59 protein-coding genes (2 of these 59 only partly in view) are annotated in these 55635 nt (G+C 61.2%); 18 read left to right on the forward strand and 41 right to left on the reverse strand.

Annotated features, from left to right (window positions below; all coding sequences use genetic code 11):
* The 6 genes from infB to pip form a co-directional block, all read right to left on the reverse strand.
* Positions 1–1191: the 5' end (the start) of a translation initiation factor IF-2 gene (infB, locus tag J7392_RS06830; RefSeq protein WP_209216875.1), read on the reverse strand. 1278 nt of this gene lie to the left of the window's left edge; the window shows 1191 of its 2469 coding nt (coding positions 1–1191); the start codon lies at positions 1189–1191; its stop codon lies beyond the left edge, outside the window.
* A gap of 9 nt (positions 1192–1200) precedes the next feature.
* On the reverse strand, positions 1201–1821 hold the full coding sequence (locus J7392_RS06835; protein ID WP_209216876.1) for an RNA-binding protein: 621 nt from the start codon (positions 1819–1821) through the stop codon (positions 1201–1203).
* Between the two features lie 20 nt (positions 1822–1841).
* Positions 1842–3470, reverse strand: a complete 1629-nt coding sequence (gene nusA / locus J7392_RS06840; RefSeq protein WP_209216877.1) for a transcription termination factor NusA — start codon at positions 3468–3470, stop codon at positions 1842–1844.
* The gene (rimP, locus tag J7392_RS06845; protein WP_067265355.1) at positions 3470–4048 is read right to left on the reverse strand and encodes a ribosome maturation factor RimP; all 579 of its coding nucleotides are present in this window, start codon (positions 4046–4048) and stop codon (positions 3470–3472) included. Before rimP ends, nusA begins: the two co-directional genes overlap by 1 nt.
* A gap of 136 nt (positions 4049–4184) precedes the next feature.
* On the reverse strand, positions 4185–5048 hold the full coding sequence (locus J7392_RS06850; RefSeq protein WP_209216878.1) for an ABC transporter substrate-binding protein: 864 nt from the start codon (positions 5046–5048) through the stop codon (positions 4185–4187).
* The gene (gene pip / locus J7392_RS06855) at positions 5045–6016 is read right to left on the reverse strand and encodes a prolyl aminopeptidase (protein ID WP_209216879.1); all 972 of its coding nucleotides are present in this window, start codon (positions 6014–6016) and stop codon (positions 5045–5047) included. The genes J7392_RS06850 and pip overlap by 4 nt, the downstream gene beginning before the upstream one ends.
* A gap of 48 nt (positions 6017–6064) precedes the next feature.
* On the opposite strand from pip, the gene ubiG reads away from it, so the two are divergent.
* Complete coding sequence (ubiG, locus tag J7392_RS06860) at positions 6065–6835, forward strand: bifunctional 2-polyprenyl-6-hydroxyphenol methylase/3-demethylubiquinol 3-O-methyltransferase UbiG (protein WP_209216880.1); 771 nt, start codon at positions 6065–6067, stop codon at positions 6833–6835.
* On the opposite strand, the gene J7392_RS06865 is transcribed toward ubiG, so the two are convergent.
* The 4 genes from J7392_RS06865 to J7392_RS06880 are packed head-to-tail and all read right to left on the reverse strand — an operon-like array spanning position 6810 to position 9118.
* Positions 6810–7250 carry a MarR family winged helix-turn-helix transcriptional regulator gene (locus J7392_RS06865; protein WP_067265366.1) on the reverse strand — a complete coding sequence of 147 codons (441 nt, stop codon included), beginning with the start codon at positions 7248–7250 and terminating at the stop codon, positions 6810–6812. The two genes, ubiG and J7392_RS06865, sit on opposite strands and share 26 nt — an antisense overlap.
* 11 nt (positions 7251–7261) lie before the next feature.
* Entirely contained in the window at positions 7262–8092 is an 831-nt protein-coding gene (locus tag J7392_RS06870; RefSeq protein ID WP_209216881.1) for a carbon-nitrogen hydrolase family protein, read from the reverse strand.
* Entirely contained in the window at positions 8089–8349 is a 261-nt protein-coding gene (gene grxC, locus J7392_RS06875; protein WP_067265371.1) for a glutaredoxin 3, read from the reverse strand. Before grxC ends, J7392_RS06870 begins: the two co-directional genes overlap by 4 nt.
* Positions 8350–8386: 37 nt before the next feature.
* Entirely contained in the window at positions 8387–9118 is a 732-nt protein-coding gene (locus tag J7392_RS06880; protein WP_209216882.1) for a ComF family protein, read from the reverse strand.
* 14 nt (positions 9119–9132) lie between these two features.
* Here J7392_RS06880 and J7392_RS06885 point away from each other — a divergent pair, with 14 nt between their 5' ends.
* Both J7392_RS06885 and hemH read left to right on the forward strand, forming a co-directional pair.
* A complete protein-coding gene (locus J7392_RS06885) occupies positions 9133–9951 on the forward strand; it encodes a methyltransferase domain-containing protein (protein WP_209216883.1) in 819 nt (272 codons plus the stop codon).
* A gap of 54 nt (positions 9952–10005) precedes the next feature.
* Positions 10006–11082 (forward strand): ferrochelatase, encoded by a 1077-nt coding sequence (gene hemH, locus J7392_RS06890; protein ID WP_209216884.1) that lies wholly within the window; start codon positions 10006–10008, stop codon positions 11080–11082.
* Positions 11083–11188: 106 nt separating this feature from the next.
* On the opposite strand, the gene J7392_RS06895 is transcribed toward hemH, so the two are convergent.
* Positions 11189–11371: a hypothetical protein gene (locus J7392_RS06895; RefSeq protein ID WP_067261136.1), complete on the reverse strand. Its 183-nt coding sequence runs from the start codon at positions 11369–11371 to the stop codon at positions 11189–11191.
* A gap of 141 nt (positions 11372–11512) precedes the next feature.
* A complete protein-coding gene (locus J7392_RS06900) occupies positions 11513–12124 on the reverse strand; it encodes a L,D-transpeptidase (protein WP_067261126.1) in 612 nt (203 codons plus the stop codon).
* 168 nt (positions 12125–12292) lie between these two features.
* On the opposite strand from J7392_RS06900, the gene J7392_RS06905 reads away from it, so the two are divergent.
* Complete coding sequence (locus J7392_RS06905; RefSeq protein WP_209216885.1) at positions 12293–12790, forward strand: CAP domain-containing protein; 498 nt, start codon at positions 12293–12295, stop codon at positions 12788–12790.
* Positions 12791–12852: 62 nt separating this feature from the next.
* Here the strand turns inward: J7392_RS06905 and J7392_RS06910 are convergent, their stop codons facing one another.
* From J7392_RS06910 to J7392_RS06940, 7 genes are all read right to left on the reverse strand, one after another.
* Positions 12853–13350, reverse strand: coding sequence for a L,D-transpeptidase family protein (locus tag J7392_RS06910; protein WP_067261130.1), 498 nt, complete (start codon positions 13348–13350; stop codon positions 12853–12855).
* A 112-nt stretch (positions 13351–13462) separates the two neighbouring features.
* Complete coding sequence (locus J7392_RS06915) at positions 13463–14686, reverse strand: class I SAM-dependent RNA methyltransferase (protein WP_209216886.1); 1224 nt, start codon at positions 14684–14686, stop codon at positions 13463–13465.
* 37 nt (positions 14687–14723) lie between these two features.
* Positions 14724–16556, reverse strand: a complete 1833-nt coding sequence (locus J7392_RS06920) for an ABC transporter ATP-binding protein (protein WP_209216887.1) — start codon at positions 16554–16556, stop codon at positions 14724–14726.
* Complete coding sequence (locus J7392_RS06925; RefSeq protein ID WP_209216888.1) at positions 16553–18391, reverse strand: ABC transporter ATP-binding protein; 1839 nt, start codon at positions 18389–18391, stop codon at positions 16553–16555. The genes J7392_RS06920 and J7392_RS06925 overlap by 4 nt, the downstream gene beginning before the upstream one ends.
* A 166-nt stretch (positions 18392–18557) precedes the next feature.
* Positions 18558–19739 (reverse strand): CCA tRNA nucleotidyltransferase, encoded by a 1182-nt coding sequence (locus J7392_RS06930; protein WP_247744478.1) that lies wholly within the window; start codon positions 19737–19739, stop codon positions 18558–18560.
* On the reverse strand, positions 19715–20311 hold the full coding sequence (locus J7392_RS06935; protein WP_067267892.1) for a CoA pyrophosphatase: 597 nt from the start codon (positions 20309–20311) through the stop codon (positions 19715–19717). Before J7392_RS06935 ends, J7392_RS06930 begins: the two co-directional genes overlap by 25 nt.
* Before the next feature lies 1 nt (position 20312).
* Positions 20313–21287 (reverse strand): Hsp33 family molecular chaperone HslO, encoded by a 975-nt coding sequence (locus J7392_RS06940; protein WP_209216889.1) that lies wholly within the window; start codon positions 21285–21287, stop codon positions 20313–20315.
* A 76-nt stretch (positions 21288–21363) separates the two neighbouring features.
* Between J7392_RS06940 and J7392_RS06945 the strand changes: the two genes are divergently transcribed.
* Positions 21364–21801 carry an NUDIX hydrolase gene (locus tag J7392_RS06945; RefSeq protein WP_209216890.1) on the forward strand — a complete coding sequence of 146 codons (438 nt, stop codon included), beginning with the start codon at positions 21364–21366 and terminating at the stop codon, positions 21799–21801.
* Here the strand turns inward: J7392_RS06945 and J7392_RS06950 are convergent.
* Entirely contained in the window at positions 21798–23051 is a 1254-nt protein-coding gene (locus tag J7392_RS06950) for a SpoIIE family protein phosphatase (RefSeq protein WP_209216891.1), read from the reverse strand. The two genes, J7392_RS06945 and J7392_RS06950, sit on opposite strands and share 4 nt — an antisense overlap.
* A gap of 78 nt (positions 23052–23129) precedes the next feature.
* On the reverse strand, positions 23130–24362 hold the full coding sequence (gene ilvA / locus J7392_RS06955; protein WP_209216892.1) for a threonine ammonia-lyase IlvA: 1233 nt from the start codon (positions 24360–24362) through the stop codon (positions 23130–23132).
* A 124-nt stretch (positions 24363–24486) separates the two neighbouring features.
* Here ilvA and J7392_RS06960 point away from each other — a divergent pair, with 124 nt between their 5' ends.
* Complete coding sequence (locus J7392_RS06960) at positions 24487–25713, forward strand: argininosuccinate synthase (RefSeq protein WP_067267886.1); 1227 nt, start codon at positions 24487–24489, stop codon at positions 25711–25713.
* A 141-nt stretch (positions 25714–25854) separates the two neighbouring features.
* On the opposite strand, the gene J7392_RS06965 is transcribed toward J7392_RS06960, so the two are convergent.
* Together J7392_RS06965 and J7392_RS06970 are read right to left on the reverse strand one after the other, a co-directional pair.
* Positions 25855–26268 carry a hypothetical protein gene (locus tag J7392_RS06965; protein ID WP_067267884.1) on the reverse strand — a complete coding sequence of 138 codons (414 nt, stop codon included), beginning with the start codon at positions 26266–26268 and terminating at the stop codon, positions 25855–25857.
* 66 nt (positions 26269–26334) lie between these two features.
* On the reverse strand, positions 26335–27033 hold the full coding sequence (locus J7392_RS06970) for an HAD family hydrolase (RefSeq protein ID WP_209216893.1): 699 nt from the start codon (positions 27031–27033) through the stop codon (positions 26335–26337).
* A gap of 155 nt (positions 27034–27188) precedes the next feature.
* Between J7392_RS06970 and msrA the strand changes: the two genes are divergently transcribed.
* Positions 27189–27854, forward strand: coding sequence for a peptide-methionine (S)-S-oxide reductase MsrA (gene msrA, locus J7392_RS06975; RefSeq protein WP_209216894.1), 666 nt, complete (start codon positions 27189–27191; stop codon positions 27852–27854).
* 15 nt (positions 27855–27869) lie between these two features.
* Here msrA and J7392_RS06980 read toward each other — a convergent pair whose 3' ends face one another.
* Both J7392_RS06980 and J7392_RS06985 read right to left on the reverse strand, forming a co-directional pair.
* On the reverse strand, positions 27870–28745 hold the full coding sequence (locus tag J7392_RS06980; protein WP_209216895.1) for a ribokinase: 876 nt from the start codon (positions 28743–28745) through the stop codon (positions 27870–27872).
* Complete coding sequence (locus J7392_RS06985; protein WP_209216896.1) at positions 28745–31003, reverse strand: NADP-dependent malic enzyme; 2259 nt, start codon at positions 31001–31003, stop codon at positions 28745–28747. Before J7392_RS06985 ends, J7392_RS06980 begins: the two co-directional genes overlap by 1 nt.
* Positions 31004–31195: 192 nt before the next feature.
* On the opposite strand from J7392_RS06985, the gene mutS reads away from it, so the two are divergent.
* Entirely contained in the window at positions 31196–33817 is a 2622-nt protein-coding gene (mutS, locus tag J7392_RS06990) for a DNA mismatch repair protein MutS (RefSeq protein WP_209217000.1), read from the forward strand.
* 31 nt (positions 33818–33848) lie between these two features.
* On the opposite strand, the gene J7392_RS06995 is transcribed toward mutS, so the two are convergent.
* The gene (locus J7392_RS06995; protein WP_067267873.1) at positions 33849–34412 is read right to left on the reverse strand and encodes a nucleotide exchange factor GrpE; all 564 of its coding nucleotides are present in this window, start codon (positions 34410–34412) and stop codon (positions 33849–33851) included.
* A 9-nt stretch (positions 34413–34421) separates the two neighbouring features.
* Positions 34422–35486 (reverse strand): heat-inducible transcriptional repressor HrcA, encoded by a 1065-nt coding sequence (gene hrcA / locus J7392_RS07000; RefSeq protein WP_209216897.1) that lies wholly within the window; start codon positions 35484–35486, stop codon positions 34422–34424.
* A gap of 110 nt (positions 35487–35596) precedes the next feature.
* On the opposite strand from hrcA, the gene rph reads away from it, so the two are divergent.
* From rph to hemW, 3 genes are read left to right on the forward strand one after another with little or no spacing between them, the layout of a single operon-like run.
* Entirely contained in the window at positions 35597–36310 is a 714-nt protein-coding gene (rph, locus tag J7392_RS07005) for a ribonuclease PH (RefSeq protein WP_209216898.1), read from the forward strand.
* A complete protein-coding gene (rdgB, locus tag J7392_RS07010; RefSeq protein ID WP_209216899.1) occupies positions 36307–36918 on the forward strand; it encodes an RdgB/HAM1 family non-canonical purine NTP pyrophosphatase in 612 nt (203 codons plus the stop codon). Before rph ends, rdgB begins: the two co-directional genes overlap by 4 nt.
* On the forward strand, positions 36911–38065 hold the full coding sequence (hemW, locus tag J7392_RS07015) for a radical SAM family heme chaperone HemW (RefSeq protein WP_209216900.1): 1155 nt from the start codon (positions 36911–36913) through the stop codon (positions 38063–38065). The genes rdgB and hemW overlap by 8 nt, the downstream gene beginning before the upstream one ends.
* Here hemW and J7392_RS07020 read toward each other — a convergent pair.
* The 7 genes from J7392_RS07020 to J7392_RS07050 form a co-directional block, all read right to left on the reverse strand.
* Positions 38062–38961: a ParB/RepB/Spo0J family partition protein gene (locus J7392_RS07020; RefSeq protein WP_209216901.1), complete on the reverse strand. Its 900-nt coding sequence runs from the start codon at positions 38959–38961 to the stop codon at positions 38062–38064. The two genes, hemW and J7392_RS07020, sit on opposite strands and share 4 nt — an antisense overlap.
* A gap of 12 nt (positions 38962–38973) precedes the next feature.
* Positions 38974–39771 carry a ParA family protein gene (locus tag J7392_RS07025; protein WP_209216902.1) on the reverse strand — a complete coding sequence of 266 codons (798 nt, stop codon included), beginning with the start codon at positions 39769–39771 and terminating at the stop codon, positions 38974–38976.
* Positions 39764–40369 (reverse strand): 16S rRNA (guanine(527)-N(7))-methyltransferase RsmG, encoded by a 606-nt coding sequence (gene rsmG / locus J7392_RS07030; RefSeq protein ID WP_209216903.1) that lies wholly within the window; start codon positions 40367–40369, stop codon positions 39764–39766. Before rsmG ends, J7392_RS07025 begins: the two co-directional genes overlap by 8 nt.
* Positions 40366–42228 (reverse strand): tRNA uridine-5-carboxymethylaminomethyl(34) synthesis enzyme MnmG, encoded by a 1863-nt coding sequence (gene mnmG, locus J7392_RS07035; protein WP_209216904.1) that lies wholly within the window; start codon positions 42226–42228, stop codon positions 40366–40368. The genes rsmG and mnmG overlap by 4 nt, the downstream gene beginning before the upstream one ends.
* A 13-nt stretch (positions 42229–42241) precedes the next feature.
* Positions 42242–43528 (reverse strand): tRNA uridine-5-carboxymethylaminomethyl(34) synthesis GTPase MnmE, encoded by a 1287-nt coding sequence (gene mnmE / locus J7392_RS07040; protein WP_209216905.1) that lies wholly within the window; start codon positions 43526–43528, stop codon positions 42242–42244.
* A gap of 32 nt (positions 43529–43560) precedes the next feature.
* On the reverse strand, positions 43561–44832 hold the full coding sequence (gene rho, locus J7392_RS07045) for a transcription termination factor Rho (RefSeq protein WP_067267859.1): 1272 nt from the start codon (positions 44830–44832) through the stop codon (positions 43561–43563).
* A gap of 124 nt (positions 44833–44956) precedes the next feature.
* Positions 44957–45406, reverse strand: a complete 450-nt coding sequence (locus J7392_RS07050) for a CopD family protein (RefSeq protein ID WP_067267858.1) — start codon at positions 45404–45406, stop codon at positions 44957–44959.
* Between the two features lie 405 nt (positions 45407–45811).
* Between J7392_RS07050 and J7392_RS07055 the strand changes: the two genes are divergently transcribed.
* Genes J7392_RS07055 through dnaQ form a run of 4 tightly spaced genes read left to right on the forward strand, consistent with a single transcriptional unit; the run spans position 45812 to position 48513 of the window.
* Positions 45812–46411, forward strand: coding sequence for a nucleoside triphosphate pyrophosphatase (locus J7392_RS07055; RefSeq protein ID WP_209216906.1), 600 nt, complete (start codon positions 45812–45814; stop codon positions 46409–46411).
* Positions 46408–47241: a shikimate dehydrogenase gene (locus tag J7392_RS07060; RefSeq protein WP_209216907.1), complete on the forward strand. Its 834-nt coding sequence runs from the start codon at positions 46408–46410 to the stop codon at positions 47239–47241. Before J7392_RS07055 ends, J7392_RS07060 begins: the two co-directional genes overlap by 4 nt.
* Positions 47241–47831: a dephospho-CoA kinase gene (gene coaE / locus J7392_RS07065; protein WP_209216908.1), complete on the forward strand. Its 591-nt coding sequence runs from the start codon at positions 47241–47243 to the stop codon at positions 47829–47831. The genes J7392_RS07060 and coaE overlap by 1 nt, the downstream gene beginning before the upstream one ends.
* Positions 47824–48513 carry a DNA polymerase III subunit epsilon gene (dnaQ, locus tag J7392_RS07070; protein ID WP_209216909.1) on the forward strand — a complete coding sequence of 230 codons (690 nt, stop codon included), beginning with the start codon at positions 47824–47826 and terminating at the stop codon, positions 48511–48513. Before coaE ends, dnaQ begins: the two co-directional genes overlap by 8 nt.
* A 3-nt stretch (positions 48514–48516) precedes the next feature.
* Here dnaQ and secB read toward each other — a convergent pair whose 3' ends face one another.
* On the reverse strand, positions 48517–48999 hold the full coding sequence (gene secB, locus J7392_RS07075) for a protein-export chaperone SecB (protein ID WP_209216910.1): 483 nt from the start codon (positions 48997–48999) through the stop codon (positions 48517–48519).
* Between the two features lie 65 nt (positions 49000–49064).
* Positions 49065–49562 (reverse strand): FxsA family protein, encoded by a 498-nt coding sequence (locus tag J7392_RS07080; RefSeq protein ID WP_209216911.1) that lies wholly within the window; start codon positions 49560–49562, stop codon positions 49065–49067.
* 104 nt (positions 49563–49666) lie between these two features.
* On the opposite strand from J7392_RS07080, the gene J7392_RS07085 reads away from it, so the two are divergent.
* From J7392_RS07085 to J7392_RS07095, 3 genes are read left to right on the forward strand one after another with little or no spacing between them, the layout of a single operon-like run.
* On the forward strand, positions 49667–50326 hold the full coding sequence (locus tag J7392_RS07085; RefSeq protein ID WP_209216912.1) for a Tim44/TimA family putative adaptor protein: 660 nt from the start codon (positions 49667–49669) through the stop codon (positions 50324–50326).
* Between the two features lie 41 nt (positions 50327–50367).
* Positions 50368–51360 (forward strand): MltA domain-containing protein, encoded by a 993-nt coding sequence (locus tag J7392_RS07090; RefSeq protein ID WP_209216913.1) that lies wholly within the window; start codon positions 50368–50370, stop codon positions 51358–51360.
* Positions 51357–51941, forward strand: a complete 585-nt coding sequence (locus tag J7392_RS07095; RefSeq protein ID WP_209216914.1) for a Smr/MutS family protein — start codon at positions 51357–51359, stop codon at positions 51939–51941. The genes J7392_RS07090 and J7392_RS07095 overlap by 4 nt, the downstream gene beginning before the upstream one ends.
* On the opposite strand, the gene J7392_RS07100 is transcribed toward J7392_RS07095, so the two are convergent.
* The 5 genes from J7392_RS07100 to addA form a co-directional block, all read right to left on the reverse strand.
* Positions 51938–53155 carry an MFS transporter gene (locus tag J7392_RS07100; RefSeq protein ID WP_209216915.1) on the reverse strand — a complete coding sequence of 406 codons (1218 nt, stop codon included), beginning with the start codon at positions 53153–53155 and terminating at the stop codon, positions 51938–51940. The two genes, J7392_RS07095 and J7392_RS07100, sit on opposite strands and share 4 nt — an antisense overlap.
* A gap of 38 nt (positions 53156–53193) precedes the next feature.
* A complete protein-coding gene (gene hslU / locus J7392_RS07105; RefSeq protein WP_067267727.1) occupies positions 53194–54495 on the reverse strand; it encodes an ATP-dependent protease ATPase subunit HslU in 1302 nt (433 codons plus the stop codon).
* Entirely contained in the window at positions 54492–55052 is a 561-nt protein-coding gene (gene hslV / locus J7392_RS07110; RefSeq protein WP_067623712.1) for an ATP-dependent protease subunit HslV, read from the reverse strand. Before hslV ends, hslU begins: the two co-directional genes overlap by 4 nt.
* Positions 55053–55250: 198 nt before the next feature.
* A complete protein-coding gene (gene trxA, locus J7392_RS07115; RefSeq protein WP_007118424.1) occupies positions 55251–55571 on the reverse strand; it encodes a thioredoxin in 321 nt (106 codons plus the stop codon).
* A 36-nt stretch (positions 55572–55607) separates the two neighbouring features.
* Positions 55608–55635 carry the final stretch of a double-strand break repair helicase AddA gene (gene addA, locus J7392_RS07120; RefSeq protein ID WP_209216916.1) on the reverse strand. It continues 3344 nt past the right edge of the window, so only the last 28 of its 3372 coding nucleotides appear in the window; the start codon falls outside the window, past its right edge; the stop codon is at positions 55608–55610.

Below are 55635 nucleotides of genomic sequence, written 5' to 3' on the forward strand. Positions count from 1 at the left end.
AACCACGATATCCGTCACCTGAGCCCCGCGCGAACGCATGGAGGTGAAGGCCGCGTGGCCCGGCGTGTCGAGGAAGGACAGCACGGTGCCGTTGTCGGTTTTCACCTGATAGGCGCCGATGTGCTGGGTGATGCCACCGGCTTCGCCCGCCACAACCTTGGCGTTGCGGATTGCGTCCAGAAGCGAGGTTTTGCCGTGGTCGACGTGGCCCATGATCGTGATGACCGGCGGACGCGATTGCAGATCCTTCGGATCGTCCTCGACCTCTTTGATGACATCTTCGACATCGGCGTCGGAAACGCGCACCACTTTGTGGCCGAATTCCTCGATGATCAGCTCGGCTGTATCGGCGTCGATGGTTTCGTTCTGGGTCACCATCAGGCCGTTTTGCATCAGCGCCTTGACCACCGCGCCGGTCTTCTCGGCCATACGGTTTGCAAGTTCAGAGACCACGATGGCGGGCGGCAGTTGCACGTCGCGCACGATCTTTTCACGCTCGACCTGACCACCCATCGCCTTTTGACGCGCACGTTCCTGCTTGCGCTTCATCTGTGCCATGGAACGCTGACGGCCACCTTCGCCACCGGCAAGCGCCTGATTGACGGTCAGCTTGCCCGCGCGGCGGCTGTCGCCCCCTTTGCTGCGCTTCTTGCTGTCGTCGCGGTCACGGTCCGTGGTTTTGCGCGGTGTCGCGGCGGGCGCAGGTTTGTTGCCCGGCTCGCGTGCAGCGGCAGGTTCAGGCGCGGGGGCAGCAGCAGCCGCTTCGGCCTCTGCCTTGCGACGGGCGTCTTCCTCGGCCTTGGCTTTAAGGCTTTCTTCGCGCTCACGCTCTTCGCGTTCCTTGGCCTCAATCTCGGCCCGGCGACGCTCACGCTCTTCGGCGCGGGCTTTTTCCTCGGCTTCACGCTGCGCGGCTTCCTCGGCCTCACGGGCCTTGGCGGCCTGAACGGCCTTCAGACGGCGCTCCATCTCGGCATCGGTGATGCCTGCGGGGCGCTTCTTGGGATCGCCAATCGGCCCGGCGCCCGGACCTGTTGATTTCTGGCCACCCGGTTTGGGCACCACAACACGCTTGCGCTTGGTTTCGACCACAACGTTTTTGGTACGCCCGTGGCTAAAGCTTTGCTTTACGTTCCCCGGACGTGCGCCACCGCGCAGACCCAATGTTTTCTTGCCGTCACTATCGCTCATGAAGCTCGTCTATCCTTTCGGATGGCCGTTGCCACCCTCGTTTACGCGCACGCCTTTAAGTCTACCGGCTTCCTCTACAACACGTTGCGTGAGTCCACCAGAGGCGAGCGCCCCATGTATCACAGTTTGGCGACCGAATGCCAAACCCAATTCATCGGCTGTCAACCAACCGATGTAATGACCATAGTGTGGGGTGCTCAGCTTGGACTTGCCGCGCCCTGACCCATCTACGGCCTGTATCAATACTTCGGCCTCTTCGGTTTGCAACCAACCCTTGACCTTTTCGTAACCGGCGACCGCCTTGCCCGCTTTGCGCTGGAGCGAGATCAACTCGACCACCCGGCGCGCCAACTGCTGCTCGACCTCGTCGACCAGCCCGTCGGGCAGGGTGACCGGCTGTTTCGCCGAGCGGGAAAAGGCCTTTTTCTTGATGGCCAATTCCAGGGCCGCACGATCCGCCGCGACATAGATGCCCCGGCCCGGCAGTTTACCCAGAATATCCGGGTAAACCTGATTGTCCGGGCCGACCACGAAACGGATCAACCCGTGTTTCGGCTGCACCTCGCCCGTGGCGATGCACTTGCGTTCCGCACCGGCTGAGCGGTCATTCGAGGCGCCACCGCGTCCCATGTGCAACCCCCGAGGCCCGCTTAGGCCTCGGCCTCCTCGGCGGTTTCGCCGTTTGTTTCTACGTCGTCTTCTTCCGCGTCGTCCTCAAGCTCGGTCGGGTCGACCCAGCCCAGCATGACGCGGGCGGTCATGATCATGGCCTGCGCATCTTCGAGGCTAACATCGAAGGGCTCAAGCGCGCCGTCGTCTTTGACACGCTCGCCGTTGACCGTGGTCCAGCCGCCAGCCAGTTCCCAATCGGCACAGGTGGCGAAATCTTCCAGCGTTTTGACGTCGTCCTTGGCCAGCGCTTCTATCATTTGGGGGGTCAGCCCCTCAAATTCAACCAGGCTGTCTTCGACACCCAAGGCGCGGGCGTTATCAAGCGCCGCTTTGTTCTGCGCTTCGAGCACGTCACGGGCGCGGGCCTGCAACTCCCCCGCCGTATCTTCGTCCACACCGTCGATGACCAGCAGCTCGTCGACTTCGACATAGGCCACTTCTTCGAGGTTGGTGAAACCTTCGGAGACCAGAAGCTGGGCAAAGAATTCGTCGAGATCGAGGTTGTCCATGAACAGCTTGGTGCGCAGTTCGAACTCGGCCTGACGGCGCTGGCTTTCCTGCTCTTCGGTCATGATGTCGATGTCGAGACCGGTCAACTGGCTAGCAAGACGCACGTTCTGACCACGGCGGCCAATGGCGAGCGACAGTTGCTCTTCGGGCACGACGACTTCGATCTTACCGGCTTCTTCATCGAGAACCACTTTCGACACTTCCGCAGGCTGCAGCGCGTTCACAAGGAAGGTGGGCTGGTCTTCGTTCCACGGAATGATGTCGATCTTCTCGCCCTGAAGCTCGTTCACCACGGCCTGCACGCGAGAGCCGCGCATACCGACGCAGGCACCCACGGGGTCGATGGAGCCGTCATGCGAAATCACAGCGATCTTGGCGCGCGAACCGGGGTCACGGGCTACCGCTTTGATCTCGATGATGCCGTCGTAGATTTCGGGCACTTCCATCTTGAACAACTCGGCCATGAATTCAGGCGCGGTGCGGCTCAGGAAAATCTGCGGGCCACGCTGCTCGCGGCGCACGTCTTTGATGTAGACGCGGATGCGGTCGTTCGGGCGATAGCTTTCGCGACCAATCTTCTCGTTCCGGCGCAGGATCGCTTCGCCAGCGCCCACGTCGACGATGACGTTGCCATATTCCTCGCGCTTGACCAGACCGTTGATGATGGTCCCGGCGCGGTCTTTGAATTCTTCGTACTGGCGGTCACGCTCAGCTTCGCGGACCTTTTGCAAGATCACCTGCTTGGCCGACTGCGCCGCGATGCGGCCCATTTCAACCGGGGGTACTTCCTCGACGAAAGTGTCGCCAACCTTGGGGTCGGCCATGTACTGCTTGGCCTGTTCCACGGTGAACTCGGCCTGATAGTTCTCAAGCTCATCATCCTCGACCACGGTGCGGACGCGGGTGAAGGTGGCCTTGCCGGTCTTGCGGTCGATGTCGACCCGGATGTCCATCTCGGCGCCATAGCGGGACTTGGCGGCACGGGCGAGGGATTCCTCCATCGCTTCAACGACCAGACCGGGGTCGATCATCTTCTCGCGCGCCACCGCCTCGGCGGTTTGCAACAGCTCAAGCTGGTTTGCAGATGTAATGGCCATTAGGTGTCTCCCTCAGCAGACTCTTCAGTCTCGATATCATCAAAATCGGTTTCGTCGATCGCACCAGACGCTTTGCGCTGGCGGAGCATTTCCTTGATCAGGTCGTCGGTCAGCACCAGCTTGGCATCGCTGAGCCAGTCGAACTGCAATCCGATGGTGCCTTCTTCGACATTGATCAGCACTTCGCCACCCTCGACGCCTGCCAGCTCACCCTTAAAGCGGCGGCGGCCGTCAATCAGTTCGGTCGTCTCGATCTTGGCCTCATAGCCTTCGAAAGCGTCGAAATCTTTAAGCCGCGTCAGCGGTCGGTCGATGCCGGGGCTCGACACTTCAAGCGAATACTCATCCAAGATCGGATCTTCGACATCCAGCACGGCGCCGATGGCCTGCGAGATCTTGGCGCATTCATCCACTTCGATCCCGCCCTCGGGCCGGTCGGCCATGACTTGCAGGGTGGTGGACTTGCCCGACATCAGGCGCACGCGCACCAGTTCAAAACCCATATCCTCGATCACCGGGGTGATGATCTCGGCCAGGCGGCGGTCGATGGCGGCTTTGGCGATCAGGTCATTCGACATGAGACATCCATTTTCACTGGGCACAAAAAAACGGGCGCGCGGCCCGTTCACGAATTCGGTGGGGCCTTCGGTGTGGACCCGAAAGCGCCGCTGTTGAAGGGGATATAGGCCGAATGCGGCGAAACTGCAACCCCTCTCAGCCGAACCACCACCGCTCGGGCGCGCGCAGGTTGTCCATCGGCGCTTGCCGACCGGGGTTCGGCGGCTGGCGCAGATCGCCCGACAATGCGCTGACCCCGCCTGCGCTATCGGCCTGAAGGGTCACATCCCCCCGGTCGCGGTAACGGGGCCGCGCGGGTAAATCCGCTGCATCAACAAGCCCTTCGCTCAGCGCCTGCGCCCGCACCTCACGGGCGGGGAGCGACACCAGTTCGACCGTATCGAACCACCCGGCGGTGCCGTCCTTGTAATGCGTCTCTACCCGTTCGGCCAAAACCTGACGTGCGGGGGAAAAGCGCCGCAGACGGTAAAGCCCGGTGCCGATCCCGGCCTCGGGCGCATGGGCGGGGCGGATCACATAGCGCGATTGCGCCAGCAAGAGCGGCAGGTCAGGATTCGCCGCCGCCAATGTGACCTGCACTTGCAGATCGCCCTGAACGGCGACCTCGGCCCCGGCCAGCGGACCGCGGAGACTGGCCACCACATCGCGGGCGGTCAGGGGGCTGCCGTCGTGAAAACGCACATCGGGGCGTAGATCGAACTGCCACTGCCGGGCGCCATCGCTGGCCTGCCAACCGGTCGCCAACTCACCCTTGAGGATGCCATTGCCGGTGACTTCGGTCAGCGTGTCAAAGATCATCCCCTGCCGCGCAACCTGCATGAAGAGCCCATCGCCATGGACCCAAGTGTCCTCTCGCGTGGCACCTGAAAGCGCCAGCCGCAAACGGCCCCCGCGCCGGGGCGGCTCCCCCGCGCTGGCACCTGTCGCGGCCAGCAGGGCCGCCGCCGCACCGGTGGTGAAAAGCGCCCGGCGATCCAGCAGAGAGTTGCGCCCACTCATCGCTGTCCGATCCTATCCATCGTGCGCACCAATTCGGCACTGATCCCCGGCTCCGACAAGGCGTGGCCCGCATCCCGGATCATCCGCAGGTCGGCATTGGGCCAACGTTCAGCCAGCGCATAGGCCCCCGCAGGCGGGCAGATCATGTCGTAACGCCCCTGCACGATCACCCCCGGAATATGCGCTATACGGCCCATATGTTCGAGGATCTGACCGTCGAACTCGAGAAAGCCGTTATTGGTGAAATAATGATTCTCCAACCGCGAGAACGCCCGCGCATAGGCCGATGGCCCGCCATGCGAAACGCCATCGGAATGCACCGAGGCCAGCGCGTTCTCCCACGCGGCCCAAGCGCGGCCATAGTCCTGCTCGACCCTTAGATCACCGGAAAATAGCCGCCGGTGATAGGCCGCAATCAGATCGTCACGCTCATCTTCGGGGATCAGATCGACGAACCGCGCCCAAAGTTCGGGCCAGAACCGCCCGGCCCCGCCGCCGTAGAACCAATCAAGCTCGGCCTGCGTCATCAGGAAGACGCCGCGCAGGATCAGATGGCGCACCGCTTCGGGGTGCGCTTGGGCATAGATCAGCGAAAGCGTCGCGCCCCAAGAGCCACCGAAAACCATCCATTTGTCGATGCCGAGTGTGCTGCGAATCAGCTCGATATCCGCGACCAGATGCCATGTCGTGTTGTCGGTGACCGAGGCATGCGGGGTGGAGCGCCCGCAGCCGCGCTGATCGAACAGCACCACGCGGTAAACCTTGGGGTCGAAATACCGCCGCATCGCCGGGCTGCAACCGCCGCCGGGGCCGCCATGCAGCACCACGACGGGGATGCCCTCAGGGTTGCCGCATTGCTCGACATAGACCTGATGCCCCTGCCCTACGGACAACATCCGCTGGTCGAAAGGCTCAACCGGCGGATAAAGATGCGGCGCGCCGCGTTTTTGGTCGGGATACTTGTCCATTGCCGCCCTATATAGTCATTGAACCCAAAAGAGCACAGGGAGATCAGAATGCAAGCGGATCAATCAACCATCGACCCCGCCGAGATCGCCAAATTCGAAGCGATGGCCGCCGAATGGTGGGATCTGAACGGCAAGTTCAAGCCGCTACACATGCTGAACCCCTGCCGGTTGGACTACATCACCAGCCAGATCGCGGGGGAGTTCGACCGCGACCTGACGGGCTCTGCCCCTTTCGCGGGGCTGCGGATCCTCGACATCGGCTGCGGCGGCGGGTTGCTGTCCGAACCGATGGCGCGGCTTGGGGCCGAAGTGGTGGGCGCGGATGCCGCGGCAGGCAACATCCCCGTGGCGCAGATCCACGCGCAGCAATCGGGGCTAGAGATCGACTACCGCCACACCACCGCCGAAGACATGGCCGATGCTGGTGAGAAATTCGACGTGGTGCTGAACATGGAGGTGGTCGAACATGTCGCCTCTCCCATCGACTATCTGATCGCTTGCCGTCGCCTGCTGAAACCCGGCGGGCTGCACATCTGTTCGACTCTGAACCGCAATCCAAAGTCCTTTATGATGGCGATTGTCGGGGCCGAACATGTGATGCGCTGGCTGCCCAAGGGCACGCATGACTGGAACAAGTTCATCACCCCCGATGAGCTTTTCGACCTGCTGAGCCGCGCCGGGTTGGAGCCGGTGGATCGCAAAGGTTTCGTCTTTAACCCCGTCGCATGGTCGTGGCGGCTTTCGGATCGGGATTTAAGCGTGAACTACGTCACCGCCAGCCTTAATCCGGGCCTCAACCCTGGCTCAACTGACGCCTGAGCGCGCGCAGGATCGGGAGCGTGGCGCGGACCTGTTCTTCGCCAAGCTCCCCCACCACGTTCGAGATCATCGGCGTGATCGCATTCACCGCCGCATCCCGCGCCTGCCGCCCGGCGGGGCTGATCGCGACCATCTTGCGCCGCGCGTCGTCCCAATCGGGGCGGATATGAACATAACCGGCCCATTCGAGCTTGCTCAATGTGTTGGTCATCGCCCCGCGCGTGACGTTGAAGGTCTCGGCCAGTTGCGCGGGCGAGCGTTCGCCGCCGTGCCATGAAAGCGAGTTCAGCACCGAAAAATGCGAGATCTCCATCCCCCGCGGCAGCACCCGTGTCAGGCGACTGCGCACCGATTGGTCGGCGGCCAGCAATTCTCCGAACAACATGATCGCAAGGGTGTTTTTATCGTCGGTCATTTTCGGTCCGGTCAGGGCGCGGCAAAGGGGCGGCGGTTGGCAAGGCTGGGCACTTTGGCGCGGGCCTTGTCACATTCTTCCATGTCCATGTCACAAAAGTAAACGCCGGGGGCTGTCCCGGCATCCAATACCACCTCCCCCCAAGGGGCCACGACCAGCGAATGGCCATAGGTGTCGCGGGTCTTATGCGCAGTGCTGGCATGGGTGCCCGTCTGGGCCGGGGCCAGCACATAGCAGCCATTCTCGATCGCCCGCGCCCGCAGCAGACTGTGCCAATGCGCGGCCCCGGTGACCGGAGAGAAGGCCGCCGGCATCGTCAGGATACGCGCGCCCGCCTCGGCCAACGCCTGATAGAGCGCCGGAAAACGCATGTCATAGCAGATCGACATGCCGATCTTGCCAAAAGGCGTCTCGGTCACCACGGCTTTGTCACCGGGTCGGTAGCCCGCGGACTCCCGGTAGCTTTCGGTCTCGTTGATATCCACATCGAACATATGGATCTTGTCATAGCGCGCGACGATCTCCCCCTGCGGAGAAATTAGGAAAGACCGGTTGGCAAAGCGCCCATCGCCCCCGCGCGTTTTCAGACCGAGCGAGCCGATCAGCAGCCAGATGCCCGCCTTCGCCGCCTCTTCGCGCAGGGCCGCGAGGGTGGCATCGTCTTCCTCATAGGCCAGCACCGACTGTTGATGGGATCGGCTGGTGCTGACGCAATTCGTCACCTCGGGGGTCAGGACAAACTCCGCCCCGCCCGCCACCGCCTCGCCCAGCAGGGCGCGGGTCTTGTCCAGATTGGCGGCGGGGTCATCTGAGACGTTGAGTTGCAGCAGCGCGATTTTCATCTGTCGCTCAGCAATGCATCCAACTTGCCGGCACGGTCCAGCGCATAAAGCTCATCGCATCCACCGACATGCACATCGCCGATGAAAATCTGCGGCACGGTGCGGGCACCGCCGGCGCGCTGGATCATCTCTTTCTTGCGCTCTGGCTCCGACAGCACATCGACTTCGTCAAAGGCTGCGCCCTTTTGGGTCAGCAGGCGTTTGGCGGAATGGCAAAAACCGCAGAGCGGCGACGTATAGATTTCGACAGGTTGCATAGGATCACCCTTTGAACAGTTAACGTTGCCCAGTGATCTAGGTCTCTTTGGCCACGCGCGCCAGTGCCAGCACGAAAACGGGGCCGGACCCGGCGGCCAGACAAGCCTGCGTGCAGGCGGTCAATGTGGCGCCGGAGGTAAAGACATCGTCCACCAAGATCACCGGTCGCATGATGATACGGTGCCGCCGCCGCGGATGCACGCGGATCGCCTGTTCCAAGACGCGATACCGGGCTGCACGGCCCAAACCCTCCAACGAGGGCGTATGCCGGACCCGCTGCAACAGATCGGGGCACCAGCGGTGCCCGGTTTCCGCCGACAGCGCCTTGGCCAGCAGAGCCGATTGATTGTAACGTCGTTTCAGCAAGCGCAGCCAATGCAGCGGCACCGGCGCGATCAACGCCTCTTGCGGCAGGATGCCCTGCGCCGCTTGCGCCATCCAGCGCGCGGCGGGGCGGGCGATCTCTTGCCGGTCGCTATGTTTCAGCGCCAGAACCAGCCTGCGCCCCATATCACGATAGATGAGCGCCGTTCGCCCCTGCGCCCAAGGCCGCGGCGTGGCAAGACAGGCATCACAATGGGGTGAACCCACATCCCCGCCGCCCGGCAGGGGCAGCCCGCAGGCATCGCAGACCGTTCCCCCGATGAAGGCCGTGTCGCGCCAGCAGGTGCCGCACAGGCCGAAATCCGCATCGACAAGCCCCCCGCAGCCCAGACAGCGCGGCGGGTAGATAAGCGACACTGCTGTTTGAAGTCCCCGTGGCGGCATTCTATGTGTTCCCCATGACAGCACAGCCCAACCTGACCGACCCCAAGGCCCTCGCCCAGCACCGCGCCCGCGCGACGGCGCGGGGCATGTTCCTGCAACAGGCAGCCGCCGATGAGGTTCAGGATCGGCTGAGTTTGGTTAAGAAAACGTTTACCGCACCGGCCATCGTGACCGCCTTCCCCCAAGTCTGGGCAGAGGCCTTCCCCAAGGCCGAGATCGTCGCCGAGGCCGAGGTGCTCGCGCTGGAACCGCAGGCGCATGATCTGGTGTTCCACGCCATGGGGCTGCATTGGGCGAATGACCCGATTGGACAGTTGATCCAATGCCGCCGCGCGCTGCGCCCTGACGGGCTGTTACAGGCCGTGGCGCTTGGCGGGCAAACCCTGCATGAGCTGCGCGCCTGCCTTGGTCAGGCCGAAGCCGAAGTGACCGGTGGCCTGTCGCCCCGCATCGCCCCGATGGGAGAGCTGCGCGATCTGGGCGCGCTGCTGCAACGCGCCGGGCTGGCCCTGCCCGTGGCCGATAGCCAACCGGTGACCGTGGAATATGATGACGCATGGGCCTTGATGCGCGACCTACGCGAAATGGGAGAGACCAATGCCCTGCAAGCCCGCCTGCGCCGCCCCACAGGCCGCGCCGTGCTGACCCGCGCGGCCGAGCTTTACGCCACGCATTTCACCGCCGCCTCGGGCCGGATCACGGCGACTTTCGACATGATCTTTCTTGCCGGATGGGCACCGGACGAAAGCCAGCAGAAACCACTGCGCCCCGGATCGGCGCAGCAACGGCTGGCAGATGCGCTGAATAGTCGCGAGGAACCCCTCCCCGATTGACCCAATCGGCAAAGCGGCTATCTCTGCGCGGATCACATGTGCGAGGAAACCCCCATGCAGGCAGCCCAGCCCCAATCCGCCCAAGCCGACGCCACCCGGCCCGAACACGGCCCCGGCGATCACCCCAAAGTCCCGCGTCCCAAGGTTGGCGTTCTGCTCGCCAACCTTGGCACGCCGGATGGCTATGACTATTGGTCAATGCGCCGTTACCTGAGCGAGTTCCTTTCGGACCGCCGGGTGATCGACTACAGCCCGTGGAAATGGCAACCGCTGTTGCAGACGGTGATCCTCACGAAACGCCCCTTTGCCAGCGGCGCGGCCTATAAGTCTATCTGGAACGAGGCCGAGAACGAAAGCCCGCTGGCGACGATCACCAAATCGCAAACCGCCAAGATCAAGGCGGCGATCGAAGCGCGCTACGGGGCCGATGTGATGGTCGATTACGCCATGCGCTATGGCAACCCATCGACCCGCTCCAAGGTTGAGGCGATGGTCGCCGCCGGATGCCAGAAGATCTTGTTTTTTCCGCTTTATCCGCAATATGCCGGGGCGACCACGGCAACGGCGAATGACGCTTTCTTTGCCGCTTTGGCGAAGGAAAAATGGCAACCCGCTTCGCGCACCGTGGCCCCCTATTTCGACCGGCGCGACTATATCGAAGCGCTGGCCCAATCGGTTGAGCGTGCCTATGCCGCCAAGGACAAGAAGCCCGATCTGCTGGTCTGCTCCTACCACGGTCTGCCGCAGCGCTATTTGATGGAGGGTGACCCCTACCACTGCCAATGTCAGAAAACGACGCGCCTGCTGAAAGAGCGTTTGGGCTGGCGGGATAGTGAGATCATCACGACCTTCCAGTCGCAGTTCGGCCCCGAGGAATGGTTGCAACCCTATACGGTCGAAGAGGTCGCGCGTCAGGCCAAGGCGGGCAAGAAAAGCATCGCCGTCTGCGCGCCTGCCTTCTCGGCCGATTGCATCGAAACGCTGGAAGAGATCAACGAAGAGATCAAGGAGAGCTTTGAAGAGGCAGGCGGCGAGGATTTCACCTATATTCCCTGCCTGAACGACGATGCGGCGCATATCGAAACGCTGACCACGATCATCACCGAGAACTTGGGCGGCTGGCTGGACTAAGCCCCCGCCTTGGGGTCGCTGCGGCGGCCCCTTTTTCAAAGCCTTACGCAGAAAACAAAAAAGGCGGTGCATTGCACCGCCTTTTCCGTTTGATCGTCAGTTCCGATTAGTCGGAAGCAACAGCTGCGGCAACCAGTGCCAGCAGGATCAGGGGAACCAGGATGCCCGAGGACGAACCTGTTGTTTCTTCCACGATGACCGGTGCTTCGACGATCGGCTCGGCCAGCGAACCAGCAAAAGCAGTCGATGCAGCAGCGGACAGAGCAGCGGCGAGAACGAGTTTCTTCATAACATAACCTCCAGAATAGGCGTGCTGTATCATATACATACACGCACCCAAGACTTACCTCGTAATCCTGTTCTAAACAGTATCGGCAAAAGTTTGCAAACCCGGAATCAGCTATTGCATCAAGGAATCAGGGGGATGTCGTCAAATAAGCAACACCTGAGTGCCGACCTTCGTCAGGGCAAAAAGTTCGGCGATATGTTCGTTATAGAGCCCGATGCAACCATTGGAAGACTTACGACCAATTTTTCTTGTGTCGTGGGTTCCGTGGATACGATAGTAGGTCCAGCTGAGGTACAGCGCATGGGTGCCCAAAGGGTTGTCCGGGCCGGGGCCGACATAGGGCGGCCATTCGGGATTGCGCTTGAGCATCGACGGCGTGGGACGCCAGCTTGGCCCCTCGACCTTTTTGATGACACGGGTCCGGCCACGGCGTGTGAGGTCTTCGGTCAGCGGCACCGAAGAGGGGTAGAGTTTGTAAACGCTCTGATCCTCGGACCAGTAGTGCACCGCCCGGCTGTCGATATCGACCAGCACCGCGCCATTGCGCGTGTTGCTGAAATAGGGGCGCCAATCCAGCATCCGGAAACTTGAGACATTGCGCTTGACCGCCTCGGTCAGGTCACGCTCCGTCTCGGTCGTGGCGGTGGAGTTGAAGGAAGAGGTGCTTTGCGCCAGCGCGGGTGTGGCGAGCATCGCGGCGCTGCCAGCAAGGAAGCCACGGCGGCTCTTGATCGAAAAACGGGGAGCGGACATGGAGCGTCTCCAAAACTGAAATTATGCTAATTATTGCCAGTTATATGGCTCGAAAGACGCAGTTTCAATTGAAACCGGGGCCGCACGGCAGAGTCATGCCTATGTGCGTTTGAACTGCAACGCGCCCCGATGTAAGGCAGAAAAAACTTCATTGCGTGGAGCGCTCATATGATCCGTATCCTGTCCATTCTACTGGCGCTGACGGTTGCGCTATCTGCCTGTACCCCGTCCAGCACGACCGGCGGCAAAGCCGGCGGCACCTACCGCATCAGCCGCTCCGACGCGGGTACGATCCAGTTCCGCATGCTCGACTCCGTCAATGCGCTGCGCAGCTCTGCCGGGGTGACGCCGCTGGCGCTGGATGCCAAGCTGAACGCCGCTGCCGCCACCCATTCGCGCGATATGTCGGTGCAAAACCGCCCCTGGCATTTCGGCTCTGACGGGTCCTCGCCCATCGATCGCATTCAGCGCGTGGGCTATACCGGCGGTCTGGTCGGCGAGGTAATCTCGGAAACCTATGAGACCGAGCTTGAGACCCTCGCCGCGTGGATGGAGCAACCCGACACGCGCCGCATCTTGATGGCCCCCGATGGCCGCCAGATGGGTTTCGCATGGCATCAGGAAAACGGCGGCAAGATCTGGTGGACGCTGGTCGTCGGCAACTGATCTTTCACTGAACGAGCGTTTGATCCGGCCCCTGCGGGGGCCGGTGTCGTATCAAGCGGTTCTTAGGGCGTGATCAGGATCGGCGTGCCGTCACGCACCATCGCGTAGACATCTTCGATTTCCTTGTTGGTGACCGCGATACAGCCCCAAGTCCAATCGTGCTTTTCCTTCTTCCGCGGGTCTTTCTGCCCGTGGATAAAGATATCGCCCCCCGGGCTTTTGCCCATGGCGCGGGCATTCTCGATATCGCGCGCATTCGGGTAATCGATCCCGACGGAAAGGTGGAAACGGCTGTTAGGATTGCGACGGTCGATTCGGTACAGTCCTTCGGGCGTGCGGCCATCCCCCTCAAAGGCTTTGTGACCCACCGGAGCGAAGCCCAGCTTGATCCGGTAATCTTCGAGCACGCGGTTATGGTGCAACAGCATCATGCGGCGTTGGCTTTTGTTCACAACCACATAGGTCACTTCGGGACCGTTGTAGCGTTTGAACTTACTGCTACTGCACGCGCCAAGCGCCACCATAGCGGTGCCGCCAAGTATCATCGTCCTGCGTTTCATCACTGTGCCCTCAACGCCCCGGCCATTCCAGCCCTTTTTATCCGCGTTACCATAGAGAGGGATTAATTTCACTCAAAAAGCGGTGATCCGCGGCGTCATATGGGGCCGTGGATTAGCTTTCAGACAGGGTCAGACAGGCGGCGAGTTCCACATGGGACGACCAGCGGAACTGGTCGACCACCTGTACCCAGTCCAGCCGATAGCCTGCCGCGACCATGTTCTGCACATCGCGGGCAAAGCTCACCGGATTGCAGGAGACATAGGCCACGCGCGGCACCTCGGCGCGGATGATCTCGGCCACCTGCGCCTCAGCCCCTGCGCGGGGCGGGTCGAGCACCACGGCGTTGATCTTGGCCAGTTCATCCGGAAGGAGCGGTCGGCGAAACAGATCGCGCGTCTCGGCGGTGAGCGGTTTGGCCCCCTTGGCCCGACGCCAGCCCCCTTCCAGCGCGGCGATCATTTCGGCATCGCCTTCCACCGCGTGCACCCGCGCCTGCTGCGCCAAGGGCAAGGCAAAGGTGCCACAGCCCGCGAAAAGATCGGCCACGACCTCGGCCTCGCCCACGGCGTCTCTGACCGCCTCCAGCAAAGCTGCTTCGCCATGGCGGGTGGCCTGCAAGAAGGCGCCCGGCGGCGGCGTGACCGGCGCATCGCCAAAGCGCTGCGCTGGCGGCGCGCGCATCGCAATTACCTCGCCATCCCATGTCAGCCGAGCCAGAGATAGAGCCTCACAAGCCTGCGCCAATTGCTGGCGCAGCGGCCCGTCGAGCGGTTTGCCATTGGCGACAGAGACGTCCAGCCCCTCTTCCGACAGGGTTACCGTGACGGCCAATTCGGCCTTTCGGCTGGTGCCGATCAGCGCCAGTTCTTCGGCGACCTTCAGCCCCAGCAGCAAAGCGGGATCGACCAACTGACAGCCCGGCACCTCGATCAGCACGTCAGAGGCGCGGCCATGAAAGCCCGCCATAGCGCCCTTTTTCGTCCGCCGCGCGGCAAAGGTGGCCCGGCGGCGCGATTGCGCGGGGGAGGTTTGGATGGGGCGAAATTCTGTCTCTAACCCATGAGCCGAGAGCGCATTGCGCACCACATCAACCTTCCACGCCGCCACGAAATCATCCGCGGCATGTTGCAGCTGGCAGCCGCCGCAGGATTTGAAATGGCGACAGGGCGGCGCGACCCGCTGGCCGGAGGGGGTGGCGATCCGCACATCGCGAAGCTGCTGCCCGTCGACAACGCCGGTGACGGTTTCCCCCGGCAGGGTCATCGGGGCAAAGATCGGGCCTTCGGCGATGCCATCGCCGTGGTGGCCGAGACGCAAGATTTCATGTTCTGTCATAGCCTGCCCATAGCGCGGCAAAGGCGACTGGGAAAGCCTATTCCGCCGCCTTCACATCCAGAAACCCGCCCGACTGCCGGTGCCAATAGCGCGCATAAAGCCCGTCTTGGGCAAGCAAATCGGCATGGCTGCCAATCTCTGCAATGCGGCCCGCGTCCAGCACCATGATGCGGTCCATCTCGGTCAGGGTCGACAGGCGGTGGGCGATGGCCAGCACGGTTTTGCCCTCCATCACACGGTCTAGGGTCTCCTGAATGGCGGCCTCCACCTCGCTATCAAGGGCGCTTGTCGCCTCGTCCAGCACCAGTATCGGCGCGTCTTTCAGGATGGCGCGGGCCAAGGCGATGCGCTGGCGCTGGCCGCCCGAAAGCTTCACCCCACGCTCGCCCAGATGCGCGTCATAGCCGCGGCGACCTTTGTGATCTTCGAGTTGCTGGATAAACTCATGCGCCTCGGCACGTTCGGCGGCGGCGATGACCTCGGCCTCGGTCCCGTCGGGGCGGCCATACAGGATGTTGTCCCGCGCGGAGCGGTTGAACATCGCCGTCTCCTGCGTGACCATGCCGATATTGCGCCGCAGACTCTCTTGGGTGACCGTCGTTGTATCCACCCCGTCAATCAATATTTTGCCCTGCTCCGGCTCATAGAGCCGCAAGAGCAGCGCCACGAGGGTCGATTTCCCCGCCCCCGAAGCACCGACGATGCCCAGCTTCTCACCCGGTTGGATGGTCAGCGATATCCGGTCGATGCCGCCAGTTTGACGGCCATAGGCAAAGCCCAGATCGCGCAATTCGATCTCTCCGGCCTCGACGACCAGTTCCTGCGCATCAGGCTCATCATCCAGCCGCACGCGCGGCGTCAGGGTGCGCATGCCGTCTTCGACCTCCCCAATATTGGAATAGATCGCCATCAGCGTGAAAGAGACCCAGCCCGTCATCTGCGCGATGCGGATCGCGATGGCGCCGGAGGCGACGATATCCCCCTCGCTCGCCAATCCGCGCTGCCACAGCAGGATCGTCCCGCCCAGCAACAGAACCGGCAAAAGCCCCGCAAGGCTCATCAGCGCCAGACGGAACCCGGCGGCGAGATAGCCGAACTCCAAGGCCCGGGCACGGAAGCTTTGCATCGCGGAAAGTGCCGCGCGGTCTTCGTGATCGGCATGAGCGAAAAGCTTCACCGTCTTGATGTTGGTGATCGTATCAACCACCTGCCCTGAAACCATCGCCCGCGCCCCGGCCCGTCCCGCGGCCCGTTTGCGCACGCGCGGCAAGAACCAATTGATCAGCGCCAGATACATCACCAGCCAGACGGAAAACCCAACCGCCACACGCCAGTCGATCGCCAAAAGCAAGGCGACCGACCCCACGAGAGAGGCGAGCGCAAAGGCCACCACATTGATCACCTCGGCGGCCACATCCGTCACCGCCCGCGCGGCCTGCATCTGCTTTTGCGCGATGCGCCCGGCGAAGTCTTCGTCAAAAAAATTGACGTTCTGCCCCAGCGTCCAACGGTGCAGCCGCGACAGCACCAGCGGGTTCACATTAGGCTGCACCATGATCGCGTTGGAGGCCGAGGAGAGGCCAAACAGCACGGGACGCGCCACAAGGAAAAACGCAATCGCGCCCAAGACCAGAACCAGACTGCTGCCTTCAAAAAACCGCTCCGGCCCCGCGCTGACCGTGGCATCGATGACCTTGCCCAAAATCCACGCTGTGCCCGCCTCCATCGCGCCAGCGGCGGCCGAGAGGAATGCCGCGAGCCAGAGCACCGGCCAAGCGCCTGCAAGGCACCAGCGGATGAAGGCCCAGAGGGTCTGCGGTGGGGGCCCCTCGGCGGGGCGAAACGGGTTGATCCAGTTCGAAATGCTCACGTCTTGTCATCCAATGCGAGAAAACCGCCCGACTGACGGTGCCAGAAAGCTGCATATAGGCCAGCTTTCTGCAAAAGCGCGTCATGGCTGCCCTCTTCGACGATACGTCCCTGATCCAGAACCAGAATTCGGTCCATCTCGGCAATCGTCGACAGCCTGTGCGCGATCGCGATGACGGTCTTGCCCGCCATCATGCCATAGAGCGTTTCCTGAATGACCGCCTCCACCTCACTGTCGAGCGCGCTTGTAGCCTCGTCCAGCAACAAGATCGGCGCGTCCTTGAGGATCACCCGCGCCAGCGTGATGCGCTGCCGTTGCCCGCCGGACAGCTTCACGCCCCGCTCACCCACACGCGCGTCATAGCCCGAGCGCCCCTCAGGATCGGTCAGATCGAGGATGAACTCATGCGCCTGCGCCTGTTTCGCCGCCGCGATCATCTCGGCCTCGCTGGCATCGGGACGGCCATAGAGAATGTTCTCGCGCACCGAGCGATGCAGCAACGAGGAATCCTGCTGCACCACACCGATATGCCTCCGTAGACTGTCTTGCCGGACCTGTGCGATGTCCTGCCCGTCGATCCGGATTTCGCCGGTTTCGGCATCGTAGAACCGCAATATCAGCTTCACGAGGGTCGATTTCCCCGCGCCCGAGCGGCCCACAAGGCCAATCCTTTCGCCCGGCTGCACGGTGATATTGATGTCCTGAACCCCGCCGCTATCGCGCCCGTAGTGATGGCTCAGCCCCGCCATTTCGATCCGCCCTTCGGTGAGCTTCAGCGGCGGCGCATCGCGGCGGTCGGTGAGGGCAAGGGGCTGGGCAATCGTCTCCATCCCTTCGGCGACGACACCCAATTCGCGGAAAAAGCTCGACAGCGCCCACATGATCCAACCGGTCATGGAATTGAGCCGCAGCGCCAGCGCGGCGGCAGCGGCGACGACACCGACGCTTGCCTCGGCCCCCATCCACAACACCAAGGCCCAGCCGACGACGCCCACGATCAACATGCCGTTGAGAAGGGTGAGCACCACATCCATGATGGTGAAGATACGCATCTCACCTTGAAACGTGCGCCGCGCCTCTTCGATGGCTTCACCCGCGAAATCGACCTCCAGATCATGATGCGCGAACATTTTGACCGAATGGATATTAGTATAGGCATCCACCACGCGCCCCGTCACCTGCGACCGCGCGTCCGACGCCGCTTTGGACGCAGGGCCGACCCGTTTGATCGTCCAAGCCACCAAGCCGCCATAGAGGAGGAACCACCCCAGAAGCGGCACTAACAACCGGATATCCGAGGTAGAGAGCAGGATCGCCGCGCCGATCATATAGGCCAGTGAGTAAGAGATCGCGTCAAAGACCTGAAAGACCACCTCCCCCGCCGCCGGTGGGGTCTGCATGATCCGGTTGGCGATACGCCCGGCAAAGTCATTCTCGAACCAGCCCACGGATTGCCGCAAGACATGGCGATGCGCCCGCCAACGGATCAACGTGCCGAAGTTCGGCAGGATCGCATTGTTCAAAAGCATCACATCGACCGCCTGCACCATGGGCCGCAGCAACAGCACGGCCAGCGCCACGAGGATCAGCTCGGTCCGGTGTTCCGCCCACATCTGCGCAGGATCGCTGCCCAACAGATCGACGATGCGGCCCATGTAGTAGATCAGCCCAACCTCGATCGCGGCGACGAAGATCGCCATCATTCCGGCGAGGGCGAATACCTTTTTGAACGGCTGCGCATAGTCCCGCAGGAAGGGCCACAGCCCTTGGGGCGGCACATCCTTCTCGCGATAGGAGACATAGGGATCGACGAGGTTTTCAAAAAAGCGAAACATGGGGAGACCTTGAAAAATAGACGTGCAAAATGTTCGGCGCTGCCCAATAGCAGAGCCGCCAAGGGGCAATTGTTATGCCAGCTTAGCTGAACCAGATCCCGCGGTACATTTCGCCCATCTCCCTTGTAATGCGCTTTGGATAGACGAATTTCCCCGCGATGTCGACCTAGCTGCGGCGCGCCAATAGGTCCGCTCGCGTCAAGGTGAAGCCGGAGTTGACCCAAAGCTGTTCCAGCCGGGCAAGCTCTTGGCCCAAGGCCGGGCCTTTGAATGCGGGCATCAGGTCTTTGGCCGTTACTGGAAACCGAGCCGCCGCGGCGTTTTTTATCGTCTCTAACATTGCAGTTTCGGGCATGTTCTCCGCCATACATCCCCGCAGCAAAGCCGCGCCAATGCCCACATCCGCCCCATGACGATAGGCAAGCTCAGGCAATGGTGGCCCTGCGAAGCCCTGCTCTTGCAGCAGGGTGAGATGTTTGCCCTCAGCTTTGCTCAGCCGCAGACGGTCGGTCAAACCCTCCCCGCCCAGCGCGGCCAGACGCACCAGCCAATCGGGATCAAGGCCAAGCTCTTGTTCGAAATAGACCAGCAAGGAAATCCAACGGTCATCACTCCCCGGTAAAAGCACGGGCAAAGCACCGGTTTGCCGCATCAGAGCCAGTGCGGGGGCAGGATCAGGCGCGCGGAGGAGTTTTTTGAACTCCTGCCCCACACGTTCCGCCGAGAGCGTCTCGAGCCCATCCAAATTCGACGCGATGGCATCCAGTGCCTCCGGCTCTGGCCCTACTTCTGCGTCACCATACCACGCCATGAAGCGGAAATAGCGCAGGGTTCGCAGGTAATCTTCGCGGATACGCTGACCTGCGTCCTCGATGAAACGCAACCGGCGCGCACGCAGATCGGGCAGCCCGCCCAAGGGGTCGATCACACGACCCTCGGGCGTGGCATAGAGCGCGTTCATCGTGAAATCTCGGCGACGGGCGTCATCGGCGATATCGGTGGAAAAGGCGACGACAGCCCGGCGGCCATCGGTCTCTACATCGCGGCGAAAGGTGGTGATCTCAAAAGGTTTGCCACCCGAGACCAGCGTCACCGTGCCATGGTCGATCCCTGTCGGCACGGCCTTGACCCCGGCGGCCTTTGCCAGCGCCAATACCGTTTCAGGCGTCGCCTCGGTAGAGAGGTCAACGTCGCTGTCGGGCAGTCCCAGCAGCGCATCGCGCACGCAGCCGCCGACGAAATAGATAGGATGCCCGCCATCCTGCACCACGCGGCAAACCCGCTGTGCGTCTTCGTCATGTAGCCAGCGCGTGCCGGTCGGAATCATTGGTTCATTCGTGTCGCCCATGCCCGCAACATACGCGCGGTCGCGCCCCAAATGTAATAGGGGCCGTAGGGAACGGCATAATAATACCGCCGCTGGCCGCGCCAACGCCGAGAATGCACAAGGTAGTTGCTGGGGTCGAGCACATGGTCGAGCGGCACGCGAAACACCTCTTCGACCTCACCGGGCTCAGGCACCACGGTAAAATCGCGCGTCACATAGCCGATCACGGGCGTCACGCTAAAGCCGGTGACCGTCTCATGAGCCGGAAGCACGCCCAAGACATCCACGATATCGCTCGGCAGGCCAATCTCTTCGCGGGCTTCGCGCAGGGCGGCAGCGATGACATCCGCATCCCCGCCGTCTTGCTTGCCCCCCGGAAAGGCGATCTGCCCGGGGTGATGTTTCAGCGCCGAAGACCGTTTGGTCAGGATCAGCTCCAGCCGCGCACCGGTATCCACTACCGGGGCCAGCACCCCCGCAGGGCGCAGGGCGCGCCCCTCGGGGAGGGTGACCTCTGGGTTCAGATCGAAATCAGAGGATTCCACCCCGGTTTGGGCAAGCGCCTCGCGAAAGGACTGGAACCGGTCGCTCACCTTAGGCCTTGGCGTCGAAACCGACCGTGGCCGGATCAAGGTCGTAATGCGCGCCGCAGAATTGGCAATCGGCGGTAACCCGACCTTCGTCCGTGGTCATCTTTTCGATATCGCGGGCCGAGTAGATCGACAGGCTTTGCCGCACGCGGTCTTCGGAACAGGTACAGCCGAAACGCACCGGCTGGGGTTCATAGACCCGCGGTTGTTCCTCGTGAAACAATCGCAGCAGCAGATCGGTCGGCGGAACGCTGGGGCCGATCAGTTCCAAATCCTCAACGGTGCCGAGCAGGATGTTCACGCGGTTCCAATCCTCGGCCTCATCGCCCTCGACCAAGTCATCGGCCTTGAGAATGTCACCGCTCCCCTCGCCCGACGCCGCCAACGGCGAGGCTTTGGGCATATGCTGCAACATGATGCCACCGGCGCGCCAATGCTCCGGCTCATCCGGACCGGACGATTTGCCAAAGCTCAGGGAAAAGCGGGTCGGCAACTGTTCGGACTGGGCGAAATAGGCTTCGGCACAGGCGGCCAGAGACCCACCGGCCAGCGGCGTGATGCCCTGATAGGGGGTCATGCCTTGGCCTTGGTCGATCATGATTGCAAAATAGCCTTCGCCAACTTGCTCGAACGGGGCGTCATCGGTCAGCCGGTCCGCATCATAGCTGGCATAGGCGCGGATGCGCGCAGGCTCGCCTTCTTTCTCGGGGCCGTAGTAATCGGTCGCAATCATCCGAACGGCACCTTTGGACTGCACCTGCAGCGACAGCTTCCAACGCAGTTTGATCGTCTGGCCGATCAATGCGGTCAGCAACGCCATCTCGGCCACCAGCGCTTCGACCTGCGGCGGATAGTCGTGCTGTTTCAGGATGCCTTCCAACACGCCATCAAGCCGCGCCACGCGGCCGCGCATGTCGACATCATCAAGCTGAAAGGGCAGAACGGTATCGTCCCACGCGATTTTAGTTCCTTGGGTCATCGGGTTTCCTTATCGGGGGCCGCTTGGCATACCGCGTCTATATAGGCGCAGCAACCCATGGAAAAAGGGGCAGCATATGATCCGACGTACAGGTGAGACACCAGAGCCCGGCCAACGCTACACGCCGCGCCCCGGCGTCTATGCCATTCTGCCGCTGCAACGCCGCTTTCTGATGACGCTGGAAATGGCGGAGGAGACCGAGGTGCAACTCCCCGGCGGCGGTATCGAGGCAGGGGAATCCCCGCTTCAAGCGCTGCACCGCGAGGTGCTGGAGGAAACCGGCTGGCGCATCGCCCGCCCGCGCCGATTGGGAGCCTTCCGCCGCTTTACCTATATGAAGGACTACGACCTCTGGGCGCAGAAGATCTGCCATATCTATGTCGCCCATCCCGTGCGCCAGATCGCCGCCCCGACAGAACCGCATCACGCCACGCTGGTGCTATCGGCCAGCGAGGCGCTGGCAACCCTCGCCAATGAAGGCGATCGTTTGTTTCTGCAACGCCACCTAAGCTAGGCGTTGCCGTGATACTCAAGCAATATCCCCGAGACATCATCGGGGAAATCGCGGCTATCAGCAAATTCCGACAACTTCCAAACCAGCGCACTCAGCAGCGCCGGGCCGCTGAACCGGCGCAATTCGCCCAACATGCGGGCCAAACCCTCTTCGCCCAACATCTCCCCCCCCGGATCGGGGCATTCCGTCACCCCATCGGATAGGATCAACAAACGATCCCCCGGCGCCATCTGAAGTTTATAGTCCTCGAACCCGACTCCAGAAAGCAGCCCGACAGGAAACCCCCCGGTGCCCGACTGTTCGACCCGCCCATCCGAGCGCAGCAAGGCCGGATGCGGATGCCCCGCCTGGGCGACAGAGACCTCCCCGGTCGTGAGGTCCGCAATGGCGAGCATCAGGGTGAAATAATGCTCCGTCTCCATCTCATGAAGAACGAGGTCATTCAGTTCCGCGATCACTTCACCCGGTGGTCGCGCCGCGATGGCCCCCCCGGGCAAAAGCGTGAGCGCAAGGTTCTGATCCGGTGTGGCCGCCGACAGATACCCCGCCAGCCGCGCCGTCATCAGGGCCGAACTGATCCCATGCCCAGACACATCCAAGCCAAACAGCCCCACGACCCCCGGCCGCACCGGGAAATACCCCACCAAATCCCCGCCAACATGCCCGGCAGAGCGCAGCATCATCGACAGATTGCCCCCCTCCATGGCGCGATAACGCTCGCGAAGCAGCGATTGCTGAAATTTCTTGGCCTCGACCAAATCCTTATCGATCCGCGCATGCACCTGCCGCAGAATATCCAAAGCCTCGGTGATCAACTGGTTTTTCTGCGTCAGCTCCCGCTGCATGGCCAGAAAACGCGCCCCTGCCATAAGACGCGCGCGTAGCTCCGGCAGACCGGCGGGCCGTATCAGAACATCATCAGCCCCCGCATCAAGGGCGCAGTCCACAGCCCGCTCATGACTGTCGGCCAACAGAATGAGATAACTGCGCGCTTCCGAGAGCTCCCGAAAAGCCCGGCAAAAATCGAGCCCCGATATCGCCCCACTGCAAAGTACGATATCAGGCCACCCCTGCGCGCAAAGGGCCAACGCGTCGGCTTCCGAGGCGGCAGAGACCACCTCATATCCCCATCCCTTCAACGCGGTCGAAAGACAGGCCCGCCTTGCCTCATCCCCCTCGACCACCAAAACCAAAGACGCCACAGCAGGTGTCGCCACTGCTTCGGAAAGGCTGGGGATATCCAATTTCATGCGACACGATCCTGACAGACCCTGTCGAGTTAACCTACCAAGCCTTTCCAGAAGGTGAATCCCTCTGGCCTTCCGCCCCTACAGAACGAACTGCGCCAAGGTTTCGTCGTTGGTGATATCCGTATAGGTAAAGCCCGATTGCCCCAGCTGCTCAAGAAACTGTTTGAAATTTTCAGGCCGCCGCGTCTCGATCCCGATCAGGACCGAGCCAAAGTTCCGCGCCGATTTTTTCAAATACTCGAAACGGCAGATGTCATCCTCCGGCCCCAGCAGCATCAGGAATTCCTTCAACGCCCCGGGCCGCTGCGGCATGCGCAGGATGAAATATTTCTTCACACCCGAATAGCGCTGCGCACGCTCTTTGACCTCCGGCAAACGCTCGAAATCGAAGTTACCCCCCGAGGCCACGCAAACCACCGTCTTGCCCACAATCTGATCGGCCACCTCGCCCAGCGCATCGATCGATAGCGCGCCTGCCGGCTCCAACACGATGCCTTCGACATTCAACATCTCATTGATCGTCACGCAGATCCGGTCCTCAGGCAGATGCACCACATCCGCCGGGTTCACCCCGCGCAGACGCTCGAAAGTCCGCGCCCCAATCTTGGCCACCGCAGCGCCATCGACAAAGTTGTCGATCGGAGAGACATCGACCGGCGCCCCGGCTTCCAACGCCCGCGCAAGGCTCGGCGCACCGGCGGGTTCGACGAATGTGTAGTCGCAAGCCTCACCAAAATAACTCACCACCCCCGAAGACAGCCCGCCACCGCCCACCGGCAGGATCACCCGGTCCGGCACCCGGCCCAACTGCGCGGCAATCTCCACCGCGACCGAAGCCTGCCCCTCGATCACATCGTCATCATCAAAGGGCGATAGGAAATGCGCCCCCTCCTCCCGACAGAAATCCTGCGCTGCGAACAGCGTGGCGTCGAAATAATCGCCCACCAGCCGGATCTCGACATTCTCACCGCCGAACATGCGGGTCTTCTGCACCTTCTGCTGCGGCGTCGTCACCGGCATGAAGATCACGCCGCGCACCCCGAAATGACTACAAGCAAAAGCCACCCCCTGTGCATGGTTCCCGGCAGAGGCACAGACGAAAACCCCCTGCCCCGGAATCACCTTGCGCATCGCATTGAAGGCCCCGCGCAGCTTGTAGGAGCGCACCGGGCTCAGATCCTCGCGTTTCAGCCAGATATCCGCGCCAAACCGCTCCGACAGATGTTCATTGCGCAAAAGCGGTGTCGCCGGGAACAACGCCCGCAGCGCTTCTGCCGCCGCCTGTGCTTTTCGTGCAAATTCATCCGCCATCTGTGCTCTCCTTGCTGCCATTCGTCGATAGGCGCGCAGCCAGCATAGGTCAACGCGGGCTTCAATCTTGCCCGCGCCCGCGAAAACCGCTACCTCGCAGGGCGAACTTGAAAGGAAACCCGTCATGTCCGCGCCCAAGAAAGTCGTGCTTGCCTATTCCGGCGGCCTCGATACCTCGATCATCCTGAAATGGCTGCAAACCGAATATGGCTGCGAGGTGGTGACCTTTACCGCCGATCTCGGCCAAGGCGAAGAGCTGGAACCGGCCCGCAAGAAAGCCGAGATGATGGGCATCGCGCCTGAGAACATCTACATCGAAGACGTGCGCGAGGAATTCGTCCGCGACTTCGTCTTCCCGATGTTCCGCGCCAATGCGGTCTATGAAGGTCTCTACCTCCTTGGCACCTCCATCGCCCGCCCGCTGATCTCCAAGCGTCTGGTTGAGATCGCCGAGGAAACCGGCGCCGATGCCGTCGCCCACGGCGCCACCGGCAAGGGCAACGATCAGGTCCGGTTTGAACTGGCCGCCTATGCGCTGAACCCCGACATCAAGGTCATCGCCCCCTGGCGCGAATGGGACCTGTCGAGCCGCACCAAACTTCTGGCCTTCGCCGAGCAGAACCAGATCCCAATCGCCAAGGACAAGCGCGGCGAAGCGCCCTTCTCGGTCGACGCCAACCTGCTGCACACCTCCTCCGAAGGCAAAGTGCTCGAAGATCCGGCGGTCGACGCGCCCGACTACGTCTACCAGCGCACCGTGAACCCAGAGGATGCCCCCGACACGCCCGAATACGTCGAAATCGGCTTCGAGCGCGGCGATGCGGTCAGCATCAACGGCGAAGCCATGTCCCCCGCCACGATCCTCACCAAACTGAACGAACTTGGCGGCAAACACGGCTGCGGCCGCCTCGATCTGGTCGAAGGCCGTTTCGTCGGCATGAAGTCCCGCGGCATCTATGAGACCCCGGGCGGCACCCTGCTCTTGGAAGCGCACCGCGGCATCGAATCCATCACCCTCGACCGCGGTGCCATGCACCTCAAGGACGAGCTGATGCCGAAATACGCCGAACTCATCTACAACGGCTTCTGGTACAGCCCCGAACGGACCATGCTGCAAGCCGCCATCGACGCGAGCCAAACCCATGTCACCGGCACCGTGCGGCTCAAGCTCTACAAGGGCCATGTCCGCACCGTTGGCCGTTGGTCCGATCACAGCCTCTATTCCGAGGCCCATGTGACCTTCGAAGACGACGCCGGCGCCTACGACCAGAAAGACGCCGCAGGCTTCATCCAACTAAACGCTCTGCGCCTCAAACTCCTCGCCGCCCGCGACAAACGCAGCAAAGGCTGAAGCGCGGGATCCCAATCCCCCTTCATCCTTTCTTAAATACCACGGGGGTCCGGGGGCAGCGCCCCCGGCGGCCAGCCCCAAACAGAAACGCAAAAGGCCCGGACGCTACCGCCCGGGCCTTTCTCTGAGCCACCTACCGGATCAATCGGCGGTGACGACCGTCATCACCAGCTCCCCATTCGGTTTGATCGGCCCGTCTTCCTTGGCGCCCAACGTATATTCGAACACCCCGGTTTTCATGCCACCATCTTCGGAATGAACCATCAACATCAGCATGTCGCCCGAAGCCACGTCCTCTTGCAGGATCGCGACCACATCCATGTTCTCGCCCGCGCGCAGCGGAGCGTAGCCGACCACGGGGCCGGGCTTCATATCGGCGTCGGTGCGGTGCACGACCAGCCAGCCATTCTCGCCCGCCATCACCTTGTCGGCAGTGACGACGCCATTCGATACATCCTGACCCGAGGCTTCGACCATGGCCATGGCATGGGCATCTGCCCATGCGCCGCCGGCGATCATGGACAGGGCGATTGCGGTGCTTGCAAATTTTTTCATCTGGTTTTCCCTCCGTTTGAAATAGCGCTGTAGTCACGATAGCCCCGCGAAATAGTTTCGCGGTCTTCAGGATTTTTTCAGACGTTCCGCAAACAGCCGCTCATAGTAGGGCATGGCGGCCTCCAGAACTTCCGCCTCTGCTCCTTTAAGCTCGGGCAGTTCCCCCTCCGGCCCGGCAAAACCGGTGCTGCGATGGATCGCCCCATACCAATGCGGCGCCCAAACCCCATCCTCCGCCCGCGGCCCGGCGGGCCAATGCAGCATCGCAGGATCAAAGGGCAGATCGATGGCGGCGCAAAGCCTGCGCAGCATCCTCTCTGGGTCCGAGCGGATATCACCGCTGTCGATGACAAGTCCGCCCAACCGCTCGAAAAGCATGAGTTGCCGGTCAAACCCGATATCCGCCAGGCGGGGTGCTTCGCGCTTTTCCGCATAGCTCGCGATCACCCGGGCCGGATGGCGGATCAGGTGAATGTTCACACAATCCTCGGCCCAATCAAGCGGGAACCCGTCGATCATATGCTGCGCCATATGTTTCATATAAAGATGCCGCCCGCCGTCCTGCACAAAGCCAAGAGGCACCCGCGCGGGGTCTTGCTCCTGCGCCGCCAGTACCGCGTCGCGCATCGGATGATCCAGCCCCGTCGCCTTGAGGTAGGCCGCGTAAAATGGCTCATCCATCGCGGTGAAATCCGCACGCGCTCCGAAACTATACATCATCGCAGTGCTGAGATTGCGCGGCCCCGACCACATCGCAATACGCATGAAAGGTTTCTCCCATTGCCGTTTAACCCGGAACGCTAGAAAGAACCCGCCCACGCGCCAAGTGGTAAATTGCCTTCACCAGAGCGTGACTTTCCCCGTCCCGGCCTTGCGCTATCTCCGCCCCAGCGGCAACTCTAGGCCTGAGGAGGACCGATATGTTCCGAAAATCAATGTTCAAACCCGCCATCCTGACCCTTGCGATCACTCTGGGCCTCGCCGCGCAGAACCGCCCCGCAGCAGCGGCAGAGACCGAGGTGCTGACCGTGGCGGGCGGCTGCTTCTGGTGCGTCGAAGCCGATTTCGAATCCGTCAAAGGCGTGAAAGAGGCCATCTCGGGCTTTGCCGGGGGCCGCACCAAGAACCCGACCTACAAAGAGGTCACCGGCGGCAACACCGGCCATTACGAAGCGGTGCAGATCCAGTTCGACCCGGATGTGGTCAGCCGCAAGACACTGCTTAATCTCTTCTTCCGCTCGATTGACCCAACAGATGCAGGCGGGCAATTCTGTGATCGGGGGGAAAGCTACCGCACGGCGATCTTCGCGGGCAGCCCCGCCCAGAAAAGCGCGGCAGAGGCTGCCAAGGCCGAAGCGCAGGCCGCCCTCGGGACCAAGGTCGTGACGCCGATCCTTGGCGATGCGCCCTTCTACCCGGCCGATGATTACCACCAGGACTACTACAAAAGCAGCGACCGGCTGGCGTTCAGCAGTGTCGGCGTGGCCGTGAAAAAATCGGTCGCCTACAAACGCTACCGCAAGGGCTGTGGCCGTGACGCCCGCGTGAAACAGGTTTGGGGCAGCGCGGCCCCCTTCGTGAAGTAACCGCGCCCCGGTAGATTAGCTGCGAAAATCGTGATCCCGGATCTCTTTCAGATCTGGGATCACATCCGCCGTGCCATGACGCGTAACCATCAAGGCCCCGGCGCGCATGGCCAGATCAATCGCCTGCGGCATGGTCATCCCCCGGTCCAACCCGGCCAGCAGATAGCCAGTAAAAGTATCGCCCGCGCCGGTCGTATCCACCGCATCGACTTGATAGGCGGGGAAGCTTTCGACCAGATGTGCCTTGTTAGAGACCCATTCACAGCCCCCCGCCCCCAGCGTCACCACGATGTCGTCGATTGGCAGCTGCCGCAGCTTGCCCCCCGTCGCGGCCCGCAACTGCGCCGCTTCGACCTCGTTCAGCACTAATAAGTCGATCTGTTCGAGGATCGCCGTCACCGCATCCGCATCGAAGGGGGCGGCGGCATAGGCCAGTCGCAGGCCTAGAGTTTTCGCCGTTCGCGCCGCGAACCGCTGCCCGTTGGTTTCGTTCTGCATCAACAGCCAATCGCCCGAGGAAGCCTCGCTCAGCGCGGCACCGATCATCTCATCGGTGATCTCATAATTTGTGCCGGGGAAGATGACGATATTGTTCTCCCCCTCCAGATCGACGGCGATGTTGGCGTGACCGGTCACGCCCTCCATCAAGGTGATATGCGCCGTTTCGACCCCATATTCCAAGAGCCGTTCCAGCGCCCAACCGCCATCGGCGCCCAATGCGCCGACATGCATCACCCGCGTCCCGGCCCGGGCGGCGGCGACCGACATATTGGCCCCCTTCCCGCCCAGCCCCTGCCGGAAATTCCGGGCCGAAATGGTCTCTCCCGGTCCCGGCAGATGGGGCAGCAGATAGAAGTTATCCGCGTTGATGGAGCCGAGGTTCCAGATCATCAGCCCACCTTACAGGCCGCGAGAATGGCCATGTTAAGGATGTCATTCGCCGTCGAGGTGGAAGAGCAGATCTGAATCGACTTATCGAGGCCCGTAAGGATCGGCCCGATCACCGTCGCCCCCGCCATCTCCTGCATCAGCTTGACCGAGATGCTGGCCGAATGCCGCGCTGGCACCACGAGGATGTTCGCAGGCCCCGTCAGCCGCGAGAACGGATAATTCGCCTGACTGGCCGCGTTCAGCGCCACATCGACGGTCATCTCGCCCTCATATTCGAAATCCACCCCGCGCTGGTCTAACACCTCTGGCGCGAGGTGCATCTTTTCGGCGCGCTCCGAGACAGGATAGCCGAAGGTCGAGAAGCTGACGAAGGCGACCCGAGGCTCCAGCCCAAGATGCCGCGCCACGCGCGCGCCGCTTTCGGCGATATTCGCCAGATCGTTCTCATCAGGCCATTCATGCACCAGCGTATCGGCAATGAAGACGATCCGCCCTTTGTGCAGCAGCGCCGTGATGCCCGCCGCGCCGGCCTCGGCATTGGCATCAAAAACGTGGTTGAGCCGCTCCAAGACATGCGCTGACTTGCGGGTGGCCCCGGTCACCAGACCGTCGCCATGGCCATGCGCTAGCATCAGCGCGGCAAAGACATGGCGGTCGCGCGAGGCGAGGCGGTGGATGTCCTTGCGGTCGAACCCTTTGCGCTGCAACCGGCCATAAAGAAAGTCTTTGTAGGTCGCCAGATGCTGGGTGTTGGCGGCGTTCACCACCTCCAACTCGCGCACCGCGTCGGCCATGCCCGCTTCTTCGAGCTTGGCGCGCACGTCGTCCTCGCGGCCCACGACCAGCGCCTTTCCCAAGCCCGCGCGCTGGTACATGACCGCCGCGCGCAGCACCTTGGGATCGTCCCCCTCGGCAAAGATCATCCGGGCCTGATTGGCCCGGGCGCGGGCGTTAATGCCGCGCAAGATGCTCGCCGTCGGGTCCATCCGCGACTTCAGCCCGACCTCATAGGCGTCCATGTCAATGATCGGCCGCCGCGCGGCCCCGGTATCCATGCCCGCCTTGGCCACGGCGGGCGGAATGCGGTGGATTAGGCGTGGGTCGAATGGCGTGGGAATGATGTAGTCGCGGCCAAAGCTCAGCGTGCGGCCATAGGCCAGCGCCACCTCGTCGGGCACATCCTCGCGCGCCAGTTGCGCCAGCGCATGGGCGCAGGCGATCTTCATCTCGTCGTTGATGGCCCGGGCATGGATGTCGAGCGCGCCGCGGAAAAGATAGGGAAAGCCCAGCACGTTGTTGACCTGGTTCGGGTAATCCGAGCGCCCGGTGGCGACAATGGCATCCATGCGGACCTCATGCGCCTCTTCGGGCGTGATCTCCGGGTCCGGGTTGGCCATGGCAAAGATCACCGGGTTGTCGGCCATGGAGGCCACCATCGCCGGCGTCACCGCCCCTTTGACCGACACGCCGAGGAAGACATCAGCGCCCTTCATCGCCTCTTCGAGCGTGCGCAGCTCGGTATTGGCGGCATGGGCCGATTTCCACTGGTTCATGCCCTCGGTGCGGCCTTGATAGATCACGCCCTTGGTGTCGCACATGATGCAGTTGTCATGCTTCGCGCCCATCGCCTTAAGCAGTTCCAGACAGGCGATGCCCGCCGCCCCCGCGCCGTTGAGCACGATTTTCACGTCCTCGATCTTCTTGCCCGAAAGGTGCAGCGCATTGATCAGACCCGCGGCACAGATCACCGCCGTGCCGTGCTGGTCGTCGTGGAAGACCGGAATGTCCATCTCTTCCTTCAGGCGCTGCTCGATGATGAAACACTCGGGCGCCTTGATGTCTTCGAGGTTGATGCCGCCGAAGGTCGGCCCCATAAGCTTGCAGGCGTTGATGAAGGCCTCGGTGTCTTCGGTATCAAGCTCGATGTCGATGGAGTTCACGTCCGCGAAGCGCTTGAACAGAACCGCCTTGCCCTCCATCACCGGCTTGGAGGCCAGCGCACCGAGGTTGCCAAGCCCCAACACCGCCGTCCCGTTCGAGATCACGGCGACCAGATTGCCCTTGTTGGTGTAGTCATAGGCCGTCTCGGGGCTTTCGGCGATGGCCTCGCAAGGGACGGCCACACCGGGGGAATAGGCAAGGCTCAGGTCGCGCTGCGTGGTCATCGGCACGGTGGCCGAGATCTCGAACTTGCCGGGGGTCGGTTCGAGGTGAAAGGCAAGCGCCTCTTCAGAGGTGATACGGTTCTTTCTCGTCACGACATTACCCTTCTTCTGCTTTGGGATCTTCTTAGCCACGATCCGAGTTCAGCACAACGCAAGCCCCGCGTCAGTGCAAATCGCATTACAAAGACCGCCCAAGGCCCCGCACCCCCTTTCGCTGCGCCGGGGGGTTTTGTAGGGTCCGCGCGGCAACAGGGGGCAGCCGTGCAGACAGAAAAAGTAACGCCAATGATGGCGCAATATCTCGAGCTTAAAGCGGACCACCAGGACGCGTTGCTGTTCTACCGCATGGGCGATTTTTACGAGATGTTCTTTGACGATGCCATCGCCGCGGCAGAGGCGTTGGATATCGCACTCACCAAACGCGGCAAGCATCAGGGCAAGGATATCGCCATGTGCGGCGTGCCGGTGCATGCCGCCGAAGGCTACCTGCTGACGCTGATCCGCAAGGGGTTTCGCGTGGCGGTCTGCGAGCAGATGGAAAGCCCCGCGGAGGCCAAGAAACGCGGCTACAAAGCGGTGGTGAAACGCGACGTGGTGCGGCTGGTCACCCCCGGCACGCTGACCGAAGAAAGCCTGCTGGAAGCGCGGCGCCACAATTACCTCGCGGCCTTTGCCGAGGTGCGCGATGCCTGCGCGATGGCTTGGGTCGATATCTCGACCGGGGCGTTTCACGTGATGCCGCTGGCCCAAGTCCGGCTGGGGCCGGAACTGGCGCGACTGTCACCTTCGGAACTGATCGTCTCAGAGGCGAAAGAGACGGATTTGCACGAGGTTGTCTCTGATTTCGGGATCGCACTGACGGGTCTGGCCCGGTCGGCCTTTGACAGCACCAGTGCGGAAAAACGGGTCTGCGACCTGTTTGATATCGCCACGCTAGAGGCTTTCGGCAGCTTCACCCGCGCCGAAGTCTCGGCCATGGGAGCGGTAATAGAATACCTCACAATCACCCAACGCGGCAAGCTGCCCCTGCTCCGCCCGCCCCAGAAAGAGGCCGAGGCCCGCACCGTTCAGATCGACGCGGCAACCCGGCGCAATCTGGAACTCACCCACTCCCTAAATGGTGGCCGCGCCGGGTCTTTGCTTTCGATCATGGACAATACCGTCACCGCCGGGGGCGCGCGCTTGCTGGAGCGGCGGATCTCAAGCCCCTCGCGCGTTGTCGATGTGGTGAGCAACCGCGCCGATGCGGTGAGCTTTGCCTATGACAACGCCCGGCTCGCCGACGACATCCGCCAACGTCTGCGAAATGTGCCTGATCTCGACCGCGCGCTATCGCGCCTGTCGCTTGACCGCGGCGGCCCCCGCGACCTTGCCGCGATCCGCAATGGGTTGATCGAAGCCGAGGCTTTGCACCAAAGCCTGACACAACAGGACCTCCCCGACCTGCTTCGCGAAGCTGCCGAAGGGTTGCAGGGCCATGGGGAGCTTATCGACCTTTTGGATCACGCGCTGGTGGCCGAGCCCCCGCTGATGGTGCGCGACGGCGGTTTCATCGCCCCCGGCCATGACGCCGACCTCGACGCCGCACGCGAGCTGCGCGACGAAGGCCGCAGCGTGATCGCGGGCATGCAGCAGCAATTCGTCTCTGATACGGGGATTTCGTCGCTGAAGATCAAGCACAACAACGTGCTGGGATACTTCGTCGAATGCACCGCGACCCATGCGGAAAAGATGCTGAACCCGCCGCTGTCAGAGACCTTTATCCACCGGCAGACCACGGCGAACCAGGTGCGCTTTACCACTGTCGAACTGTCCGAGTTGGAGACGAAAATCCTCAACGCGGGCAACCATGCGCAGGAGATCGAAAAGCGGCTCTACGAAAGCCTTCGGAGTGCTATTCTAGAGCATGCGGCAGAGATCGGACAAGCCTCCGCCGGGCTGGCCGAAGTCGATCTGGCCACAGGTCTAGCAGACCTCGCCCGGAGTGAGAATTGGACCCGCCCGCGCGTGGATATGTCCCGCGCCTTCGACATCCAAGGGGGGCGGCATCCGGTCGTGGAACGCGCTCTGACCCAGCAATCGGGCGAGCCTTTCATCGCCAATGACTGTGACTTGAGTGCCGAAGGCGAGGCCGCGAACATCTGGCTGCTCACTGGCCCGAACATGGCCGGTAAATCGACCTTCCTGCGGCAGAACGCGCTGATCGCCCTGATGGCGCAGATGGGCAGTTTCGTGCCCGCCACTTCGGCGCATATCGGCGTTGTTAGCCAGCTCTTCAGCCGCGTCGGTGCCTCAGACGATTTGGCGCGGGGCCGCTCGACCTTCATGGTGGAAATGGTTGAGACCGCCGCGATCTTGAACCAAGCCGATGACCGCGCGCTGGTGATCCTCGACGAGATCGGGCGCGGCACAGCCACCTACGATGGCCTCTCGATCGCTTGGGCCACGTTGGAACATCTACACGACGTGAACCAGACCCGAGCGCTCTTCGCCACTCATTATCACGAGATGACGGCACTGGCCGGCAAACTACCGGGGGTCGACAATGCCACGGTGGCGGTCAAGGAATGGGAGGGAGAGGTCGTCTTCCTGCACGAAGTGCGCAAGGGGGCCGCGGACCGGTCTTATGGCGTGCAGGTGGCGCAGCTGGCCGGCCTACCCGCCCCGGTGATCGCCCGCGCCCGCGTGGTGCTGGAGGCATTAGAGAAAGGCGAACGCGAAGGCGGCGCGACACAAAAGACGCTGATCGACGATCTGCCGCTCTTCGCGGCCAGCCCGCCCCCGCAACCGGCCCCTGCGAAAACCTCAGCGGTCGAAGAGAAGCTGGCAGAGATCATCCCCGATGAACTCTCCCCACGTGAAGCGCTTGAGCTGATCTATAAACTGAAAGAGGCGGCCAAATCCTGACCGCCTCCTTCGAAAGTGACTGATTGCGCGCTTAGCTCGCGGGGGTCGAAGACACCCCAACCTGCGCCGGGCGCAGCAGACGGTCGTGCAGCATGAAGCCTTCGGCGGCGACCTGAATGATCTCGCCCGCTACGGTGCCGGGCACGGGCGCTTCGAACATCGCTTCGTGGTGCTTGGGGTCGAACTTGTCACCCACCTCGGGCGCGATCACTTCGATGCCATGCTTTTTGAAGACGTTCAGAAGCTCGCGCATCGTCAGTTCCACACCTTCCAGCAGCGGGCCAAAGGCCTCTTTCTGCTCATCGGTGGTGGTTTCCAGCGCGCGTTTCATGTTGTCATAAACAGGCAGCATGTCACGGGCCAGCTTGGAGCCGCCATAGTTCTCAGCCTCGCGACGGTCCTTGTCGGAGCGTTTGCGCGCATTCTCAGCATCGGCGAGCGCGCGCATGAAACGGTCGCGGTACTGGTCACGCTCGGCGCGCAGTTCCTCAACCGCAAGGGCTTCTTCGTCGATCTCGGCCATGTCTTCGGCGTATTCTTCAGCTTCGGCGCTGTCGATCTCGTCCAAAAAGTCGTTTTCTTTCGGCTCTGCCATGTTCCACCTCTAGTTCCGGTCGGAAATCAGCTTTCCCACCAGTTGTGCCGTGTAGTTCACAATCGGCACGATACGTCCATAATTTAAGCGTGTCGGGCCAATGACACCCACGGCGCCGATCACCTTACGATCAGCGTTCATATAAGGGGAAACGACCAGAGAGGAACCCGAAAGTGAGAAAAGTTTGTTTTCCGAGCCGATAAAAATGCGCACACCGTCCCCATCTTCGGCCAGTTCGAGGAATTCGGCGATGTCCCGCTTGCGCTCAAGATCATCGAAAAGGCTGCGGATACGGTCAAGGTCTTCGGCCTCCGCCTCTCCGCCAAGCAGATTCGACCGGCCGCGCACGATCAAACGCTCGGAATGCTCCCCTTCCGCGTCCCAAAGCACCGCACCGCTCTCGACAAGCTGCTGCGCCAGCACGTCGATCTCCTGACGGCGCTTAGAAATCTCCTGCTTGATGCTGCGCTGCAACTCGCTGAGGGTTTTGCCTTCGACGAAAGCATTCAAGAAATTTGCCGCCTCGCGCATCGAACTGGGGGTCTGCCCCGGCGGCGGCGTGAACAGCCGGTTCTCAACATGGCCGTCGGAGAACACAAGCACCACCAAGGCTCTATCAAGCGAGAGAGAGACGAATTCGATATGTTTGATCGGCGCTTCATGCTTCGGCGTCAACACGAGGGAGGCACCATGCGTGACGCCCGACAGGGCCGAGCCGATCCGGTCCAACAACCCGCCGACATCAGAGGAATTATTCCCCAAGGTCGCGTCGATCTTCTCCCGGTCAAGCTCTGTCGGATCGCCGATCTCGATCATCCCATCGACGAACATCCGCAGCCCCAATTGCGTCGGAATGCGCCCGGCTGAAACATGAGGGCTATCCAACAGGCCCATATATTCGAGATCCTGCATCACATTGCGGATCGTCGCCGCCGAGACCTTTTCGCTGAAGTCCCGCGTCAGGGTCCGCGACCCAACCGGATCGCCACTTTCCAGATAGCCCTCAACCACCCGGCGAAACACTTCGCGGGATCGGTCGTTCATGTCTTTCAGCAATTCAGGCGTGTTTTTCATCGGTGCTCGCTCTCTTGTCTAATAAAGGTACAAGCCGGGCAAACGTCAATCGGGGTTGCATCAAAGCCTCGTGGGGCGGTATCCCCGGGCAACATCAAAAAGGATATGTCATGCGTCCCTCTGGCCGGAAACTCGATGAAATGCGCGCCGTCTCGATCGAGACAGGTTTCACCAAACACGCCGAAGGGTCGGCCCTGATCAAGATGGGCGATACCCATGTGCTCTGCACCGCGACGATCGAAGACCGCGTGCCGCCCTTCATCAAAGGCTCCGGTCTGGGCTGGGTCACCGCCGAATACGGCATGTTGCCCCGCGCCACCAACACACGGATGCGTCGCGAAGCCGCCTCCGGCAAACAAGGGGGTCGCACGGTCGAAATTCAGCGCCTGATCGGCCGCGCCCTGCGCGCCGGGGTCGACCGCTCCGCCTTGGGCGAGCGTCAGATCACCGTCGATTGTGACGTGCTGCAAGCCGATGGCGGCACCCGCTGCGCGTCCATCACCGGCGGTTGGATTGCCCTGCGTCTGGCCGTGAACAAGCTGATGAAGGCGGGCGATGTCGTTTCTGACCCGCTGGTCGATCCGGTCGCGGCGGTAAGCTGCGGCATCTACGCAGGCCAGCCGGTGCTCGACCTCGACTACCCCGAGGATTCCGAGGCCGGCGTCGATGGCAACTTCATCATGACCGGATCCGGCAAGCTGATCGAAGTGCAGATGAGCGCCGAAGGCTCGACCTATACCCGCGACCAGATGAACCAGCTGATGGACCTGGCCGAAAAAGGCGTCGGCGAACTGGCCACCATCCAAAAATCGGTTACCCCATGACCCGCAAGTTCACCGAAAATCGCATTCTGATCGCCACCCATAACGCGGGCAAACTCGCAGAGATGCGCCAGCTCTTCGCCCCCCACGGGGTCGAGGTGGTCGGCGCGGCAGAGATGAACCTGCCCGAGCCGGAAGAGACCGAGACGACCTTCGTGGGCAACGCCCGGATCAAGGCGCATGCCGCCGCCAAGGCGACCGGCCTGCCTGCATTGGCCGACGATTCCGGCATCGAAGTCGAAGCGCTCGACAATGCGCCCGGCGTCTATACCGCCGATTGGGCCGAAGCGGAGAATGGCCGCGACTTCGTCATGGCCATGACCAAGACGCGCAATCTGCTGGAAGAAAAGAACGCCCCCCACCCCCGCCGCGCCCGTTTCTGCGCGACACTGGTGCTGGCATGGCCCGACGGCCATGACGAGGTTTTCGCGGGCAAGGTGTACGGCACGCTGGTTTGGCCGATGCGCGGCGAACAGGGTCACGGCTATGACCCGATGTTTCAACCTGACGGCCATGAGGTCACCTTTGCCGAAATGCACGCCGAGCAGAAAAACAGCATCAGCCACCGCGCCGATGCCTTTGCGAAACTGATTGCGGGCTGTTTTGGCTGAAGATTGGCAACAGGGCGGCTTCGGCCTCTATATCCATTGGCCATTTTGCGAGGCGAAATGTCCCTATTGCGACTTTAACAGCCACGTTAGCCGCCGGATCGACCAAGCCGCTTGGCGGGATGCCTATCTCGCCGAGCTTCAGCGCGCTGCGGATGAGACACCGGGGCGCGTGCTCAATGCGGTCTTTTTCGGCGGCGGCACTCCAAGTCTAATGGACCCCGATGTCGTCGCAGACATCATCAACGCCATCCGGCGGCACTGGCCCACGGCGAACGATCTAGAAATCACCCTCGAAGCCAACCCCGGCTCGGTCGAAGCGGGCCGCTTTGCCGCCTATCGGCAAGCCGGTGTATCACGCGTTTCCATGGGCATTCAGGCACTGAACGATCCGGATCTCAAACGTTTGGGCCGTCTGCATACGGCAAAAGAAGCAATGACCGCCTTCGACATCGCCCGCAATACCTTTGACCGCGTGAGCTTTGATCTAATCTATGGGCGGCAAGACCAATCCGCCGGAGAATGGGAAGCCGAGTTGAAACAGGCTCTATCCCTCGCGATAGACCATATTTCGCTCTATCAGCTCACGATCGAACAAGGCACCGCCTTTGGCGACCGTTACGCCCGCGGAAAACTTCGTGGCCTGCCCGACGAAGATCTCGGCGCCGATATGTTCACCCTGACCCAAGACATCTGCAACGACATGGGCATGCCCGCTTACGAGGTGTCAAACCACGCTCGGGATGGCGCCCAATCGCGTCACAACCTGATCTATTGGCGCTATGGGGATTATATCGGCATCGGCCCCGGCGCTCATGGGCGGCTGACGCTGGACGGACAGAAATTCGCGACAGTTGCATATAGCAATCCACAGCGGTGGCTCGACGGCGTCGCAAAAGGCGAAGCGGAGAAACCCCGGACCGCCCTAAGCCGAAGCGAACAGGCGACCGAGTTTCTCCTGATGGGCCTGCGCCTCAAAGAAGGCGTCGACCTCACCCGCTACGCCGACATTGCCGGTCATGAGATCGACGAAAAGGCCGTCAATCACCTGCGAGACATCGGCATGGCAACACGCGAGAAAGACAGGTTAATCGTTTCAGATCAAGGCGTTATCGTCCTAAACGCCGTGATCGAAACGCTTCTGCCTTAAGAGCCGCCCAACAGGCGGCAGATCTCATCCAGCTGGTCAAGCGTGGTATAGTGCAACGTCACCTTACCCGCTTCCTGACCCGGTTTATGGTCCAAACTAACCTTCATACCGAGGTTGGCTGACAGATCGCCTTCGAGCGCCTGTGTATCGGCATCCTTCTCTGGGCGCTGCGAGAGACGCTCTTTATTTACCATATTACCGCGCTCACCGGCCTGCTCTTTCTTGACCAAAGCCTCAGTCGCGCGGACGGAAAGGCCGCCTTTGATGACCTGCTGCGCCAGTTTCAGCGGATCCTTCGCCGGAATCAGCGCCCGTGCATGGCCCGCGCTCAGTTCATTCTGGCGCACCATTTCCTGTACCGGATCCGGCAGGTTCAACAGTCGCAAAAGATTCGCGATGTGGCTCCGGCTTTTACCAAGCGCCTCCGCCATTTTCTCTTGCGTGTGGCCGAACTTATCCATCAACTGCCGATAGCCCGCCGCCTCTTCGACCGAGTTCAGATCCGCCCGCTGAATGTTCTCGATGATCGCAACTTCAAGCACTTCGACATCGGTGAACTCGCGCACGATCACCGGAAGGCTATGGACCTTTGCGATCTGCGAGGCGCGCCAACGCCGTTCACCCGCGACGATCTCGAAATTGCCATCGGCCAAAGCGCGGACGATCAGGGGCTGAATGACCCCCTTTTCTTTAATTGAGGCAGCCAGATCATCAAGATGCTCTTGCTCAAACCGCTTACGAGGCTGATCCGGGTTCGGTTTGATTCGCTCGATCGGAACGAACTGCTCCGCCGCCGCGGCCCCCTTGGCGGCCACGCTCTCGGTCTCCGCTACATCCGCCATCAGTGCCGAAAGCCCCCGGCCAAGGCCCCGTTTGCGCTCTTGTTTGTCTGCCATACTGCCACCTTATTAACCATTGTTTCTTGTCAACTCCGCCGCCAAATCGCGGTAGGCTTGGGCCCCTTTCGATGTGGGATCATAACTCAAAACGGGCATGGCAAAGCTCGGCGCTTCGCTGACCCGAACATTACGCGGAATCACGGTTTGGAACACCAGTTCACCAAGGTTCGCCCGCGCGTCATTCTCAACCTGTTGCGACAGATTATTGCGGCGATCATACATGGTCAGTAGAACGCCCTCAATCCGCAGGTCTTTATTTCCGCTTTGCCGAACCTCTCTTATCGTCAGCATAAGCTGGGAAAGCCCTTCCAGTGCGAAAAATTCGCTCTGCAAAGGCACCAGAACCGAATGCGCTGCGATCATCGCATTTACGGTCAATAGGTTGAGCGAAGGCGGGCAATCAATCAAGATGTAATCAAACTCAAACTGATCCATCTGGGTTTGCCTTAGCGCATCATGCAGAAGGAAACTTCTTTTCTCATTCGAAAAGAGTTCGATATCCGCGGAGCTGAGGTCAACCGTCGCCGGAACGATGAGCAACCCTTCCGTTTCTGTCCGCTGGATAACATCCTGCGGAAGGCTATCGTCCAGCAAGAGATCATATGTCGTAAATTCGCGATCTTCGACTTCGATGCCAAGACCCGTAGAAGCATTGCCCTGCGGATCCAGATCAACAACCAGAATACGCTTCCCAGCTTCCGCAAGCGCAGCGGCAAGATTGATCGTCGTCGTCGTTTTACCAACGCCGCCCTTCTGGTTTGCAATGGCAATGATTTTCGGTCCAGCTGGACGAGAAAGGTCAGACACGGGCGATATCCTTAATCTTTAGAATGGCAGCGTCCGAATTGGTCTTGCTGGTTACCGTCTCTAGGTCGTAAGTCCAATCCTGCCGCGCCTCTAGGTCTTCACGCTGCCAGCTTTGACCTTTAGGGAAAAGTGCAATGCCTCCGCGTTTAAGATGCAAATCGGCGAACCCTAACAGCTTCGTCAGATCGGCTAAAGCGCGAGCAGATAGCACGTCTGCTTCGAGACATTCGAGTTCTTCAATTCTCTCGGTTTTCACCTTTGCCGCAAGATCAAGTTCTCGAATGGCGGTCCGCAGGAAAGCCGATTTCCTTTGATCACTTTCAACCATGACTACATCGAAATTGCGTTCTTCTTGATTGAGGATCGAAATAACGATGCCCGGGAAACCTCCGCCGCTACCGAGGTCTATCCATTTCCCTCGGCCCGTAGCAAGCTCAAAGATTTGGACAGAATCCAGAATATGGCGAGACCACAGGTCGTCCAAGCTGCTCTTGGAAACCAAGTTAATCTTCGGATTCCATTTCCTCACCAGTTCGGCAAAGGCTTTCAGCTTTTCAAATGTTTCACGTGAAACATCGAGGTCATTTTCAGTGCTCATGCTGACTTCTTTCCGGCCCCGCGCTTCACACGAGCAAGTATCAAAGTCAGCGCGGCTGGTGTCATTCCATCAATGCGAGCCGCCTGTGCCATTGTTTCCGGACGCGCGGAAGATACCTTCGACTTCAGCTCGTTAGAAAGGCCTGCAAGATCATCGAAGGAAAAATCAGACGGTATACGAACGTTCTCATCTTTCTTAAGCACATCGATCTCTTTCTGTTGTCGAGCGATGTAGGTTGCGTAGAGCGCGTCCCGCTCAATCTGTCGACGTATTTCGAATGGAGTTTCTTCCAGGCTGGGATCAAGTGGCAGCAAGTCTTCAAACTCTACATCGGGAAACGCGAGAACCTGATAGCCGCTACGCTTTGCACCATCCTGGTTGACTTTGATGCCGGCGCTCGCAAGCTCTTTCGGCGTATACTCCGTACCTTCCAGCTTCGCTTTTGTCTCCTCTAGGGAGGAAACCTTCTTCTCAAAGCTGTCTCGGCGCGCGTCAGAGATACAGCCTAATTGAATCGCCAGAGGAGTTAGCCGCTGATCCGCATTGTCTGCCCGTAGCGACAGGCGGAACTCGGCCCGAGATGTGAACATCCGGTAGGGTTCTGTAACGCCCCGGGTCGTCAGATCATCGACCATTACCCCAATATAGCTTTCGGAACGGGTAAATGTCACCGCATCCCGGCCTTGGGCGCTAAGAGCTGCATTCAAGCCTGCTACCAGTCCCTGCGCGGTCGCTTCCTCATAGCCCGTCGTACCATTAATCTGTCCGGCGAGATAGAGGCCGGGTACGGTACGGACCGCAAGCGTTGATGAAAGAGCGCGCGGATCGACGTAGTCGTACTCGATGGCGTAACCGGGTTGCAGAATAGTTGCGTTTTCGAGGCCGACCATGCTCCGGACATAGGCTTCCTGCACATCTGCCGGGAGGGAGGTCGAAATGCCGTTCGGGTAGACCGTATGATCATCCGTGCCTTCGGGCTCTAGAAAAACCTGATGCGAGTCTTTATCGGCAAAACGGACAACCTTATCTTCGATCGAAGGGCAATAGCGCGGGCCTACCCCATCGATATGCCCGCCATACATTGCGGACCTATCGAGATTCTCTCTGATGATCTGATGAGTTATAGCGTTCGTATGGGTAATACCGCAGACGACCTGGGGCGCTGAAACCTTGTCGGACAGAAAGGAAAACAGAACGGGGGCATCGTCCCCGGGTTGGGCTTCCAAAATATCCCAGTTGATCGTACGGCCATCCAGTCGGGGCGGTGTACCCGTCTTTAGCCGGCCCATCGGGAGATTAAAGGAATCAATGCGTTCGGCCAGCTTGACCGACGCTTTGTCCCCCATGCGGCCGCCTTCGTGCGATGCATCGCCGATATGAATGACACCACGGAGGAAGGTCCCCGTCGTAAGAACGACGGATGTCGCCTTGATGTTCGTTCCGTCGGCCAAGACTACGCCGGCAACGACTTCGCCGTCCATCACGAAGTCGGTAACCTCTCCTTCAATGATGTCAAGGTTAGCTTGAGCCTCAATCTCGCGCAGCATCTCTATCCGGTAGATTCTCCGGTCAGCCTGAGCGCGAGGGCCCTGAACCGCGGGGCCTTTTCGACGGTTTAGGAGGCGGAATTGGATACCAGCTTTATCGGCAACACGGCCCATCACGCCGTCCATTGCGTCGATCTCTCGGACCAAATGCCCCTTTCCCAGACCGCCGATCGCAGGGTTACAGGACATGACGCCGATCCCATCGCGGCTCATCGTGACGAGCGCTGTTTGTGCGCCGAGCCGTGCCGAAGCGTGCGCTGCTTCGGCGCCCGCGTGCCCCCCACCGATCACGATCACATCAAAATGTTTCACGTGAAACACTCCATCATTTACCTACGCAAAAGCTGGTGAAAATCTCACCCAGCAGGTTCTCGACGTCTATGCGGCCAACAAGGGTTTCCAGCGCTCGGATCCCGAACCGAAGCTCCGCAGCGGCCAAATCATAGAAATCAGGTCCTCGGGTCAGGATAACATCTACTTCAGCCAAACACGAGACGGCTTGCTGCAAAGCGACGCGATGCCGCTCATGGGTTGCCAGTCCGATGCTCGAACTGCGTTCCGAGAGTGTAGATTGAATGCGGTCAATAAGTTCTGAAACGCCATGCCCGGTCTTCCCTGAGATAGCGTTCGCCTCAATACCAACGAGATCTGCTTTCGGCTGGAGAACAATATCCTCTTCCTCCGGTGTAAGCACCAGGGCCTCACCCGGCGCCGCGAGGAACACCCGCAGATCCGCCACCCCGGCGCGTTCGATTGCGCGCTCGATCCCGATGGCTTCAACTTTATCTTCGCTCTCACGCAGACCCGCCGTATCCAACAGGGTGACCGGCAGCCCGCCGAGGTCCATTCGAACTTCGATGACATCGCGGGTAGTGCCTGCGATTTCTGAGGTGATCGCAGCGTCACGTCCGGCTAGCGCATTCAAAAGCGTCGACTTACCCGCATTTGGCGCACCGATGATCGCGACTTCGAAGCCATTTCGAACCCGTTCAGCGGCATAGGTGCCTTCCGCTTCGTCTTGCAATTCCTTGCCGACTTTCGAGAGCAGCGCCTCCACCTCGGGGGTGACGTCGACGGGCACTTCTTCGTCCGCGAAGTCGATCGTGGCCTCCAGAAGCGCAGCGGCGCGGATCAAGTCTTTCCGCCAATCTTCGACGCGTGCGCCGAGGTGGCCCGATAAAACGCGAAGCGCTTGCTTTCGCTGCGCTTCCGTTTCGGCTTCGATGAGATCCGCCAGCCCTTCGACCTGCGCGAGATCCAGCTTTTCATTCTCTAGCGCACGACGGGTGAATTCCCCCGCTTCAGCCATCCGAGTTTCGGGGAAGGTCGACAGCAGGGAAAGCATCGCCCGGACCACGGCGATGGAACCATGCAGTTGAAATTCGACCACATCTTCGCCGGTGAAGGAATTTGGCCCGGGGAAGCTCAGGACCAGAGCTTGGTCGATAACCTCTCCACCCGTGCCGCGGAGGTTTCGCAACACGCTTTCGCGCCCCTCAGGACGTTTTCCGGAAATCTCCTGCGCGATTGCGAAGGCCTGCGGGCCGGAAATGCGGATCACCGCAACCCCAGCTCGGCCCGGCGCTGACGCTTGGGCGAATATCGTGTCCATATTTCACTAACCTATTGTTATTACGAAATAACTCAGGTGTTCATGGAGTCGAAGAAGTCAGAATTCGACTTGGTTTGCTTGAGCTTGCCGAGCAGGAATTCGATAGCATCGGTGGTGCCCATCGGGTTGAGGATGCGGCGCAGGACAAAGGTTTTCTGCAGGTCCACCTTATCGACCAACAGGTCCTCTTTCCGGGTGCCAGACTTGAGGATGTCGATCGCCGGGAAGACGCGTTTGTCGGCGATCTTGCGGTCCAGCACGATCTCGGAGTTGCCGGTGCCTTTGAACTCTTCAAAGATCACCTCGTCCATGCGGCTGCCGGTGTCGATCAGCGCGGTGGCGATGATGGTGAGCGAGCCGCCCTCTTCGATGTTCCGCGCGGCACCGAAAAAACGCTTCGGGCGTTGCAGGGCGTTGGCGTCGACACCACCGGTCAGGACCTTGCCCGAGGACGGCACCACGGTGTTGAAGGCGCGGCCCAGACGGGTGATCGAATCGAGCAGGATGACGACGTCGCGCTTATGCTCGACCAGGCGCTTGGCCTTTTCGATGACCATCTCGGAAACGGCGACGTGGCGCGTGGCCGGCTCGTCGAAGGTGGAGGAGACGACCTCCCCTTTCACCGACCGCTGCATGTCGGTGACTTCCTCGGGCCGTTCGTCGATCAACAGGACGATCAGGTAGCACTCCGGGTGGTTTTTCTCGATGCTGTTAGCGATGTTCTGCAGCAGCACGGTCTTACCGGTGCGCGGCGGGGCGACGATCAGCGAGCGTTGGCCCTTACCGATGGGCGAGACCAGATCGATGATCCGCGCGGAGCGGTCCTTGATCGTGGGGTCGTCGACCTCCATCGTCAGGCGCTCGTCGGGGTAAAGCGGGGTGAGGTTTTCGAAGGCGACCTTGTGGCGCGCCTTCTCGGGCGCCTCGAAGTTGATTTTGGTGACCTCGGTCAGCGCGAAATAGCGTTCGGTGTCGTCAGGCGCCTTGATCAGCCCCTCGATAGTGTCCCCGGTGCGCAGCGACCATTTGCGGATCATGTCGGGCGAGACGTAGATGTCATCGGGGCCCGGCAGGTAGTTCGCTTCGGGAGAGCGCAGAAAACCGAATCCGTCTTGCAGCACCTCCAACACACCGTCGCCCGAGATCTCCCAACCGTCATCCGCACGTTCGCGGAGAATCTGGAACATCATCTCGCCTTTACGCATGGTCGAGGCGTTTTCGATCTCCAGCTCTTCGGCCATGGCGAGCAGGTTTTTCGGCGTCTGCGCCTTGAGATCAGCGAGGTTCAGCGTTTCGGTTGTCATGGAGCTTCCTGTTCAGCCGCAGCAGAATGCGGGCTGGTCGATCATTTGAATGTGGCAAGCAGAAACCGCCCCGGACGGGACAGTGGCGCAGATATAGGCGGCAGCGCGGCTTGAGTCAATTGCCTCAGAATTTCACGACCACCGAGAAGACGATCACGATCATCAGCAGCGTCGGCACTTCGTTCAAAAGCCGGAACTGACGGCCCGTGACGGTACTGTCACCGCTTTCGACGGATTTGACCTGTTTTTTCAGCCAAACGTGGAAAACCGTCATGGCGATGACACTGGCCCCCTTGGTCCATGGCCAGATCATCGTCCAATCCACGATTCCGGGCGTCAGAACGAGCGCGAGGCCGAAAACCCATGTCGCCATCATCGCGGGCCGCATGATGAACTGAGCGAGCTTAAATTCCATCATCGCGAAAGTCTCATGCATCCGCCCGGCGGAGCCCGCCTGTTCGACATGATGCACGAAGAGCCGCGGCAGGTAGAAAAGCGCTGCCATCCAACTGATGACCGACACGATATGGAGCGCTTTGATCCATGGATAAGCGAGGCTGAGAAGATCGAACATGGGAAGGCTCCGGTGTGCGTGCTTCTTTCTTAATAAATAAGAAAAGAGAAAAGATGTAGTTGATTGTAGGGCGTCTGAATCCTGTGGATTATTGATTTATACCGCCGCTTATCAACAGGTGAACAAACTTCGCGGCCCCCTGTGGATAAACCGGCCCCGATTCGCGAATGTTGAATTTTCTCAGGATCTTGCTGGCGTATTTTCCGGGGGACAAAATGTATCAAAGCGGGGATAACCGGTGAAGTCTCGTGGTTATACGCACAAGCGGTTTATCCCTATTCATCGGGGTGGGAATCGGCGACAAAAACCGCGACTCGGGGCGAGATCTGCGGGCTTGTGCTGTCAACTTTTATCTCGCAGAACAAATCCTCAAGATTTGCGCCAGATCATCACAGGGTTATCCACATGCCGCAGAAAATCATCCTCGCCTCCGGCTCGGAGATCCGGGCGCAGCTCTTGGCGCAGGCCGCGATCCCGCATGAGGTGATCCCGGCCAAGATCGACGAAGAGTTGATAACTGCCGCGCTGCGGGCCGAAGAGGCCAAGCCGCGCGACATCGCCGATACCTTGGCCGAGATGAAAGCCCGCAAAGTGAGCGAGCGGCACCCCGGCGCACTGGTTCTGGGCTGCGATCAGGTGTTGGAACATCGCGGAGAGATGTTGCACAAGCCGCATGATCAGGACGAGGCGATTGCGCAGCTTCACCGGCTGCGCGGGGATCGGCATTCCTTGCTTTCCGCCGCCGTGCTTTATGAAGACGGTGAACCGCTCTGGCGGCACGTCGGTCAGGTGCGGCTGCGGATGCGTGAGGCCAGCGACGCCTATATAGAAGACTACGTCGCGCGAAACTGGGAGAGCATTCGCCACGCTGTGGGCTGCTACAAGCTGGAAGAGGAAGGTGTGCGGCTCTTCACCCAGATCGAGGGGGATTACTTTCACGTCCTCGGTATGCCATTTCTTGAACTGCTGAATTACCTGACGCTGCGCGGAGACCTCACGACATGAGCCTGCCAAAAATCCCCCTCGCCGGTGTGATCGGATCGCCCATCGCGCATTCCAAATCCCCGCAGTTGCATCGCCATTGGCTGGAGACCTATGGCATCGCCGGGCATTATGTGCCGCTTGATGTGGCCCCCGACGATCTGGAAGAGGTGCTGAGAACGTTGCCCAAGACGGGCTTTGTCGGGGTGAACCTGACGATCCCCCACAAAGAAGCGGTGATGGAGATTGCGGATCTCATTACCGACCGGGCGACTCTGATCGGCGCGGCCAATACGTTGATCTTTCGCGCCGATGGCAAAATTCACGCGGATAATACGGATGGCTACGGTTTCATCGAAAACCTCAAAGCCGGTGCGCCGGAGTGGGATCCGAAGGCCGGACCGGCGGCGGTCTTGGGCGCGGGGGGCGCGGCGCGGGCGGTTGTCTCGTCGCTTTTGGATGCTGGTGTGCCTGAGATCTGCCTGTCAAATCGCACCCGCGTCCGGGCGGAGCAGTTGCAGTGCGATTTCGGCGGCCGGGTCAAAGTCGTCGATTGGGTGCAGGCGGGCAATATGATCGATCACGCCAGTTTGTTGGTGAACACCACGTCGCTTGGCATGATCGGCAAAGGCGCGTTGCGGGTGCCGCTGGATGGGCTGCGCCCCGGCACCGTGGTGACGGATCTCGTTTACGCCCCGCTGCGCACCCATCTGCTTGAAACGGCTGAGAATATGGGCTGCGTCACGGTCGACGGGCTGGGCATGTTGTTGCATCAGGCGGTCCCGGCGTTCGAGCGTTGGTTCGGCCAGCGGCCCGAGGTCGACCGCGCCACGCGAACGGCGGTGCTGCGCTGATGTTTCACCTCGGGCTCACCGGCTCCATCGGCATGGGCAAATCGACCACGGCCAAGATGTTTGCCGAGGAAGGCTGCGCCGTTTGGGATGCCGACGCGGCGGTGCACCGGCTTTACGCCCCGGGCGGGGCTGCCGTGACGCCGATGCAGGCGGCTTTCTCGCAGGCTATCGAGGGCGGTGGCGTCTCTCGTGCCGCGCTGAAAGAGATCATCGCCGCCGATCCGACCGCCCTGCCCCGGATTGAGGCCATCGTGCATCCACTGGTGGCCGAGGACCGGGCGACGTTTCTGGCGCAGGCGGATAGCGACATCGCCGTTCTCGACATCCCGCTGCTGTTCGAGACCGGCGGCGAGGCAGCGATGGACGCGGTGGCCTGCGTGACGATCGCGGCAGAGATGCAGCGCGAGCGCGTACTGGCGCGCGGCACGATGACAGAGGCGCAATTCGACGCCATCCGCGCCAAGCAAATGCCCGCTGAAGAGAAGTGCGCCCGCTCGGACTATGTGATAGTGACCGACACGCTCGACCATGCCCGCGCGCAGGTGCGGGCGGTGATCCGCGACATCAGGGAAAGACTGCGCCATGCGTGAAATCGTGCTCGATACCGAAACCACCGGCTTTGACCCCGAAAGCGGCGACCGCATCGTCGAGATCGGCGCGGTCGAGCTGATGAACCACATGGCCACGGGCGAGACCTATCACCAATACATCAACCCCGAACGCTCGATGCCCGAGGAAGCCTTTCAGGTGCACGGACTGGGCGATGATTTCCTGCGCGACAAGCCCAAGTTCGCGCAGATCGGGCGGCAGTTTCTCGATTTTATTGGTGATTCAAAGCTGATCATCCACAATGCGGCCTTCGACATCAAGTTTCTGAACGCCGAACTGCGCTGGATGGGCCTGCCGCAGATCCCGTGGGAACAAGCGCTCGACACGCTTGAGATCGCGCGCAAACGCTTTCCGGGCTCGCCCGCTTCGCTTGATGCGCTCTGTCGCCGCTTTGGCATTGATAACACCTCGCGGACGCTGCACGGCGCCCTGCTCGACAGTGAGATTTTGGCTGAAGTATATCTGGAACTGATTGGGGGGCGGCAGCCGGATTTCGCGCTGTCTTCGGCGCCGGAGCGCAAGACGGGCGAGCCAGAGACGCGCTGGACCCCGAAACCGCGGCCCACGCCCCTGCCCTCGCGACTGACAGAGGCCGAAGCCGCCGCCCATGCCGAATTTGTCGGCAAACTGGGCGACGGCGCGCTGTGGAAACAGCTTGGCTGACGCTTAGGCGTCGGCTTTGGGCGGGTTCTCGGCCTGACGGCGTGCCACTTCGTTGCGGTACAGCGACAGGAAGTCGATGTTCTCAAGGTTCAGCGGCGGGAAGCCACCGTCGCGGGTCACGTCGCTGACGATGCGGCGCAGGAAGGGGAAGATCATGCGCGGGCATTCGATCAGCAGATAGGGGTGCATCTGCTCTTCCGGTACGTTTTCGACTTGGAAGATACCGACATAGTCGATTTCCAGCACGAAAAGCGTCGCGTCGCCGTCTTTCGCTTTGGAAGTAATGTTCAGCTTGATCGCGGTTTCATACTGGTTCTCGCCGGAACGCTTTTTCGCGTCGAGGTTGACCTGAACCTGCACGTCGGGCTGCACATCCGCCGGGGCACCCTTTTGCGCCATGATGTTCTCTAACGACATGTCGCGGATGAACTGGCCCAGCACGCGCATCTGCGGTTGCTTGGGTTGTGCGGTTTCGTTTTCTGCCATTTTCTGTGTCCTGTTGTGGTGAATTTCTTAAATCTACCCGGACTTAACAGGTCGGCACGGGCCGCTCAATCCTTAGTCCAGCCCGAGGGGCCCTTGGTCTGGCGCGGCTGTTCGGGAATTTCGTGAAAATCCCCGTCGATCACATCACCGCGCGGATCGCCGCGGCGTTGCGGCCCGGGCCGCGGCCCCATGCCCCCGGGGGTGCCAAAGCTTTGGACCTTCACCCGGTCGCGGATCGCGCGATAGGCGGCGGCGCGAAAGCGCGGCACCAGAAAGGCAAAGCCGACGGCATCGGTAAAGAACCCCGGCGTCAGCAGCAGCGCGCCGGAAAACAGGATCATCGCGCCATGCACCAAAGGCTCGGTCGGGTCGCGCAAGTCATTGAAGGAACTGCGCAATTGGCCAAGCGCAAGCGCGCCCTGAGACCGCACCAACCATGTGCCCAAAAGGGCGGTCAAAACCACCACGGCCAGCGTCCAGCCAAGGCCGATGGCGCCACCGACTTGGATGAAAAGCGTGATCTCGATCAGAGGCACGGCGATAAATGCGATCAATAGCCACATGTGGCGGGGTCCTTTCGCTGGGGGCAGAGTGGACTTGCCCCGGTCGAACACCTACATAAGAGCTTAACTCGCATGTTTCCATGCCACCCCTGAATGAGGTTTCGATGAATTCTCCCCTGATACAGCTTCTGGTGCTTGCCGGTATCGCCGTATTCCTGATCCTGCGGCTGAAAAACGTGCTTGGCACGCGTGAGGGTTTTGAAAAGCCCCCGGTGACCGATCAAACGCCAACCGCCCGCAGCGGCCCCGCGTTTGAAGTGATCGAAGGTGGCCCGGATCTCGATATCACCGACCACGTTCCCGAAGACAGCCCTTCGGGCAAGGCCTTGGCCGAGATGAAGCGGGTCGAGCCGTCCTTTGGCGTTAGCGATTTCCTGCAAGGCGCGCGCGGCGCTTATGAGATGATCGTCATGGGCTATGAGCGGGGCGATCTGGCGGAAATTCAGCCGTTTTTGGCCGATGACGTTTATGAAAGCTTTGTTGACGGCGTCGCCGCGCGGGAGGACCAAGGTCTGACGATTGAGGCGACTTTCATCGGCGTGCGCGAGATGGAACTGATCGACGCCAAGATGGACGAGACCACGAAAGAAGCCGAACTCACCATCCGCTTCGTCGGCGAGCTGACCTCGGAGGTTCGCAACCGCGAGGGCGAGATTGTCGAGGGCAGCAGCACCGAAATCAAACGCCAAAAAGATACATGGGTCTTCGCCCGTGTCATGGGCTCGGACGATCCGAATTGGCTGTTGGTTTCTACAGACGGGTAGCGCGTGCGCTTGGCGCTCTTGCGCTGTTGGGCGGTGTGTCGATGAACACGCCGTCCGCAGCAGAGGTGCATTATACCGTCATGGACTTCGACCAGCTCGACGGCTGGGCCGAAGATGACCACGCCGCAGCCTTCGAGGTTTTCACCAGCACCTGCGGCGACATGAAAGATGTCGATTGGCGCGCGCTCTGCAAGCTGGCAAAGGATGGCCCCGACGCGCGGCAGTTTTTCGAATTGTTCTTTCGCCCCGTTCTGATGGAAGATGGCAAAGACGCGCTTTTCACCGGGTATTTCGAGCCTGAATTGGACGGCGATCTCTACCCCTCTGCCCGGTTTCAATATCCCATCTACGCCATGCCCCCCGAGGCCGAGCAGATCCGCCCCTGGCTCACCAGACGCGAGATCCTGGATGGCGACGTGATGCGCGACCGCGGGCTTGAGATCGCTTGGGTCGATGACCCGGTTGAGCTGTTCTTTCTGCAAATTCAGGGCTCTGGCCGCATTCGCCTGCCCGATGGCAGCTATCTACGGGTGGGCTACCGCGGCGCGAATGGCCATGACTACCGCTCGGTCGGGGTCGAATTGGTGCGGCGCGGGGTCTATGAGGCGCATCAGGTCAGCGCCGATGTCATCAAGAATTGGGTGCGCCGCAACCCCGAAGATGGCCGCGAATTGCTCTACCATAACCCGTCTTACGTCTTCTTCCGCGAAGTCAGTCGCGTGCCCGCCGATAAGGGGCCGCTGGGGGCGATGAACCGGTCCATCACTGCCATGCGCAGCATCGCGGTTGACCCGTCGCATGTGCCGCTCGGCGCGCCGGTCTGGATCGAGAAGGACGGGAAGGAGCCTCTGCGCCGTCTGATGGTCGCGCAGGATACAGGCTCGGCCATCAAGGGCGCGCAGCGTGCGGATGTATTCTTTGGCACCGGTGACAAAGCGGGCCGCGCGGCGGGCCGTCTGCGTGATCCGGGGCGGATGATGGTCTTGATGCCCATCCAACGCGCCTATGCTTTCCTGCCGGAGAGCGCGATATGAAACGGCGCCGCTTGAACGAAGACGATCTCGAACTTTGGCGCCGGGTGACCGAGCGGACCGAGAAGCTGGAGCTGAACAAGCTGTTTACGCCTGAGATCGACGCCCCCGCCCCTGCCCCGCCGCAGGTTCGGCGCGCCAAGATCGCCCTGCAGGGCAACAAGCCGCAGCCCAACATGAAAAAGCGCAGCAATGACCTGCGCCCGACGTTGGCCGAGCAGATGAAAGCCGCACCAGTTCAGATGGACCACAAGGCTTACGGCAAGCTCAAACGCGGCAAGCTGCGCCCCGAAGGCCGGATCGACCTGCATGGCATGACCCTTGACCGGGCGCATCCGGCGCTCAATGGTTTCATCATGGATGCTCATGCCCGGGGCAAACGGCTGGTGCTGGTGATCACCGGTAAGGGCAAGCGGCGCGATGACGGTGGCCCGATCCCCGTGCGTGATGGCGTGCTGCGCCATCAGGTGCCCCAGTGGCTGTCGATGCCACCGCTCAGCAGTCTCGTGCTACAGGTCGCACAGGCCCATGTCAGCCACGGCGGCGGCGGGGCCTATTACGTCTACCTGCGGCGCAACCGTTAGCCGCGCAGCAGCGGTTTGTAGCGCGAAATCGCCCATTCGGCCAAGCCTGCGGCAATCAGATAATAAAGCGCGATGGGCAGCATCTGCTGCGGGAAATCGACGCCGAGGTCGATGAACAGCCCCGTCACCCCCGGCCCGATGGCCGAACCAAAGACCATCAGCGCCGCCGCCACCGCCTTGATAGACCCGACATGGCGGGTGCCGAAATACTCCGCCCAGAAGGCCGCCGGCGCGGTGGATTGCATCCCCTGCCCCATGCCGAAAATCAGCAAGCCGATCCCGGCCACCCAGAGCGTGTCGGCATAGGCCAGCACTGCGAATGACAAGGCAAAGGGCAGCATCATCACCGGCACAACGCGGCTGACGCCGAAACGGTCGATCGCCCAGCCCGAGAGGAAGGTCGAGGCCACTGCCGAGATCGTATAGACCGGCATCAAAGCCACGAATTCGACCAAGGCCCATCCCTTGACTTGGGTCAGATGCACCTGCTGAAAGAACAGGGCCGTGCCCCATGCGGCGGGGCCGATGGCCAGCGGGATAATCATCCAGAAGAGACCCGAGCGGAACATCTCGGCCCGGGTCCAATGCCGCCCTTTCATACCCGCGCGCTGCGCCTGATCGGCCATGCTTTGCGGGGTGCGCTCTTGCCGCAGCAGCATCAGGATCACCGGGATTGTCAGCAGCACCAGCACGGCGGCCAGCACCCAAAGGCTGCGCCAGTGGAAGCTGGCGAAAAGCGCCACGAAAATCACCGGCAGAAATGCCTGACCGGCAGCGAAACCCATCGAAGAGAGCGAAAGCGCTTTGCCGCGTGAGGCTTCGAACCAGCGCACCATGGCGACCTGCCCAAGCTGAGACATCATCCCCTGCCCGGTCAGCCGCAAGGCGTAGATGACAAAGATCAGCGCGATCCAATTCGGCACCGCCGCCATCGCCAAACAGGCCCCCGCCAGCGCCAACATCACGCCAAAGGCCAGCACTCGCACGCGAAAACGGTCTGTCAGCACCCCGGCCCAGACCATGGTGATGGCCGACAACGTCGTGCCGATGGTATAGATGCCGCCCCATTGGCCGTCACTCAGGCCAAAGTCGCCCTTCACCGCCCCCGCAAAGAGCGAAATGAAATAGGTTTGCCCGTAGGACGAGGTGAAGGTCAGCAGGAAACCGGCGAGTAGAAACAGCCAGTTGCGCCGCAGAAACGAGAGGTATTCCATGCCCCTTTCATCGCCGGGGCATGGAGGAAAGGAAAGCCCTAAAGAACGTAGCGGCTGAGATCGGTGGAGCGGGTCAATTCGCCAAGGTTCTTTTCAACGAAATCGGCATCGACGGTGATCTCTTGCCCCGAGCGGTCGGGCGCGTCGAAGGAGACTTCTTCGAAGACCCGTTCCATCACCGTATAAAGCCGCCGCGCGCCGATGTTCTCGACCGAGGTGTTAACCTCTGCCGCGATCTTGGCCAGTGCCGCGATGCCCTCTTCGGTGAAGGTCACGGTCAGTTCCTCGGTCCCCATCAGGGCGGTGTACTGCCGGGTCAGCGCATTGTCGGTCTCGGTCAGGATACGGACGAAATCATCTTCGGTCAGCGCCCGCAGTTCGACGCGGATCGGCAGACGGCCCTGCAATTCGGGCAAAAGGTCCGAAGGCTTGGCGATATGGAACGCGCCCGAGGCGATGAAGAGGATATGGTCGGTCTTCACCGGGCCATATTTCGTCGAGACCACAGTGCCTTCGATCAGCGGCAGCAGGTCGCGCTGCACCCCTTCGCGGGAAACGTCTCCACCGCGCGCATCGGAACGGGCGCAGACCTTGTCGATCTCATCTAGGAAAACGATGCCGTTCTGCTCGACCGCTTCAATGGCGGCGCGGTTCACGGCTTCGTCGTCGAGCAGCTTGTCGGCCTCTTCGCCCACCAGCACGTCATAGCTATCGGCCACGGCCATGCGTTTCTTGGTGGTGCGGCCGCCCATGGCTTTGCCGAAAATATCGCCGAGATTCATCATCCCCATGCCTTGCTGGCCGGGAATGTCCATCATTGGGAAGGGGCTGGAGGTATCGGCGACCTCAAGCTCGATCATCGTGTCGTCAAGCTCACCTGCGCGTAGTTTCTTGCGGAACATCTCGCGCGTGCCGTCGCGGGCATCGGTGCCGGCGATGGCGTCGATGACACGGTCCTCGGCGGCCTGTTCGGCCTTGGCTTTAACGTCTTCGCGCATGAACTCGCGGGTCATGGCGATGGAGCTGTCCACCAGATCGCGGATGATCTGTTCTACGTCGCGGCCGACATAGCCGACTTCGGTGAACTTTGTCGCTTCGATTTTGATAAAGGGCGCGCGGGCGAGCTTCGCCAAGCGGCGGCTGATCTCAGTCTTGCCGACACCGGTGGGGCCGATCATCAGGATGTTCTTCGGGTAGACTTCGTCGCGCAGGTCATCGCTCAATTGCTTGCGGCGCCAGCGGTTGCGCAGGGCCACGGCCACGGCGCGTTTGGCGTCGTTCTGGCCGATGATATAGCGGTCCAGTTCGGATACGATCTCGCGGGGGGTCAGGTCGGTCATGCGGTGATTTTCTCCACGGTGAGTTTGCCGTTGGTGTAGACGCAGATGTCGGCGGCGATCGCCATGGCGTCACGGGCGATGGTTTCGGCGTCCCGGTCGCTGTCCATCATGCCGCGCGCGGCGGCGAGGGCATAGTTCCCGCCCGATCCGATGGCGGCGACCTCATGCTCCGGCTCCAGCACATCGCCCGCGCCGGTGATGACCAGCAGGTCTTTGCCGTCGGTCACGATCAGCATCGCTTCGAGTTTTTGCAGGTATTTATCTGTGCGCCAGTCCTTGGCCAATTCGACACTGGCACGGGCCAATTGACCCGGTGTCGCTTCCAATTTGGCCTCAAGTCGTTCCAGTAGGGTGAAGGCATCCGCGGTGGAGCCCGCAAACCCCGCCACCACGTCATAGCCGCCGGGGCTGAGCTTGCGCACCTTGCGCGCGGTGCCTTTGATCACGGTTTGGCCAAGGCTGACCTGTCCGTCACCGGCAATCACCACTTCGCCGCCTTTTTTGACGCCAATGATCGTGGTCCCGTGCCAACCGGGGAAATCGTCGTTCTGTGCCATGGGGCCTCCTGTCGCTTGGCGCTCTATATGGCCCCCGTGGCAGGGCAGGACAAGGGCAGCGCCGGTTGCGGGTGGGGCAGGGCTGCCGCTCGTGATGCGGGGGCAGGCTTGCGGTGAAGTGGCCAGCGGCTTTGCCCCAATGAAAAGGGCGCCCCGAAGGACGCCCGTTTTCGTAACTCAATGCCTAAGGCGTTGGCCTTAAATGGATTCTTCGATCCAGCTTTGCAGGGCCGCCTTCGGGCGCGCACCGGCGAGGTTGGACACGACCTGCCCGTCCTTGAAGATGAACAGCGCCGGGATACCGCGCACGCCGACTTGGGCGGGCGAGTTCGGGTTCTCGTCGACGTTGACTTTGACGATCTTCACGCGACCGTTCATCTCATCCGACAGCTCTTCCAGCGAAGGGCCAATCTGCTTGCACGGGCCGCACCATTCGGCCCAGAAATCGACCAGAACCGGAATGTCCGAATTTTTGACTTCGGCGTCGAAAGTGTCGTCGGTGACTGCGACGGTTGCCATGATGCTCTCCTGACAGGAATGGGTTGAGGCCTGAACCTATGAATGCGCGGCAGTGGCGTCAAGA

It is taken from the genome of Sulfitobacter sp. R18_1 (assembly GCF_017743915.1).
GTDB classification, from domain to species: Bacteria; Pseudomonadota; Alphaproteobacteria; order Rhodobacterales; family Rhodobacteraceae; genus Sulfitobacter; species Sulfitobacter faviae.

Bases quoted from the DNA above. Each gene is read 5' to 3' on its own strand.
- J7392_RS06835 (WP_209216876.1), bottom strand. From the start codon at position 1,821: ATGGGACGCGGTGGCGCCTCGAATGACCGCTCAGCCGGTGCGGAACGC.
- nusA (WP_209216877.1), bottom strand. From the start codon at position 3,470: ATGGCCATTACATCTGCAAACCAGCTTGAGCTGTTGCAAACCGCCGAG.
- rimP (WP_067265355.1), bottom strand. From the start codon at position 4,048: ATGTCGAATGACCTGATCGCCAAAGCCGCCATCGACCGCCGCCTGGCC.
- J7392_RS06850 (WP_209216878.1), bottom strand. From the start codon at position 5,048: ATGAGTGGGCGCAACTCTCTGCTGGATCGCCGGGCGCTTTTCACCACC.
- pip (WP_209216879.1), bottom strand. From the start codon at position 6,016: ATGGACAAGTATCCCGACCAAAAACGCGGCGCGCCGCATCTTTATCCG.
- ubiG (WP_209216880.1), top strand. From the start codon at position 6,065: ATGCAAGCGGATCAATCAACCATCGACCCCGCCGAGATCGCCAAATTC.
- J7392_RS06865 (WP_067265366.1), bottom strand. From the start codon at position 7,250: ATGACCGACGATAAAAACACCCTTGCGATCATGTTGTTCGGAGAATTG.
- J7392_RS06870 (WP_209216881.1), bottom strand. From the start codon at position 8,092: ATGAAAATCGCGCTGCTGCAACTCAACGTCTCAGATGACCCCGCCGCC.
- grxC (WP_067265371.1), bottom strand. From the start codon at position 8,349: ATGCAACCTGTCGAAATCTATACGTCGCCGCTCTGCGGTTTTTGCCAT.
- J7392_RS06880 (WP_209216882.1), bottom strand. From the start codon at position 9,118: ATGCCGCCACGGGGACTTCAAACAGCAGTGTCGCTTATCTACCCGCCG.
- J7392_RS06885 (WP_209216883.1), top strand. From the start codon at position 9,133: ATGACAGCACAGCCCAACCTGACCGACCCCAAGGCCCTCGCCCAGCAC.
- hemH (WP_209216884.1), top strand. From the start codon at position 10,006: ATGCAGGCAGCCCAGCCCCAATCCGCCCAAGCCGACGCCACCCGGCCC.
- J7392_RS06895 (WP_067261136.1), bottom strand. From the start codon at position 11,371: ATGAAGAAACTCGTTCTCGCCGCTGCTCTGTCCGCTGCTGCATCGACT.
- J7392_RS06900 (WP_067261126.1), bottom strand. From the start codon at position 12,124: ATGTCCGCTCCCCGTTTTTCGATCAAGAGCCGCCGTGGCTTCCTTGCT.
- J7392_RS06905 (WP_209216885.1), top strand. From the start codon at position 12,293: ATGATCCGTATCCTGTCCATTCTACTGGCGCTGACGGTTGCGCTATCT.
- J7392_RS06910 (WP_067261130.1), bottom strand. From the start codon at position 13,350: ATGAAACGCAGGACGATGATACTTGGCGGCACCGCTATGGTGGCGCTT.
- J7392_RS06915 (WP_209216886.1), bottom strand. From the start codon at position 14,686: ATGACAGAACATGAAATCTTGCGTCTCGGCCACCACGGCGATGGCATC.
- J7392_RS06925 (WP_209216888.1), bottom strand. From the start codon at position 18,391: ATGTTTCGCTTTTTTGAAAACCTCGTCGATCCCTATGTCTCCTATCGC.
- J7392_RS06930 (WP_247744478.1), bottom strand. From the start codon at position 19,739: ATGGGCGACACGAATGAACCAATGATTCCGACCGGCACGCGCTGGCTA.
- J7392_RS06940 (WP_209216889.1), bottom strand. From the start codon at position 21,287: ATGACCCAAGGAACTAAAATCGCGTGGGACGATACCGTTCTGCCCTTT.
- J7392_RS06945 (WP_209216890.1), top strand. From the start codon at position 21,364: ATGATCCGACGTACAGGTGAGACACCAGAGCCCGGCCAACGCTACACG.
- J7392_RS06950 (WP_209216891.1), bottom strand. From the start codon at position 23,051: ATGAAATTGGATATCCCCAGCCTTTCCGAAGCAGTGGCGACACCTGCT.
- ilvA (WP_209216892.1), bottom strand. From the start codon at position 24,362: ATGGCGGATGAATTTGCACGAAAAGCACAGGCGGCGGCAGAAGCGCTG.
- J7392_RS06960 (WP_067267886.1), top strand. From the start codon at position 24,487: ATGTCCGCGCCCAAGAAAGTCGTGCTTGCCTATTCCGGCGGCCTCGAT.
- J7392_RS06965 (WP_067267884.1), bottom strand. From the start codon at position 26,268: ATGAAAAAATTTGCAAGCACCGCAATCGCCCTGTCCATGATCGCCGGC.
- J7392_RS06970 (WP_209216893.1), bottom strand. From the start codon at position 27,033: ATGCGTATTGCGATGTGGTCGGGGCCGCGCAATCTCAGCACTGCGATG.
- msrA (WP_209216894.1), top strand. From the start codon at position 27,189: ATGTTCCGAAAATCAATGTTCAAACCCGCCATCCTGACCCTTGCGATC.
- J7392_RS06980 (WP_209216895.1), bottom strand. From the start codon at position 28,745: ATGATCTGGAACCTCGGCTCCATCAACGCGGATAACTTCTATCTGCTG.
- mutS (WP_209217000.1), top strand. From the start codon at position 31,196: ATGATGGCGCAATATCTCGAGCTTAAAGCGGACCACCAGGACGCGTTG.
- J7392_RS06995 (WP_067267873.1), bottom strand. From the start codon at position 34,412: ATGGCAGAGCCGAAAGAAAACGACTTTTTGGACGAGATCGACAGCGCC.
- hrcA (WP_209216897.1), bottom strand. From the start codon at position 35,486: ATGAAAAACACGCCTGAATTGCTGAAAGACATGAACGACCGATCCCGC.
- rph (WP_209216898.1), top strand. From the start codon at position 35,597: ATGCGTCCCTCTGGCCGGAAACTCGATGAAATGCGCGCCGTCTCGATC.
- rdgB (WP_209216899.1), top strand. From the start codon at position 36,307: ATGACCCGCAAGTTCACCGAAAATCGCATTCTGATCGCCACCCATAAC.
- J7392_RS07020 (WP_209216901.1), bottom strand. From the start codon at position 38,961: ATGGCAGACAAACAAGAGCGCAAACGGGGCCTTGGCCGGGGGCTTTCG.
- rsmG (WP_209216903.1), bottom strand. From the start codon at position 40,369: ATGAGCACTGAAAATGACCTCGATGTTTCACGTGAAACATTTGAAAAG.
- mnmE (WP_209216905.1), bottom strand. From the start codon at position 43,528: ATGGACACGATATTCGCCCAAGCGTCAGCGCCGGGCCGAGCTGGGGTT.
- rho (WP_067267859.1), bottom strand. From the start codon at position 44,832: ATGACAACCGAAACGCTGAACCTCGCTGATCTCAAGGCGCAGACGCCG.
- J7392_RS07050 (WP_067267858.1), bottom strand. From the start codon at position 45,406: ATGTTCGATCTTCTCAGCCTCGCTTATCCATGGATCAAAGCGCTCCAT.
- J7392_RS07055 (WP_209216906.1), top strand. From the start codon at position 45,812: ATGCCGCAGAAAATCATCCTCGCCTCCGGCTCGGAGATCCGGGCGCAG.
- J7392_RS07060 (WP_209216907.1), top strand. From the start codon at position 46,408: ATGAGCCTGCCAAAAATCCCCCTCGCCGGTGTGATCGGATCGCCCATC.
- coaE (WP_209216908.1), top strand. From the start codon at position 47,241: ATGTTTCACCTCGGGCTCACCGGCTCCATCGGCATGGGCAAATCGACC.
- dnaQ (WP_209216909.1), top strand. From the start codon at position 47,824: ATGCGTGAAATCGTGCTCGATACCGAAACCACCGGCTTTGACCCCGAA.
- secB (WP_209216910.1), bottom strand. From the start codon at position 48,999: ATGGCAGAAAACGAAACCGCACAACCCAAGCAACCGCAGATGCGCGTG.
- J7392_RS07080 (WP_209216911.1), bottom strand. From the start codon at position 49,562: ATGTGGCTATTGATCGCATTTATCGCCGTGCCTCTGATCGAGATCACG.
- J7392_RS07085 (WP_209216912.1), top strand. From the start codon at position 49,667: ATGAATTCTCCCCTGATACAGCTTCTGGTGCTTGCCGGTATCGCCGTA.
- J7392_RS07090 (WP_209216913.1), top strand. From the start codon at position 50,368: ATGAACACGCCGTCCGCAGCAGAGGTGCATTATACCGTCATGGACTTC.
- J7392_RS07095 (WP_209216914.1), top strand. From the start codon at position 51,357: ATGAAACGGCGCCGCTTGAACGAAGACGATCTCGAACTTTGGCGCCGG.
- J7392_RS07100 (WP_209216915.1), bottom strand. From the start codon at position 53,155: ATGGAATACCTCTCGTTTCTGCGGCGCAACTGGCTGTTTCTACTCGCC.
- hslU (WP_067267727.1), bottom strand. From the start codon at position 54,495: ATGACCGACCTGACCCCCCGCGAGATCGTATCCGAACTGGACCGCTAT.
- hslV (WP_067623712.1), bottom strand. From the start codon at position 55,052: ATGGCACAGAACGACGATTTCCCCGGTTGGCACGGGACCACGATCATT.
- trxA (WP_007118424.1), bottom strand. From the start codon at position 55,571: ATGGCAACCGTCGCAGTCACCGACGACACTTTCGACGCCGAAGTCAAA.